This window comes from Hydrogenovibrio thermophilus, from assembly GCF_004028275.1.
GTDB lineage: Bacteria > Pseudomonadota > Gammaproteobacteria > Thiomicrospirales > Thiomicrospiraceae > Hydrogenovibrio > Hydrogenovibrio thermophilus.
In genome coordinates, this window is the sequence record NZ_CP035033.1 from 461,374 (window position 1) to 518,473 (window position 57,100).

Genomic DNA, 57,100 nt, shown 5'->3' on the forward strand with positions numbered 1-57,100 from the left:
TGGCATCGAAAAACGCCCGGGCATCTTCCACCGTCATTTCCAGAATTTCATGAATGTTTTTGCCTTTGTAATCCACTTGCAGGGTTTCACGGTTATAGCGCGCGCCGTGACAGACGTCGCACGCCACGTACACATCCGGCAGAAAGTGCATTTCCACTTTCAAAACGCCGTCACCCTGGCAGGCTTCACAGCGACCGCCCTTGACGTTGAAGCTGAAACGACCGGGCGTGTAGCCACGGGTTCTCGATTCCGGCGTGGCGGCTAACAATTCACGGATCGGTGTAAACAATCCGGTGTAAGTCGCCGGGTTGGAGCGAGGCGTCCGCCCAATCGGGCTTTGGTCGATGTTGACGACCTTGTCAAAATGTTCCAGTCCGGAAACCTTGTCATAAGCGGCCGGTTCCAATGCCACTTTATTCAGTTGGTTGGCCGTGATCTTATAGAGAGTCTCGTTAATCAGTGTCGACTTGCCGGAACCGGATACACCGGTGATGCAGGTCAGCAAACCGGCCGGGATTTCCAAATCCACGTTTTTCAGGTTGTTGCCTGAGGCACCTTGGATTTTCAAGGTTTTGTTCTTGGTGCGCGGCAGGCGTTGCTCCGGAATGTGAATGGCGCGTTCGCCGGTCAGGTATTGACCGGTCAGCGACGCTTTGGTGGCCATGATTTCATCCGGTGAGCCTTGCGCCATGATGCGCCCGCCGTGGACGCCGGCGCCCGGACCGATGTCCAATACGTAATCGGCGGCGCGGATGGCATCTTCGTCGTGTTCGACCACGATGACGGTATTGCCCAAGTCACGAAGGTGGTTCAGGGTATTCAACAGACGGTCGTTGTCGCGCTGGTGCAGCCCGATGGAGGGCTCGTCCAGCACGTACATGACGCCAACCAGTCCGGCGCCGATCTGACTGGCCAGGCGGATACGTTGCGCTTCGCCGCCGGATAAGGTGTCGGCACTTCGGTTCAGGGTCAGGTAGTTGAGGCCGACGTTGACCAAAAAGGACAAGCGGTCATGCACTTCTTTGATGATTTTTTCGGCAATCTGCCCTTTGGTGCCGTCCAGCTTCAGGTCTGTGAAAAAGGTGTGGAGTTCGCCAATCGGCTGTTCGGTCAATTCCGGCAGGGTTTTTTCGGCGACGAATACATTCCGCGCCGCCTCGTTAAGCCGGGTGCCGTGGCAACTGCTGCACAAATGCGACACACGGAATTTTTCCAGTTCGTCACGCACCGCTTTGCTGTCGGTCTCGGCATAGCGACGCTCCATGTTCGGAATGACACCTTCAAAGCGACGGGTGTCGGAATAGCGGCCATGCGGCAACGGCAGTTTTTCTTTGCCGGAGCCGTAAAGCACGATGTCTTGGTGTTTTTTATCCAGTTCGGTCCAAGGCGTTTCCATATCGAATGCATAGTGGTCGGCCACTGCTTTGAGAATGTCATAGTAGTATTTATGGCGGCGGTCCCAGCCCCGGATAGCGCCACCCGCCAAGCTTAAATCCGGGTGCATAATGACGCGTGCCGGATCGAAGGTTTGCTTAACGCCGAGACCGTCACAGGTCGGGCAGGCGCCGTGTGGATTGTTGAATGAGAAGATGCGTGGTTCCAATTCCGGCACCGAGTAGCCGCAGTGCGGGCAGGAAAAGCGTTCTGAAAACAGCAATTGGAAATCATCGTCTTCATCCATCGGCAGTACTTGGGCAATACCATCGGCCAGGTGCAGCGCGGTTTCAAAAGATTCGGCCAGACGTTGCTTGATGTCCGAGCGGATTTTGAAGCGATCGACGACGACTTCGATGTCGTGTTTGAATTTTTTATCCAGCTCGATGCCGCCGTCCAATTCCAGTAGTTTACCGTCAATGCGGGCGCGCACATAGCCCTGCGCTTGCAGCTCGTCCAGCAGGTTTTGGTGGGAACCTTTCTTGCCGCGCACTACCGGCGCGACCAGTAAACACTTCGTGCCTTCCGGCAGTTCCAACGTGTGGTCGACCATCTGGCTGACGGTTTGCGCCACCAAGTCACAATGGTGTGTCGGGCAACGCGGCGTGCCGGCCCGTGCATACAACAAACGCAGATAGTCATAGATTTCGGTGACGGTGCCGACGGTGGAGCGGGGGTTGTGGGAGGTGGATTTTTGCTCGATGGAAATCGCTGGCGACAGCCCTTCGATGTGGTCGATGTCGGGTTTTTCCATGACCGACAAAAATTGACGGGCATAGGCGGACAGCGATTCCACATAACGACGTTGCCCTTCGGCGTAAATGGTGTCGAAGGCTAGAGAGGATTTTCCGGAACCGGACAGGCCGGTGATGACAATCAGCTTGTCGCGGGGAAGCGCAATGTCGATGTTTTTCAAATTGTGCGTGCGTGCGCCACGAACGATAATCTCTTCTAGCATGTAAAATCCGCCTGCGGTTGAATCAAAGCAAAAGGATTATTATAGCAAATTTCACATGGCCGCACCCCTTTGCGGGGTTGGAAAAAACCTTTTAAAACGTATCGTTACGAATCGTGACCACGCCGGAAATGGTCAGTCGAAGATCGGTTTGTCCGGCTTCCATGACCGGAGCCGATTCCGCTTTCATGGCGGAAAGGGCTAGGGTACGGGGTTGGCGATAAATAGTGGGTGGCATCGGGTTGTCGATGTGGGTTTCGGTGATGTTGAACGCTTCTTTGCCAAAGGCGCGAGCGATTTGTTTGGCTTTGTCCCGATAAGCCTGAATGCCTTGTTTCAGCAGGCGTTCCATGACGCGTTTCTGTTGCTGGCGGGAAACCGAGAACTGCATGCCGTTGTAGCTGAGCAGGCTTTGCAGCTCCGTCAGGATTTTCGCCAGGCCTGGCGAATTCTGGGTTTCGATGCTCAGCGTTTGTTGGCCGCGCCAGGTTTGGATGTTTTGGTCTTTGTCATAGACCGGGTGAATTCGGTAACCGCCGGTCTGTACGCGTAAGCCCTGTGCGCGGTCAATCAGTTGTTTGGCGTGTTGCATTTGTTGGTTGACCTCACGAGCGACGGTCTCCGGGTCGCTGTCTTGAGCGCGGGCGATGAACTGCACGGTGACTTGATCGTTGCTGACGGTTTCCGAAACGGTTTCGGCAAAGCTGATGCGGTTGAAGCGGTTGGCATCTTCATCGGCCCAGGCCTGGCCGAAAGCGAACAGGGAAAGGGTCACGGCAAGCAGGATCGAAAGTATTGAGTTCATCTTGAGGCTCCTTTTTCCGCCAAGCGGAACAATGCTATAATGCGTGCTATTTTTGAAAAACCATGGAACGGCCGGGCTGGCCGCCAACAACGATAAATGACAGGATACCATAAATGTCTGAAATGAGCCGTCGCATGAGCCCGACGGAAAGGCGCGCCGCTTTTTCCGTTGCCGGAATCTTCTCCACCCGAATGCTGGGTCTGTTTATGATTTTCCCGGTGTTCGCCTTGTTCGCGCACGAAGAGTTCGAAGGGGTGACCGCAACCCAAATCGGGATTGCGATGGGGATTTACGGTTTAACGCAGGCTTTTTTGCAGATTCCGTACGGCATGTTGTCGGACCGGTTCGGCCGGAAGCCGCTGATCATTCTGGGCATGTTGGTGTTTATGGTCGGTTCGATCGTGTGTGCGTTGGCCGATTCCATCGAAATGATGATTGTCGGGCGGGCGTTGCAAGGCATGGGCGCTGTGGCCGCGGTTCTGATGGCGACGGTGGCGGATTTGGTGTCGGAACAATTCCGGTTGCGCGCCATGTCGATTGTCGGCATGACCATCGGCCTGTCGTTTACGGTTTCGTTGGTGGCGGGGCCAATGTTGGGCGAGCTGTTTGGTGTGCGGGGCATTTTTTGGGCCATAGCAGGCCTGGCTGTTTTGGGGGTTCTGTTGGTCATTTTTATGGTGCCGAAAATTTCCAATCAGACGTTTCAGCGTGAGGCCGAAGCCGACCCGAGTCAATTCAAGGATGTGATTAAAAACCCACAGTTGCTGCGTTTGGACATCGGGGTGTTTGTTCTGCATGCCATCTTGACGGCGATGTTTATCGCCGTGCCGTTCTTGATTCGCGATACTGCCGGCTTGGATTCGTTGCACCACTGGGAGTTGTATTTGCCGGTGATGCTGCTGTCATTTGCCTTGATGGTGCCGTTCATTATCCAGGCGGAGTCGAAAGGCCGGATGAAGCCGATTTTCGTCGGTGCGGTGCTGACGGTGAGCTTGATGCAATTGGCGTTGTTGTATGGCGCGGAAGGTTTCTGGTCGATGTTCGTGATTCTGCTGGTGTTTTTCACGGCGTTTAACTTACTGGAAGCGAGTCTTCCGTCTTTGGTGGTGAAATTGTCGCCGGCGGATAAGAAAGGCACGGCCAGTGGTGTCTATTCCAGCAGCCAGTTTTTAGGCGCGGCCTGCGGCGGTGCCTTGGGTGGCTGGTTCTACCAATTGTATGGTATGGATGGCCTGTTTTTGTTTACCGCCGGAATGGGATTGGTTTGGTTTGCCGTCGCCGCGACGATGGTGAAGCCGTTGCCGTTGAGCATCGCGTCGGTTCCGTTTACCGGTGTGTTGAGTGAGGCGGATCGCGACGCTTATACCGCCAAGCTGTTGTCTTACGATGGTGTGCATGAGGTGGTGTTCATGCCGGACGACCAGCGGGTCTACTTTAAGGTGGACCGCACTCGAATTGATGAAGCGGGCCTGATTGACTACCTTGAAAAAGGCCTTGCGTAAGTTATATCTTTTTTACGTCAAACAGGGTATGATTTCCCGATTAAAGGATGAAAGAATTTTTTGGAGTAAAGTATGGCGCGTGGAGTAAATAAAGTCATTTTGGTTGGTACCCTGGGGCGTGACCCTGAGGTGAAATACGCTGCAAACGGTAATGCGATTGCCAACCTGAATGTCGCCACTTCCGAGCAATGGACGGATAAGGCGTCCGGTCAAAAACAGGAAAAAACCGAATGGCACCGTGTGGTGATTTTCGGTAAATTGGCGGAAATTGCCGGGCAATATCTGACCAAAGGCTCACAAGTGTATTTGGAAGGCAAATTGCAAACGCGTAAATGGCAGGACCAAAATACCGGGCAAGATCGTTACTCCACGGAAGTTGTCATCGACTTTAACGGGCAAATGCAGATGTTGGGCGGCGGGAGCCGTCAGTCGGATGCCCCTTACGATAACGGCTTCGGTGCACAAGGCGCGCCACAGATGACACAACCGAATGCCATGGGCGGTAACCCAATGGGTGGTGCACCGCAACAGCAAGCCGCACAGCCGAACTACGGGCAACAGACGCCTCAACAGGGTTTTGGTGGTGGTCAGCAGCCAAATAACCCGGCTCCGGCGCAACAGGTTCCGGCTTATACTGCCAATGACTTCGACGATGATGATGTGCCATTTTGACCTTTACAATAAAGTAAAGTGTAGACAAAAAAAGATGGAGTATGTCGTAAAGCCCCTAAAAAGGGGTTTTTTTATATCTGAAGGTTTTTAAGTTGTCGAAAAATGTTGATAAAAAGCATTGCAGAGTTATTTGTAATTTGATACAACTGAGAAAGTTTATGAAAAGTTAGGCTGTTGCGATGAAAGTCGAAAACGTTATCTTTGAATCAGGGGAACGGTTTCCAATGCTCATTGATGAGGATGGCGTGCCTGATTTCTGGACAACGCTTTACACAAGCCAGCGGCTTCGTCTTTCTCATACTCAGAGCTCTATCATTGCTTTTCTCCGAAGCATGATCCATTTCCAGAAATGGCAGCAAATCCAGCAGCGAGATGTGATTGCTGAATTCAGGCAGCAGCGACTTGTGAGTTTGAATGACATCGAAAGCCTGAAAGAATTTTGCAGTCTGTCTGATGAATATGTCAGCAAAGCGCTTCACGCTAAGCCAAAGCGTAAAGTGGTGAAGATGAACGATTTCAGGCTCCCTTCTTCGCCACTAAGCATAGTAGGCAATGATCTTCAGAAACGACGCTTACATGACATTGCTGTGTTTTTGAATTTTGTGGGGCGAGAAATTTTAAAGCGTAAGAACAACGCTGCCACCTTGCTTGAGTTTAATGAAAGCATGCTCAAGTCCTTCAAATCCTTCTACCCCAGAAGCCGCAACAAGTCATACAGAGCAAGACTTGAGCAGGCAAGCAAAGAATCCTTCGAAGCGTTTATCAAGGTTTTTGATCCTGAGTCAAAGGACAATCCTTTTAAAGGGTATGACAATAAGCTGAGAAACTACCTGCTCGTACAGTTGCTCTACTGGACAGGAGCCCGTTCAGGCGAAATCATTTCTTTGACAGTCGATGACGTCGATTATGACATTGAGCACCCATCAGTCACCATCAACAGGCGTCATGATGATCCGTATGATTCCAGAAAGCTTCAGCCTGTCACCAAAACAAAAAGCCGAAAAGTTCAGATTCCACCTGCGCTGGTGGATGACCTTGATTACTACATCAACAAGGTCAGAAGCCGCTATCGCCAATCAAAAAAACACCCCTACATCTTTGTCAGCCATAAGGGTAAAACCAGTGGCCAGCCGATTTCAGATGTGACCTTCAATAACCGAGTGATCGGCACCGTCAAATCAATCAATCCAGAGCTGTTTAAGCTGGTCAGGCGTCATGGTTTTCGTCATTACTTTAATGAAAGATTGTCTGACCAGATTGATGCTCACAATAAACGCATCGATGGTGAGATTGCCGAGGCAGAGGCGCAAGGGCTGACCGAGCAGGTCAAACAGCTCAAGTCGAGGAAAATTTCGCATCAGCAGGAAGTGGATATGCGAGCGGACCTGATGGGACATGTCAGTAAAGACTCTGCTCGCCCTTATCTTGAAAGGCATGTGAAGAGAAAAGCCAACCAGGTTCATAAAGAAATGATGGAACAAATGAGTCGTACCGTTAGAGAGCAAGGAGAGCGCCCGTGAAGCCATTAGCCAGTCAACCAGGCCAGCCAGGAAAGGTCGATATTCGAATATCCAAGATGGGGTATGAGTTTGATGTATACAACGATTTTTGGGAATTAGATAACTCAAAAAAAATTAATTGGCGATTGGTGAAAAAGCTGAACTTGGATAAAGATCTTGAAGAAGGCTTTAGAAGGGAGTTAGCCGTTTTTGCCTCTGAGCATTCAGCTTATTACACAGTCAACACTTTCGATTGGTTTAAAAGGATTTTTGTTGTTACTGAAGATAGCAAGTTAAAGGTATCAACGATTCAAAACTATCTTTCTGAGGTTGGTGCAGATGAATACAAGCTTGGGTCAGTAAAAGCTTTTGTTTTGGACTGCTACGACAAGGGCTATCCAGGCATATCGAGCGATGTCGCAAAATTTCTCGAATCACTTCACCTAAAAGGGAATGAAAAGGGTAAAGCGGTATCGAAGGGCTGTCCACATAGTGGTGCTTATACCATGCAAGAACAGCAGAGCATTCTTGAGTGGGCGGTCAACGCATTCACTGATGATGAACTTAGTCTGGAGGAGTATGCTTGGTTGATCCTAAGTATGTATACCGGAGCACGTCCTGTGCAATTAAGAGCGCTTGCTAGAGAAGATTTGTTATTTGATAAAGCGATCAGTGGAGAAAATCAATATCAACTTCGCATTCCCGTTGCAAAGCAGCGTTCTACGAAGTTCCGAGAAGAGTTTAAACAGATTGAGATCGATGAAGATTTAGCGCTTTTGCTTTTTAATCAATTTGAAAAAACAAAAGCCGAGATCAAGAAGCAAGTGAATAAAGACCTACCCAAAGAGCTGGAGAAAAACATTCCAGTTTTCCCAAGCCAACAGGCAATTAAAAGCATTCGCTCTTATGAAGAAGCTAAAGCCACGCTTTTAGGTCAAAACAGACCGGATGTGTTATTTATGACTTCATCAGGTGCTCGGAATCTGATGAATGCGGTTTCCAAAAAATGCATGGCTAGAACCGAACGACTAGAAGGTGAGTTCATTAAGCTGACCTCTCGAAGGTTCCGCTATACGCTCGGCACAAATGCTTTCAGGAGAGGGCTAGGTGCTTACCATATTGCAGAAATTCTGGGCCACAAGGACATTCAAAACGTGAAGGTTTACACCGAGAACACGCATGAGGTGGTCGACCTAATTGACGAGGCAATGGCACCAGTGTTGGCTCCCTTGGCCCAGGCATTTGCTGGAACATTAATTGAAAGTGAAAGAGATGCCATTCGAGCTAACGATCCAAGAAGCCGAATAAAAGCCGGAGATGGTTCTGGCGTGGGTAACTGCGGAGAGTTTGGTTTTTGCGCCTCAGGAGGCCGTCAGTGCTATTTATGTACAAAATTTCAACCCTGGGTACATGGCCAACATGAAAAAGTATTGCAATCGGTTTTGGATGAGCGGGAAACACTGCGAAAACGAGGGGCAAGCGAATTTGTGGTCCAGTCTACTGACCGGCTTGTTATGGCGGTGACACAAGTGGTTCAACTTTGCCAGGAAGCCAAGGAAGAAGAGTCCGTCTTGGAGGTGAGTGATGAGTAATGTTGTTTCCATTTGGCAGCCAAGTCATGAAAGAGAGGGTCGTAAAAACTTGCTAGAGTTTGTCCGGTTCGCAAAAAATGAACTGACGCTCTATTCAGACCAGGAAGATGATTTTGGAAAAGGTTGGGATGCTGTAAAGTGGCGTACAAGGCATGCCAGGCCTGTGGCAATGGTTTTTGGGTTTGGCTCCAGTTACTACACTGTTGATGAGCCATTCGAGCAGCCATTTATGGACTTTGCCAAGGCGTTTGTGAGGCAAGAGCAGTCAATCGATGAAAAGGTAAGCGTTTCAAGCTGGATCTATGTCTTAAGGTTGGTATACAGGTCTTTACAGGCTCAATACCCAGGGAAAAATACAGATATCTTAGATTTCAATGCAGACACACAAGTGTCAGTTGAACATGCAATCAGAACAGCCTCAGTGGCGGACAAGAAGAAATACCACTACGGCGGTAAGTTTGCTAAATTTAACCAGTGGTTGTTTGACAAAAAAATCATTTTAACTCTTCCAGAATGGCAAAACCCTTTCAAAAGAGGGGTAGATAAAATAGAGCAACTGGATGAGAGCTCTAAGAAGTGGAGAGACGAACGTTGCCCCTCTCAGCATGTAATGTTCACTTTGGCAGACTGTTTTGCGAAAGCAGAGACAGTCAAAGATCGCTATTACACGAGCATAATGGTGCTGTTATGTTTTGCCCCTGGCAGGGCCAGTGAAATTGCCAGTCTGACTGTCAACTCCCTTCAAGAGGAAGAAGGCCGATTTTATGTCTCCTGGTTTAGTGAAAAAGGGTTTGGTGATACCAAAAAGTGGGTTCCAACGGCAATGGTTGATGTTGTCAAAGAAGCGTTCAATCGGTTGATTGAGATAGGCGAACCTGCCAGAAAAGCCGCAAAACATGCTTATGATTATCCAGATAAATTCATGATTCACTCAGAATGTACAACTCCTAAGGACTATCCTCAAAATAAACCGCTCGGAGCCATTGATTTTGCGAATGCATCAGGCATCCAAAGTCCTTCACCTAGAAATAAGAACGTAACGACAAAGGTATTTCGGCAACAGTGGGTTAAACAGCTTTTAGAAAAAGGCGAACCGACTTACCACGATCTGAATAAGCTGGTTCATAAAAAATATAAAAAAAAGGACTGGCCAGACAACCCAATGTCTGGCAGACCCGTTTGGGAAAATCTATGCTTGATTCGTGAGTATGAAGCCCATGCGTCTGCCCCCACTAAGCTATATAGCTGGGTCATGCCATCGGTTAATGAAATCAATTCTCAAATAAAGAAACGAACGGAAGCAGTATCAACCCTCTGGGAACGCTTTGGCGTGAAGGATGAGGACGGTTCAGAAATTAGTTTGACCTCACACCAGTTGAGGGTGTGGTTGAACACGCACGCCCATGATGGCGGCATGAGTGATTACCTGTTGGCACAATGGTCAGGTCGAGCTGATATTGAACAAAACAAAGCCTATGACGCTCGAACTGAGGGAGAAAAAGCAAGATTAAAAAATGAAATCATGAATGCAGATCAAAGCAATGGGCCATCGGCTCTGACGATACATCGTTCAAAAAGCCCGGTACCTTTGTCGAAGTTCGGCATTAATCGCACAGGGGTTGCGGACTTTACCGGACTGGGCTTTTGTGTTCATAATTTTGCTCAAAGCCCATGTACCAAGGCAGGAGAGTGCGTGACCTGTAAAGACCACGTTTGCATGAAAGGGCTGCCTGATACTCTGGAAAATTTGGAGGAGCTGGAAAAGCTTGTCGCTGAGCAATTGGATGTAGCCAAAGCTGCCGCAGATGACCATACTTTTGGGGCTGATAGGTGGGTCACTCATCTTGGGTGGAAGTTGGCGCACCTTAGAACTATCATTGCAGGAATGAAGGATGAAAGTGTCAAAGATGGAACCTTGATACGAATCCCGGTTGAACATGATCCGAGTCCTACAAGGCGAGCGCTTGAGGCAAAAGGCGAGACCACTGAGCTGCAAGAGGAAGACGAAAAAGCTTCTTTGGACCTTAAAAAGCAAATGCTGGGAATTTTCTGATGCCGAAAATAATCATCGGAGATGAAGAAAAAAGGCAGATTCTGTCCATCATAGACGCCTGGTCAGGAAGATTAACCTGGGACGCTTTGTGCGAGCGAATTACACGGGAAATGAAACTCGATGCACCACTGTCCAGGCACACCTTGTTTCGATATGATGAAATCAAGCTGGCGTTCAAAGAAAAAAAGAAATCCCTCAAGGGGCAACCACTCTCAGAGCCCGAGATCGAAGAAAGAGACCTTGCCAAAGCATATGAGCGAATCAAGTCTCTTGAGAGCCAGAACAGACGTTTAATTAAGCAGGTGGAGGCATTTCAAGAGCAGTTCGTGAGGTGGCAGAATAACCTCTATCGCATGGGGGTTGATATGGATAAGCTTTCAAGTGAGCTTGATAGACCCTTGGTTGATAATAATCGGAGTGGGCAGAAATGAATTTTCTCTGAAAAGGTTAAACCGCTGATATAGACGCTTGCCGCAAGAACTTCCTACGAACTCCTGAAATTAAATGCGGAAAAATATGCACATTTAAGTCAAATTTTCTAACTTTTTTGTGCCAAACTATTTAGCAAAAAGAGAGTTTTCGTGTCACAAATAAAATCCTGGATTCAAGTATTAACTGCAACACCCAGCTTTAATTTCTCAGCTTTCAGCATTTCCAGCGGAGACTGAAACCCGTGTCGCTTTCTGGGCCGATGGTTGAGCTTGTCTTCAACCCTTTGTATTTCTTCGTCTGTCACATCTTCAAAGGCCGTACCTTTGGGGAAGTACTGGCGAATCAGACCGTTGGTATTCTCATTCGTGCCACGCTCCCAGCTATGATACGGGCGTGCAAAAAAGAATGAACAATCCATGGCCTGGCTGACCTTGTGGTGATGCGAGAATTCTTTACCGTTATCTGAAGTGGTGCTCTTGACCACCATGCCCGAGAACGCATCAATCATCGCACTGGCAGTCAGCTCTGCCGTAGAGCGCATGACTTTCCGAATGCGGCTCAATCCGGTTTTTCGCTCAACCAACGTAACGAGCGTAGCCAGGCGTTTTCCCTGCACTGAGTCGGCCTCCCAGTCGCCCAGACGTTGGCGAGTATCAACAACGTCAGGCCGCTGCTCAATGCCGACCCGACCGATGATCCGGCCACGCCGATCCTGACTGCCATAGCGCCGCCGGGTTTTACGAACCTTGTGGCGAAGGTGCTTGTAAAGTTCGCCACCCTGAGCCTTGTCACGCAGCAGATACTGGTAAATCCATTCATGGCTGACTGTGACCGAATGCATTCTTGCCAGGTACCCCGATATCTGCTCAGGCGACCACTGATACTGCGTCAGATAATAATGCACCTGCTCAATGAGCCAGGCGTCTGTTATTCGTTGTTTATCAGCGTTCTTGCGCCGATCGTCTGCCTTATCCTGTGCCATCGGTGCCCAGTATTTACAGGGCGATTGCCGATTGCGTCTGAGCTCTCGGCTAATGGTTGAGGCGGCTCTGTTTAAGGCTTTGGCAATCTGCCTTAAGCTCAATCCCAGTTCAAAATGAAACTGAATATGGTATCGTTCTTCAATGGTCAACTGTCTGAACCGTGTCATCTTTGGCACCTGAATGTTTTGTGTGGGAACAACCATTCTAGGGCAGTTGGCCTCCACATCATTATTTTTCAGGTGTTGCGGTTATTATCTGAATTCAGGATTTTAAATCCTTTTTGAATTTATTTTATTGGATGTTTAAAATCTTTTTAAAAAAGATATGAAATTTGAATTATTTTTATTTAAACATTATTGTTTTTTGTATGATGTTAACTATCAATAGAATAGTTTGCGTGGGATTTGGGGTGTCCTGAGCTAGAGAAGAGGGTTGCTTTCTGGGTGAGTTGCGAATGTTGATAAAAACCTCAGGTTTGCCGAAAAAGCTGGTTTTTGTGAACATTCTCAGAGATTTTGTTGATCAAGGCTTATGTTAACCGGTTGAAGAGAAAGATAATTTCACGAAAGAGCGGTCAGGTTTTGTAAAAATAACCATTTTAAAGGTTGATGCTTGTCTAACCGGTTGTTATAAAAGGGCCTTTTTAGGCCCTTTTTTGTTTCTGCAGGAATGATGGTGTTTTTTGTTTAATGCTTTGGTGGATTGGCCGATACCTTCTATAGAGGTGTCTAGGATGAATAAAATGGAAATTAGCCCAGCGTTAAGATATTTCTTTAAGAAGTTGGAGCGTAAGTCGGAAGAGTTGCGCCAGGTTCACCTTCTGGAGAAAGACTTGAAAAAAACCGTGCCGTTCGACGAGGTGGAGCGGTTTGCGCGCTCGATTATGACTCAGAATATTTTCATTTACACCGTCGGTGTGAATGGCAAGCGGGAATCGACCATTTTGACGAAGGCGATGTTCAGTATCAATAAAGTGGTGCGTATCTATTACAGTACCAGCTTTGATGAGAGTCAGCAGGGGTTCTTGCGGTTGAGCCCGGATGTCGATCAGCAGTTGATTCTGGTGGAGCGTTTGCATGGCTTCCGGCCAAAGCCGGAATTGCTGTACGCCAGTAAAGACGAGTGTCACGTGATTCGATTTTTCGTTAACTGGCTGTTACGCCGAATCGATTGGGATAAAACCAAAATCGATAATCTGGACCTGTATAAACGGTTTGTGGATATTGAACGCAAGGAACTGGAAGAAGCGATAGCCGCGGAAGAAGCCGAGCGCGAGCACCACGAATTGCAGCGGACCCTAGACAAACATTTTGGCAGCAACAATAAGCATAAAATGCCGTCGCGTTTGCGTCAGTAATTCAGTGGTTGCGGTTAACGGCTAAGTCGGCCAGTGACAATAAAGCGGTTTTTAGTGGTGAATCCGCCAAGTCATTCAAAGCCGCTTTGGCTTTGTCCGCTTCGGATTGCGCTACGCTTTGAGTAAATGCTAAAGCGCCGGAATTTTGAATAATGTCGGTGACTTCCTGAAGCAACGCAATGCCGTCGGTTTCGATGGCGCGGCGAACCAGCGCTTTTTCATCCTCGGAGCCGTTTTCCAGAATGTAAATCAACGGTAAGGTTGGCTTGCCTTCGGCTAAATCGTCCCCCAGGTTCTTCCCCAACTCATCGGCATCCGCCATGTAATCCAGTGCATCATCGATTAATTGGAAAGCGGCTCCCAAGTGGCGCCCATAAGCGGCAAAGCCTTCTTCCAGATTCGGTTTGTTTGCCAGAACCGGCCCGAGCAGGGTGGCGGCTTCAAAGAGTTTGGCCGTTTTGCGGTGGATGACTTCCATATAGCGTTCAGTGGTGGTGTCGGCGTCGTGGCAGTTCAGCAATTGCAATACCTCGCCTTCGGCGATGACGTTGGTGGTTTCCGACATGATTTCCATGACACGCATCAGACCGGGTTCCACCATCATTTCGAACGAGCGTGAATAAAGAAAATCCCCCACCAATACGCTGGCGGCATTGCCCCAGACTTCATTGGCGGTCTTGTTGCCGCGACGGGTTTCGGATTCGTCCACCACGTCGTCGTGCAGTAGCGTGGAAGTGTGAATGAATTCGATGACGGCGGCCAAGGTCAAGTGATCTTGTCCGTCGTAGTCGCAGGCGCGGGCGGACAATAATACCAATAACGGCCTTAAACGCTTTCCGCCACTGTTGACGATGTAATGGCCAATTTGGTTGATAAGCACGACATCGGAAGCCAGGCGAGACAGAATCAATTGGTCGGTGGCCTGGATGTCGGACTGGATAAGTTGTCGGATTTCAGAAAGCGTCATGTATTTTGTTGTATGTGTTACTTGTTAGTCTCAGAGAGGCAAAGTTTAGTATGAAACGGACGGGAAGCAAAGTTATAAATCGGTTTTTTCGGTAATCCGTAGGCCAGCCGGGATATTTAAAAAGTGTTTGAAATTATTTTATAAATTATTTCCGATATGGGGTTTGACCTCTAATATAAAAGGTTATATAATCCCGCCTTTGCCGTTACTGACGGCGTGAATAACAGAATAAATGAATATTTGAAACCGGGAGTTTCCAAGAATGTATGCGGTAATTAAAACCGGTGGTAAGCAATATCGTGTTCGTGAAGGTCAGGTTCTACGTGTTGAATCCCTAAATGCAAACGAAGGGGATAAAGTAGAATTCGATCAGGTCATGATGGTTGGTGAAGGTGCAGACGTTAAAGTAGGTGCGCCTCTTGTTGAAGGTGCCAAAGTTGCGGCAACCGTTACAGCAAACGGTCGTGGTAAGAAAGTGACAATCATCAAGTTCCGTCGTCGTAAGAACAGATCACGTTCTAAGCAAGGCCATCGTCAAAATTATACGGAAGTTGAAATCACAGGAATTTCAGCGTAATTTCGGACTGATTCAGTCAGTTTTGAATTAGATTAATACAATCTGAGTTGTTTCTGAGTAGGGAGCAGACAGATTAACAGGAGATGTCACCATGGCTCATAAAAAGGCTGCAGGTAGTACTAAAAACGGTCGCGACTCTAATGCTCAGCGACTAGGCGTTAAGCGTTTTGGTGGTGAGCAAGTTCTAGCGGGAAGCATTATCGTTCGTCAACGTGGTACTAAGTTCCACGCCGGTGATAATGTTGGTCGCGGTAAGGATGACACTTTGTTTGCAAAAGCGACGGGTGAAGTTGCTTTCGTTACCAAAGGTAAGCCTCAACGTACTTACGTAACAATTAAAGCCGACTGATTCCAGTCTGCCAAAATTGTTGACAGAAAGCCCCGCGAGTCGGGGCTTTTTTATTTCTAGGTTAAGGTGATTGGCTGGGCTAAAATAAACAGCATTATCTCGCTCGGTGCGCCTTAGGACAGACACATTAGGATTTCAAATCATGCAATTTGTTGATGAAGCCAATATTCGGGTAGTGGCCGGTCGCGGTGGAAACGGCGTGGCCAGTTTTCGGCGTGAAAAATACATTCCGTTCGGCGGGCCGAACGGTGGTGACGGCGGAGATGGCGGCAGTATTTACTTGATTGCCGATCGCAACATCAACACCTTGATTGATTTCCGTTATACCCGAGACTATAAAGCCCAGAACGGCCAGGCCGGAATGGGGCAGCAAAAGACCGGTCGAGCCGGGGAAGACCTGATTATTCCGGTCCCGGTCGGCACCATCGTGCGCGATTTGGATACGCAAGAAGTGATTGGCGACCTGGTTGAGCACGATCAGGTGTTGCTGGTGGCCAAGGGTGGCCGCCACGGTCTAGGGAATGTGCATTTCAAAAGCAGTACCAACCGTACGCCGCGTCAATGTACCCCGGGTGAACCGGGTGATGAGCGTAACCTTGGGCTGGAGTTGTCGGTGTTGGCGGATGTCGGTTTGCTGGGGTTGCCGAATGCGGGTAAGTCCAGTCTGATTACCGCGGTCTCCGCCGCACGTCCGAAGGTCGCGAATTATCCGTTTACCACGCTTTACCCGAATTTGGGGGTGGTGCGGGTCTCGCCGGAGTCGAGTTTTGTCATTGCCGATATCCCGGGGCTGATTGAAGGCGCATCGGAAGGCGCGGGGTTGGGTGTGCAGTTCTTGAAGCATCTGTCGCGAACCGGTTTGTTGTTGCATGTGGTCGATATCGCCCCGATTGATGATTCCGATCCGGTTGAATCGGTGCGCGTCATCGAAAAAGAGCTGGAAAAGTACAGTGAGGCTTTGGCTGGAAAAGAGCGTTGGTTGGTGCTGAATAAAACCGATCTGCTGCTCGAAGAAGACGCCAGCGAACTGTGCAACGATATTATCGAGCAGCTGGGGTGGCAAGGACCGGTGTATGCGATTTCGGCCGTGAATCGAACCGGCACCGAAGCGTTGATGAAAGAGATTGCCTACGGGTTGGAGCAAAATCGTTTGAAAGCCTTGGAAGAAGAAGGCGACGAAGAGTCATAGAAAATGGTCACACGTTCAAACATTCACACAAAATCGCGCCGCTGGGTGGTGAAAATCGGCAGCGCTTTGCTGACCAACGACGGTAAAGGCCTGAATCAGGCCGCGTTGGCGAATTGGGTGTCGCAGATGGTGCAGCTGAAAGAGCAGGGTATCGAGCTGGTGATTGTGTCTTCCGGTGCGGTTGCGGAAGGGATGCAGCGTTTGGGTTGGACCAAGCGGCCGTCCGAAATCAATGAGTTGCAGGCCGCCGCCGCAGTCGGGCAGATGGGGTTGGTGCAGGCTTATGAATCCGAGTTTGCGAAAAATGGTATCCGCACCGCGCAGATTCTGATGACGCACGATGACCTGTCGAATCGTGCCCGTTACCTCAATGCCTCCAATACCATTCAAACTCTGTTGGAGCACCATGTGGTGCCGATTATCAACGAAAACGATACTGTCGTGACCGATGAGATTCGTTTTGGCGATAACGATACCTTGGCCGCTCTGACCGCGAACCTGGTGTCGGCAGATGTGTTGGTGATTCTGACCGACCAAAACGGATTGTATAACGATAATCCGCGCACCAATCCGCACGCTACGCTGATTTCGGAAGCGGAAGTCAGCCGTAAAGATATCGAAGCCATGGCCAGTCCGGAAGGCGGAAGTCTTGGCAAAGGCGGGATGTACACCAAAGTGATGGCGGCGAAACGCGCGGCGCGTTCGGGAACGGCGACGTTTATTGCGTCCGGTCGGGAAGAGAATATTTTGCCGCGGTTGCAGGCCGGAGAGAATCTTGGCACCTTGTTGATTCCGGATTTAGAGCCTTTAACCGCGCGTAAGCGCTGGTTGGCCGGGCATCTTCAGGCCAAAGGGCAGTTGGTGTTGGACGACGGCGCGGTAAAAGCGTTGCAATCTTCCGGCCGAAGCTTGTTGCCGATCGGTGTCAAAGCGATCGACGGCGAATTTCAGCGCGGTGAGATGGTGATTTGCGTCAATGAAAAAAACCAGGAAGTGGCGCGGGGGTTGGTCAATTATCCTTATCATGAGGCCGAGAAAATCATCGGTCATCCCTCTTCGGACATTGCCGGTTTGCTTGGCTATTCGGAAGGCGAGTTTTTGATTCATTGCGATAATCTGGTTTTGGTGGATTAAGCCGCCATTCACATTCGGTCGAAATATCTCTTCTCATAAAAACGCCCAGGCCTGGGCGTTTTTGGTTTTTTACGGAAATTTTCCGCTCCATTCCTTGAAAAAAAAATAACTGCCCCCATAAGGCTTGACAGTGACAAACCGATTTATAAAATAATTAGCACTCTATGTGGTAGAGTGCTAATTATTGAAAACTTAGTAATCTAGTACCCTCATTTATCAAATGTTTAGGAGAATCCTATGAAAATTAAACCGTTGCATGACCGTGTGGTCGTTCGTCAAGTTGAAGAGCAAAAAGAAACGGCCGGTGGCATTCTGCTACCTGGTTCCGCTCAAGAAAAAGAAAACATGGGCGAAGTGGTCGCTGTTGGGCCTGGTAAGGCCGCCGATAATGGTTCCATTATCGCGATGACGGTCAAGGTTGGCGACAAAGTGATGTTCGGTCAATATTCCGGTCAGGAAGTGAAAGACGAAGACGGGCAAGCTTTGAAAGTGATGCGTGAAGACGACATCATCGCAATCGTTGAGTAATTTAAGCATTATTGAAACGTTTTAATAGAAGGATTTGAAAGATGGCAAAAGACGTAAGATTGGGCCTAGACGCCCGCGAAAAAATGGTAGAAGGGATCAATGTCCTGGCGGATGCGGTTAAAGTAACCTTGGGGCCAAAAGGCCGTAACGTGGTTCTTGAAAAATCATTCGGTGCCCCAACCGTCACCAAAGATGGTGTCTCCGTTGCACGTGAAATCGAATTGGAAGACAAGTTCATGAACATGGGCGCGCAAATGGTGAAGGAAGTTTCTTCTCAAACCAACGACGTGGCCGGTGACGGTACCACCACGGCGACCGTTTTGGCACAATCCATCGTTCGTGAAGGGATGAAATCGGTTGCGGCCGGTATGAACCCGATGGATTTGAACCGTGGTATCCACAAAGCGGTGGAAGCGGTTGTTGAAGAAATTCAAAAAATGTCCGTACCGTGTACCACAACCGATTCGATTGCTCAGGTTGGGACTATCTCGGCCAACTCCGATGCGTCGGTTGGTAAGATGATCGCCGATGCCATGGAAAAAGTATCGACCGAAGGTGTGATCACCGTTGAAGAAGGTTCTTCATTGCACGACGAACTGGTTGTGGTTGAAGGGATGGAATTCGATCGCGGTTACCTATCACCTTACTTCGTGACCAATCAGGAAAAAATGGTTGCGGAGCTGGAAAACCCATACATCCTGCTACACGACAAAAAAATCTCCAACATCCGTGATTTGTTGCCTACCTTGGAAGCGGTTTCCAAAGCCGGCCGTCCATTGTTGATTATTGCGGAAGATGTTGACGGTGAAGCCTTGGCGACATTGGTTATCAACAACATGCGCGGCATCGTGAAAGCCACGGCCATCAAAGCGCCTGGCTTCGGTGAGCGTCGTAAGGCGATGCTTCAGGATATGGCGGTCTTGACTGGTGGTACCGTGATTTCCGAAGAAGTTGGTTTGACCTTAGACAACGTGACCTTGGACATGTTGGGTGAAACCAAGTCTGCGGTCGTTGGTAAAGACAGCACGAAGTTGATCGACGGTGCCGGTTCAAAAGAAGACATCGATGCACGTTGTGCGCAAATCCGCTCTCAAGTGGAAAACACCACATCCGATTACGATAAAGAGAAGCTGCAAGAACGTTTGGCGAAATTGTCCGGCGGTGTTGCGGTGATCAAGCTGGGTGCCGCGACCGAAGTCGAAATGAAAGAGAAGAAAGATCGTGTTGACGATGCGCTTCACGCGACTCGTGCCGCGGTTCAAGAAGGGATCGTAGCCGGTGGTGGTGTGGCCTTGGTTCGCGCCCGTTCTAAAGTGAAAGTGAAAGGTGATAACGACGAGCAACAAGTCGGTATCGAAATCGCTTTGCGTGCTATGGAAGAACCAATGCGTCAAATCGCGGCCAACTGTGGTCTGGAAGGTTCCGTTATCGTCAATAAAGTAATGGAATCCGACGGAAATATGGGCTTCGATGCCGCTTCTGAAACCTATGTCGATATGCTGGAAGCCGGTATCATCGATCCGGCGAAAGTCACGCGTTCGGCCTTGCAAAACGCCGCTTCCGTCGCTGGTTTGGTCTTGACGACCGGCGCGGCGATTGCCGATCTGCCTGCGAAAGACGGTGGTGCGGCCGATGCGGCAGCAGCAGCGGCCGGAATGGGAGGCATGGGCGGCATGATGTAATTTTTCGCCTAGGGCGTTCAAATTTCAGCGATAACCGCGTTGGGTTTGAACTTCCAGTGCTCATGGACTTAAATGTCCACGGTGCGCTGGTTTCAAATCCGCCTTGTTCTCATCTAAAATTTGTACCGCCTAGGCTGAAAAATCATTTCAGCTCATTCTCAAAGGTCAGCTTATGCTGGCCTTTTTTATTGGGGGCGCATCGATAAGTCGTTTAGGCGCGTCGAATCCCCCAAGTTTTCGCCAAAAAAATTTAAGAGCCCGCTTTGTGCGGGCTTTTTTGTGCCTGCCATTTGGCTCGGGTTTTTGAAGAATTGGCTAGGCCTAGGGTTTTGTTTGAAAGGGCGTTATGCTTTGAAAGCGAAAATGCTAAAATATTGATCTAATCACTTTGTAACAAAATAAACCGGCATCTGTGCCGAATGGTTGAAACATGGAAAACGCAACAGTCAAAATAGGAATCGTTGGTGGAACCGGGTATACCGGGGTGGAATTATTGCGCTTGCTGGCCAGTCACCCGAATGCGGAGGTGGTGGCGATCACCTCACGAAGCGAAGCGGGCATGCCGGTAGCGGAGTTGTTTCCGAATCTGCGCGGTCACTATGATTTGGCGTTTTCCGAGCCGTCGCCGGAAGTTTTGAAAGGTTGTGACGTCGTGTTCTTCGCGACCCCGCACGGCGTGGCAATGAGTATGGCCAAGGAGTTGATGGCGGCCGGTGTGAAAATCATCGATTTGGCGGCGGACTTCCGGATTGAAGACATGCAGGCCTGGTCAAAATGGTATGGCATGGAACATGCCTGCCCGGATGTGATGCCGCAAGTGGCCTACGGTTTGCCGGAGCTGTTCCGGACCGATATTCAGCAAGCCAAGGTAATTGCCAACCCGGGTTGCTACCCGACCAGTATTTTGCTGGGTGCCGTTCCGTTTTTGAAAGCAGGTTTGGTCAAGCTGGACGGAATCGTCGCCGATGGTAAGTCCGGCGTCAGTGGTGCCGGGCGGGGAGCGAACGTCGCCATGCTGGGGGCGGAAATGAGCGAAAGCTTCAAAGCCTATGGTGTGGCCGGGCACCGTCACTTGCCGGAAATGTTGGAAAAATTACATCAGCAAGCCGGCGCCCCGGTGGATTTGACCTTTGTACCGCATTTGGTGCCGATGGTGCGCGGGATGGAGTCCAGTATTTACATGACCTTAGCGCAAGACGTGTCTCAAGCCGAGCTGCAATCGGTGTTGGAAGCGGCTTACGCCGATGAGCCTTTTGTGGATGTGATGCCGGCGGGGAGTTTGCCGGAAACACGGATGGTGAAAGGCTCAAATATGTGCCGTTTGGCGGTGTATCGTCCGGAAGGCGGAAATAAAGTGGTGGTGTCTTCCGTGATCGACAATCTGGTGAAAGGTGCGGCCGGGCAAGCGGTTCAGAATATGAATGTGCTGTGTCATTTGCCGGAAATCACCGGATTGCAACAGGTAGCATTGATGCCTTGAATCCGGCTCTTCGCGGCGGCGATGATTTACTGACGATGCCGCGGGCTTTTGTTACAATTAAACTTTGCGATAAAGTAGGAGGCGATCATGTCTGAAATGCCTACCCCGGTTAACTTCACCGAAGCGGCTGCGTCAAAAGTCAGTGGCCTGATTGAGGATGAAGGCAACCCGGATTTGAAATTACGAGTTTACATCACCGGCGGCGGTTGCTCCGGTTTCCAGTACGGTTTTACGTTTGACGAATCTCAAGCGGAAGACGACACGGTGGTTGAGAAAGAGGGTGTCAAATTAATGATTGACCCGATGAGTTTTCAGTACCTTGTCGGCGCGAAAATCGATTACCTTGAAGATCTTCAAGGCGCACGATTTGTCATCGAGAACCCGAATGCCACCACAACCTGTGGCTGCGGTTCATCGTTCAGTGTTTAAAATTCGATAAACACTTTATTTAACGGCACGATTATTCTCCGGTCATCCCGGCTTGTGGTTGTGTCCGAAATCATTTTCTAGGGTAAATTATGGAATACATTCCTGGTCTGGCAGGCGTGCCTGCAACAGAGTCTGAAATTTCTTATATCGACGGTCAAAAGGGCATTCTGACCTACCGTGGTTACAACATCATGGAACTGGCGGAATACTCTTCCTTCGAGGAAACCACGCTTTTGTTGCTGTTTGGCAATCTGCCGACGGCCGGTGAATTGGCGGATTTCGAAAACCAGCTCCGTAATGCCCGCCGCGTGAAATACAATCTGCGCGAGATTATGAAAAACCTGCCGGCTACGACGCATCCGATGCACATGCTGCAAGTCGCGGTGGCCAGTTTGGCCAGTTTTTACCCCAGTACCGAGTACATGAAGGGCGGGACGGAAAACCAGGCTTATATCAATGAAGTGACGGTGAACATCATTTCCCACATGGGCACCCTGGTCGCGATGTGGGAGCACATGCGCAACGGTTACGATCCAATTGAGCCGCGTAAGGATTTGACCTACGCGGAAAACTTCCTGTACATGGTGACGGGCGAAGAGCCGGATAAGGATTGGGCGCGGTTGCTGGATGCTTGTTTGATTTTGCACGCCGAGCACACCATCAATGCGTCGACCTTTACCACCATGGTAACCGGTTCGACCTTGGCGAATCCGTGCTCGGTTATTTCCTCGGCGATTGCGTCTTTGTCCGGTCCGTTGCACGGTGGTGCCAATCAGAAAGTCATCGAAATGCTGGATGAAATCGGTTCGCCGGAAAACGCGCGTCCTTACATTGAAAACCGTCTGGCGGAAAAGAAAGTGATTTGGGGCATGGGGCACCGTGAATACAAAACCAAGGACCCGCGGGCTACGATTCTGCAAAAATTGTCTTCCGAATTGTTGCAGAAGAAGAACGATGCCGGTTCCCTGAGCCAGGCGTTTGCCACGGCGATGGAGGTGGAAAAGGTCTGTGAAGAGTTATTAAGCCATAAAGGTGTTTACCCGAACGTCGATTTTTATTCCGGCATTCTGTACAAGGAAATGGGCTTTGACGCCGGTTTGTTCACACCGATTTTTGCAGTGGCGCGTTCTGCTGGCTGGATGGCGCACTGGCGTGAGCAGCTGCAGAACAACAAAATCTTCCGTCCGACACAGATTTACACCGGTGCCGGCAATTCCTGCTACTTGCCGATGGAAAAACGCGGCGAATCCCATGCGCGGGAAGCCGCTGAGTAATCCGAAACGTGTTTCCGTTTACGTTTAAAAAAGCCGCTCATTGAGCGGCTTTTTTATTGGTCAAAATCACCAGGCCTGGTGATATTTATACTTAACAACGCATGTGATGTTAAGCGTGCCAGATACCGCCCAATATCGAATCGCGTTTGGCGCCGGTAATGCTGGCCAGCGGAATGGGCCGGTTCAATAAGCGCTGTTGAGCGAGCCAGGCGCACATCATCGCTTCCATAGCATGGGGGTGAATGCCATAATCGGCGGTGGTTTTAACCGGATATCTCAGGCTGTGTTGCAAGCGGTTCAGTAAGGTTTGGTTTTCGGCACCGCCGCCGCAAATCAGCACTTCTGTCGGGGGCTCGGGCAAGGTTTTCAGCCCTTGAATCAGTGTCTCGACGGTGAGTTGGTTGAGTGTCGATAACAGGGCTTTCGGGGTTGGTTGTTCGGAACTGAAAGAGGTCAATTGCCGATTCAACCAGGCCTGGTTGAAATAGTCCTTTCCGGTGGTTTTGGGAGCCGGCTGGGCAAAGTAGTCGTCCGTCAAAAGCTGCGCCAGTAATCGGTTGTCCGGTTCGGTTTGTGCCGCCAATTGCCCATTGGCATCGTAGTCGCATCCAAAATGCTGGCGGCAGATGTCATCCATTAAGCCATTACCTGGCCCGGTGTCGAAACCAAGGGTGTCACTTGGCGACAGGTAGCTGATATTGGCGATGCCGCCGATATTGATGACCGCCAGACGTTCAGTGTGCGCAAACAGTGTGCGGTGGAACGCTGGGGCCAGTGGCGCACCTTGGCCGCCGTTGGCGAGGTCGTCGATGCGAAAATCGGCCACGGTGGTCACAGCGGTTTGTTTGGCAATAAAGGCCGGGTGGCCGATTTGCAAGCTCATCGGAATGTCCGGCGCATGGAAAACAGTTTGGCCGTGGCTGCCGATGGCGGTCACGGTTTTCGATGCTGTGCCGGTTTGTTCCAGTAGCGCTTGGGTGGCTTGGGTGAACTGCATGGCCACATCGTGTTCCAGTTGGCACAGGCTTTTTAAACTGGCTTGCGGTTGTTCGTTGAGTTGATTTAAGGCTTGTTGTAAGGCTTGCGGGTAAGGATAGGTCAGAAAGCCTTTTAGGGCGATGTTGCCGTCTGAGAATTCGACCAAGGCCGCATCGATGCCATCGAGACTGGTGCCGGACATCAGTCCGATGTAGAGACCATCCACCGGACGGTCACTGGCGTTATTCAAAATTGGACACCAACTGGGTGTGCGGGTTGAGGCGGTCCATCTGGGCCGTCATCAAACCGGCGTATTGATCGAAACGGGCGCGGTACTGTTTCGGTACTGGGCCGGCGTCCGGGAATTTGACTTTCAATGGATCCACGTGACGGCCGCTTTTGCGGAATTCATAGTGCAAATGCGGGCCCGAAGCCAAGCCGGTTTGACCGATGTAGCCGATGGTATCGCCCTGACGTACCCAGTCGCCTTTTTTGTATTTGCCGAATTTGGACATGTGGGCATAAACAGTGGTGTATTTTCCGGCATGCTTGACGAAAATCACGCGGCCATAACTGCGGCTCCAAGCCCGTTTGACGATTTGGCCGTCACCAGTGACGTGAATCGGAGTGCCGATCGGTCCGCCGTAATCCACACCGCGGTGAGCACGCCATTTTTTCAAAACAGGGTGGTAGCGCTTTGGTTTGTAGCGGGAGGTGATGCGTACATAGTCCACCGGATTACGTAAAAAAGCTTTACGTAAATTGCGACGGTTTTCATCGTAATAGCCCACTTTTTCATCGTTGGCGTCTCGTAATAAAAAGGCGGTATGGCGTTCGTTACCGGCGGTGGTGATTTCGGCGGCGAGAATGTCGCCGTCACCGATGTATTGACCGTTGATGAAATGTTTTTCGTAGATGACTTTGAACGGGTCGCCTGGGCGTAGCTGGCGAATGAAGTCGATTTCCCACGAAAAGATATCCGCCAGGTTCATAATGGTTTTGGCGCTGAGTCCGGCTTCGGTGCCGCTCAGGTAAAACGAATGTTGGATGGTGCCGGCGGCGGTTTCCACTTTGGTTTCCACCGGATGTTCGATTTTTTGAATCAAAAAATCATCGTTGTCTTGGCGGATTAACTGGTAGTGGGTGGCATCGTGTTTCGGGTAGAGGATTTTCTGCAACTGGTTCTGCTGGTCGGTCCAGATATCCAAGGCATCGCCGACGCGCAATTGCGTCAACCATTCACCGTGTTGAGTGGTAGCGATTTTAAAACTGGTGCCGGCCGGAATGCCGAGGGCGTCGAGTGCTTGCGACAGGCTGCCGTTTTTCTGAATGGTGATATGGTGTTTATGCCAGCCGTTATCGGGCGTTTTGTCGGTGAGGTGAGCGGTATCCGTGAGCGGCGGAAGAGGGAGTCGCTGCTTCTCCGCCGGTTGGGAGGCGGTGGCGAACTGCACGACAAACAAGAAAATCAGTGTCAGTAACAGTATAAAATGTAAGCTTGCTTTTAACTGGTTCACTAGTCTTTCTAAGTGTTTGTAAATCGGTTGAAAAACCGATTCAATACCTGCTCTAAAAATGCGTTAAGCCTGATTATACCTGAACAAAAACCGGAAATACCAGTCTTAATCGTGAAGATATTCTACCTGTTTGCGGTTTTTGACGAGGTTTCAAGCCGAAATCAGCCGACTTCGACTTCAATGTCGCAGCCGTAATCCGTTGGGTTTGCGCCAATGAACGGGTGCTTGTTGACCTTACACCAGCTACGTATGTCCTTTTCGGCGCCCGGGTCGGTGCATTCGATAATCAGGCGTTCGCCGGATGATGACTGGCGAACGCTTTGCTGCAATTTAATCACCGGCATTGGGCATTTGAGGCCTTTTGCGTCAATCCGCTGTGCTTCGGGCATTTTTTTGTCCAATAAGTTGTTATAATTAGCGGTATTTTACGTCAGAAAGGCCGGGGTTTTGCGTAAATTGTGATGCGGTGGCTAGGTGCCATCAAAACACGGACGTGGCCTCGGTGATTCAAACCCATTCACAGTATCAAACAGACAGGGAAACAAAGTGTCTAACAACGCGGCAACGGATATTTCAACTTTTCAAGGGTTGATCCAAACCCTTCAAGCCTTCTGGGCAGAGCAAGGTTGCGTCATTATGCAACCGTACGACAACGAAATGGGAGCGGGAACCTTCCATCCATCCACCTTTCTAAAAGCCGTCGGCCCGGAGCCATGGCGTGCGGCCTATGTTCAGCCATGCCGCCGTCCAACCGACGGTCGCTACGGTGAAAACCCGAACCGTTTGCAGCATTATTATCAGTTCCAAGTCATGCTGAAGCCGTCGCCGGATAACATTCAGGAATTGTATCTGGAATCGTTGAAAACCCTTGGCATCGACCCGTTGGAACATGATATTCGTTTTGTGGAAGACAACTGGGAGTCGCCCACCTTGGGCGCCTGGGGCTTGGGCTGGGAAGTTTGGATGAACGGGATGGAAGTGACCCAGTTCACCTATTTCCAACAAGTCGGCGGCTTGGAATGCCGTCCGGTGACCGGTGAAATCACTTACGGTCTGGAGCGCATCGCCATGTACCTGCAAGGCGTCAACAGCGTGTACGACCTGACTTGGGTGAATGGGCCGGAAGGCAAAGTCACTTATGGGGATGTGTTCCATCAAAACGAAGTGGAAATGTCGACCTATAACTTCGAAAAAGCCGATACCGAAATTTTGTTCCGTACCTTTGACGAATGCGAGACCGTGTTCGGAAAACTGGTGGCGGACAAGCTGCCGTTGCCGGCTTACGAGCAGGTATTGAAAGCATCGCATGCCTTTAACCTATTGGATGCGCGTCATGCCATCAGTGTGACGGAGCGTGCCCGCTTTATCGGGCGAGTGCGTAACATGGCGAAGCAAATCGCCGAAGCCTATTATGAAGGACGAGAAGCCCTCGGCTTCCCTCTGGTGAAAGAGGGAGGACGATAAGATGACCATGGATATGAATACAACGGATTTTTTAGTTGAAATCGGAACCGAAGAACTGCCGCCGAAGGCCTTGAAAACCCTTTCGAAAGCGTTTGTGGACGGTGTCAAAGCTGGTTTGGATGAAGCGGAACTGCGTTATGAATCCGCGCTCGGCTACGCGGCACCACGCCGTTTGGCGGTGAGGGTGCAAGGTTTGCAGGCCCGTCAGGAAGATAAGACCGTCGAACGCAAAGGGCCGGCCAAGAAAGCGGCCTTTGATGCGGACGGAAATCCGACCAAAGCGCTGCAAGGCTTTGCGCGCGGCTGCGGTGCCGATGTTGCCGACTTATCGGAAATGGAAACCGATAAGGGTGTCTGGATGGTTTACTATCTGGAGCAAAAAGGCCAAGCGGCCGCCGATTTATTGCCGGAGATTGTGAACCAAGCTTTGGCGAAATTGCCGATTCCGAAGCGCATGCGCTGGGGCAGTTCCGATGTGGAATTCGTTCGTCCGGTGCACTGGGTGATGATGTTGCTGGATGGCGCGGTGGTGCCGGCCACGGTGTTGGGGCACGAAACCTCGAACGTGACGCACGGTCATCGTTTTCATGCGCCGCAAGCGATTGAAATCGCCAGGCCTGGTGATTATTTGACTGTGCTGCGTGAACAAGGCTATGTCGAGGCCGATTTCGACGCGCGCCAGGAGCGCATTCGTCAACAAGTCATCGCTGCGGCCGAGTCGGTCAATGGCGTAGCGGAAATTGATGAAAGCCTGTTGGAAGAAGTCGCGGCCCTGAATGAATGGCCGACCGCGGTGGTGGGCGACTTTGACGAAAGTTTCCTGAATGTACCGTCGGAAGCCTTGATCTCGGCGATGAAAGGGCACCAGAAATATTTCCATATTCTCGATGCAAACGGTCGTTTGATGGCGAAATTCATTACCTTGTCGAACATCGAAAGTTCCAATCCGGAGTCGGTGAAAAAAGGGAATGAGCGGGTGATTCGTCCGCGTTTGTCGGACGCCAAATTCTTCTGGGATCAAGACCGCAAGCAGCCGTTGGACGACTTCCTGCCGCGTTTGAAAACCGTGGTGTTCCAGCAAAAACTGGGCACCTTGTACGACAAGGTCGAGCGTTTGGAAACGCTGGCGGTGAAAATCGGCAAGCCGTTGGGTGAGGCGTCTCAGATTCTGGAACGCGCGGCGCGTTTGTCGAAATGCGACTTGATGAGCGAAATGGTGGGCGAATTCCCGGACTTGCAAGGGGTGATGGGGCGTTATTACGCTCAGGCGCAAAACGAAAACGCTTTGGTTTCGGAAGCGATTGATGGCCAGTATCAGCCGCGCTTTGCCGGGGATGCTTTGCCGGCATCGACGGTGTCTCAAGCCTTGGCGATTGCTGATAAGCTGGATACGATTACCGGTATTTACGGCATCGGTCAGGTGCCGACCGGGGATAAGGACCCGTTCGCTTTGCGTCGTTCCGCTTTAGGCTTGATGCGCATCATTATCGAAAAAGAGCTCGATTTGGATTTGCGTTTGTTGATTCAATTCAGCTTGGATTTGCATTCCGAAATTACCGCTTCCGAGACATTGGTGGATGAAATTTACGATTTCATCGTCAGCCGTTTGAAAGCCTATTACGCGGCCAAAGGTGTGTCCGCTGAACAATTTGAAGCGGTCCGTGTTTGTGCGCCGGCCCATCCGTTGGATTTCGGCAAGCGTATTGATGCGGTCTGTCAGTTCAGCGATATGGAAGGTGCGGAGAGTTTGAGTGCGGCCAACAAACGTATCGCCAACATTCTCAAAAAATACGACGGCGATTTGCCGGAGGAAGTCGATACCACGCTGTTTGAAGAAGCGGCTGAAAAGGCGTTGTTCGAGGCGTTGGATGCGTTGCGTGAAACCGTCAGCAGTCAGATTGCCGGGCGCGATTATGCGGCGGCCATGGCCTTGCTAGCGACCATTCGTCAACCGGTGGACGCTTTCTTCGATCAGGTCATGGTGATGGCCGATTCAGAGGCCGTTAAACAAAACCGTTTGGCGCTGTTGAATCAAATTTATCAACTGTTTTTGCAGGTGGCGGATATCTCGCGTCTGTAAGTTTGGTGTGTATTGAAAAACGGGCTCGCGGTCTTTGGCTGTCGGGTCCGTTTTGTTTTAAGGCGTCTGAAAAGACGAATGAAAATAACCAGGCCTGGTCATTGTTATGATTGGGTGTTTGTTAGGAAAATCGCATGAAATTGATTGTATTGGATCGCGATGGCGTGGTGAACGAGGATTCGGATGCCTACATCAAACATCCGGATGAATGGCATCCGGTGCCAGGCAGCTTGGAAGCCATTGCAAAACTGAAGCAAGCGGGCTGGACGGTGGCGGTGGCCACCAATCAGTCCGGGGTTCGGCGCGGTTATTATTCACGCGAGACGCTTCACGCCATGCATATGAAATTTGTGGCGTTGCTGGCGGAGCAGGGCGCGGAAGTGGACTGGATCAGCTATTCGCCTTATGTCGCGGAAGACGACTCGCCGTGCCGTAAACCGGGAACGGGCATGTTGCAGGCCATTGAAAACCGTTTTGGCGTGTCCTTGGCGGGGCAACCGATGGTAGGCGATACCTTGGCAGATATTGCCGTGGCGAAGGCCAAAGGCATGACGCCCTATCTGGTGAAAACCGGAAAAGGCCCACGAACCTTGGCGACACAAGACCCTTTGTTGTCGGGTGTTCCGGTTTACGACAATTTATTGACGGTGGTGGAGGTTTTGCTATGAGCGCGCTGAAAAAGGGATTCTACGGATTTCGTTCGATTTTGTTCGCAATCGGGCAAGTGGTGTCGGTCATCCTGTTTTCAGTAGTGGGCCAGCTGTTGCGGCCCTTCTCGAACCGCGCCCGTTACCAGTTTATCCACTACTGGGCTCGATTCTGTATTTGGTGGTTGAAGGTGACTTGTGGTGTCGCCTATCGACTGCACGGTCGCGAGCATCTGGACTTCTCAAAAACTGGTTTGGTTCTTGCTAGACATGAGTCGACATGGGAAACCTTGGCTTTTCAGGAAATTTTCCCACGACAAACATTCGTATTGAAAAAAGAACTGTTACGGATTCCGTTCTTTGGGTGGGGACTGGCTTTGCTGGACCCGATTTCGATTGACCGGAATGCCGGAAGACAGGCGATCAAACAAGTGGTGAGCGATGGTGTGGCGCGCCTCCACAATGATGTTTGGGTGGTGATTTTTCCGGAAGGGACCCGTATGACATCCGGCCAGCCCGGCAAGATCAAGCCGGGCGGCGCTTTATTGGCGCAGAAGGCCGATGCGCCAGTGTATTTGGTGGCGCATAATGCGGGGCGCTTTTGGCCCAAAAACAGCTTTGTCAAATATCCCGGTATTGTGGATATTCATATCAGCCCGCCGTTGGAGACTGCAGATCTGACGGTGGCCGAAATCAACCAGAAAATAGAGGAATGGTTTTTAGCGCACTCTGACATTCAGCACGACAACTCAACCGATAAGAAGAGTGATAAGAGTGAGGTGCGCTGAAACGAAACGATAAATGAGTAAACTGGCAACCTTTATTGGCGTCTTTTTCGGAAGTCTGATCGTACTTCTGAGCATGGTCGATTTTGAAAAAGGCCAGTTGCTGTCTGCTTTCTTCAATTTCCAAGGGTTGTTGGTCGTTCTGGGCGGCACCTTTGCTGCTACGCTCATAAACTATCCCCTCTCTCAAATGGGCTGCTTCTTCCGAGGTATCGGCAAGGTGTTCGCATCCGAACCGGAGTCGGAAAACGAAGCCATCGAACAAATCGTTTACCTCAGTCACATTGCGCAAAGCAAAGGCGTGTTGGCGCTGGAAAAGGAAATTGAATTGATCTCGGATTCGTTTCTGCGTTTTGCGCTGTCGGAAATGATGGTCTATCGGGATAAAGAACACCTCGCCACCAGTTTGGAAAACCATTTGAACGCCATGCGACTGCGACACCTCAATTGTCAGGATGTGTTCAACAATATGGCGTCTTACGCGCCCGCCTTCGGGATGATGGGAACGGTGATGGGGCTGATTATGATGATGACCTCGCAAGTGGGCGGCGATGCCGGCACCTATACGCCCGGGCAGTCGGACGACATGTTGAATAACTTGTTGCAAGGCATGGGCTTGGCGCTGGTGACAACCTTCTACGGTGTCTTGTTCGCCAATTTTGTGTTTATTCCGATTGCCGGTAAGCTGAAGGTGTTGTCAGACGCGGAAGCACTGAAAAACGAAATTCTGATGTACGGTGTGTTGGGGTTGAAAAACGAACAGCCACCGCTGCTGTTACGTGAAAGTCTGACCGCGTTCGTGAATGAGAAAAACAAAGAGCGGTTGGAATTGACGCTCAGGTAACGGAGGCGGGTCATGAAATCGGAAGCCATCGTTCAAGCGGAGGAAGTGCGCGCGACTCAGCGTATGAAACGCAACCAGGCCTGGCAGATTGTGTTCATCGCTCTGTTTACCTCTCTGCTGGCGTTTTTTGTGTTGATTATTACCATGGTGGAATTGGAAGGTTCCAAGCCCAAACGTGATTATCAACGCCTGGTCAATAATCTCTATCAGGATTCCGTGCATTTGAAAAAACAATTGGGTCTGGAATGGCTGCACGTTGAAAACACCCTATCGAAAGGGGTTCGCTTTACCCTGGACGAATCGGATTTGGCCAAGCAAGACCTGTTCGCGCCCGCACGGGCCAGAGTGAATCCGCGTTACCTCCCTTACATTAATCGTTTTGTGTTGTTTTTGGATGAGTTGGATTTACCCACCTATGGGCAACGTCATCAAAAACTGGTCAATAGTATTTTACGACCGGATGAAAAATTCCAAGTCACTATTCGAGTAGAGGGGCATACCGATGCCAGCCCCTTGGCGAAAACTGCTTTGTATCGCAGTAACTTTGAGCTGAGCACGTTTCGGGCCTATGCCATTATGAGTTTGTTGAAGCTGTATACCGGCCTGCCCGACCATTTTTTCGCCATCGCCGGTTACGGCAGTTTTCGGCCAGTGACGAACAACCCGTTGGAGCCGGCAAACCGGCGGGTGGAAATCTATCTGGTGCCGCAATTGGTTCCGGTTGAGGAGGGACCATGAGTGCGCAGGCGTTGAAAGCTCGCAGCTCCTGGCTGTTTTCGTTCGGGGATGTGATTACCTTGTTAATCACCTTCTTCATTATGATGATTGTCCTGAATAAAGGCGAAATCACGCGGGTGCAAAAATGGACCGAGATGCAGTTGGATTTGGCTTATGCCGACTTGAAGGAACAGATGGCCGGTGCACAAGGCATTACCCTAGCGCGTAAAACCAACGGCATCTTGATCAATATCGATCAGAACGGCGCTTATGTGAAAGGTGGTTTTGAGCCTTCCGAGTCTTTGAAAGATGAACTGACCCGTTTAGGCCAGGCGTTGGGCGGTTTGCCGCTTTTTAAACTCAGTCTCGCGGATATGCCGAAAAAGGTGGTGGAGTACGCCGAGGCGGATCACATGAAATGGCGGGCCGAAATTTCAGTGGAAGGGCATTCCGATAACGATAAGATCGATCCAAATTCGGCCTTGCGCAATAATTGGTTTTTGAGCACCATGCGGGCGCAGAATGTGATGCGTTTGCTGTACGAAAACAGTGATTTGTCACCGAGGTTGTTCGGCATCGCCGGTTATGGAGAGTTTCGCCCGATTGCTTCCAATGACACGCCGGCAGGCAAGGCCATGAATCGTCGAGTACAGATTTTGGTGGCCGCCAATTTTGAAAAGGATGATTGGACGGACGAATGAGGCCGGCGAAGGCTTATGCCTTTGGTGGCAGTTGCCAATCAATCGGGGCTTGCCGGTGTTGCGTTAAATAGTGGTTGGCACGGGAAAAAGGCCGACTGCCGAAAAAGCCGCGATACGCCGACAAAGGTGACGGATGCGGGCTTTTTAAAATCAAATGGCGTTGTGGGTCGATGAAGCGTCCTTTCTTTTGCGCGTAAGCGCCCCACAAGATAAACACCAAATGTTCGCGTTGCGTCGCCAGAGCATGAATGATGGCATCGGTAAACTGCTCCCAGCCGCGATTTTGGTGAGCATTGGGTTGGCCGGCTTCCACGGTGAGGACGGCATTCAGCAATAAGACGCCCTGGTCGGCCCAGGGTTGTAAATAGCCGCAATGCTGGTTGTCGACATTGAGGTCGTCTTGCAACTCTTTATTAATGTTCAGCAGCGATTTTGGCAAGGGCTGGACGTCTGGCAAGACCGAAAAACTTAAACCGTGGGCGTGGCCGATGGTCGGGTAAGGGTCTTGTCCGAGAATCACGACTTTGACTTTGTCAAACGGCGTGCTGTTCAAGGCGTTGAACCACTGACTGCCTTTTGGAAGAATGCGTTTTCCTTGGGCTTTTTCGGCGGTCAAAAACGCCTTTAACTCTTGCATATAGGGTTGGTCGAATTCCTGACCGACCACGGCCAGCCAAGATGGGTCGAGTTGGATGTTCTGCTGCGGCATTGAGCTTCTCTGGTTTAAAACGGGTTAAGCGAATGAGTTGAACAGCCTGAATCGCACCGGCTAAGGTGATAAGCGGGCAATGTGCCAGGCCTGGTCGTTTTCGTCGGAGTGCGCGAAACGAAAACGGTCATGCAAACGGCTTGGGCGGCCTTGCCAGAATTCGAAATAGGTCGGTGTCAGACGATAGCCGCCCCAGTGCTCGGGGCAGGGAATTTCGCCTAAATGTTCTTCGGCCGCGATTTCCATGTTCTGTTCCAACGTTTTGCGGCCCGGCACTTCGGTACTCTGCTGCGAAATCAGCGCGGCCAGTTGACTGTCTCGCGGGCGGGATTTGAAATAGGCTTCCGACGCCTCACGGGGAATTTTTTCCATGCAGCCTTCAATGCGTACCTGGCGATCGAGTTCCGGCCAGAAAAACAACAGCGCGCCTTTCGGATTGTCGGCGATTTGCTGGCCTTTGTCGCTTTCATAATGAGTGTAAAAAACCAAACCGTCTTTCCCAAAGGCTTTCAATAGTACGATGCGGCTATGCGGCTGGCCGGTTTTATCCACTGTAGACAGGCTCATGGCGGTGGGGTCTTGCGCCATGCGTTCGTAGGCGAAATCCATCCACTCGGAAAACTGTTGGAAAGGGTCGAGATGCAAATCGGCGTGGTTGAGTGTGGCAAACTCATATTGACGGCGTTCGTCGTGATAGTCTCGATTGGGCATTGGTTCGGTTCTCGTTTGAATCCATAGAATATTAGGGTTAATATAACTCAACTGAAAAATACTTACCACATGACTTACCACTTAGGAGTTCCCTTACGTGAGCGAAAATTACAATGCGTCCGAAATCGAGGTTTTAACAGGTCTGGATCCGGTCCGGAAACGACCGGGGATGTATACCGACACCACGCGCCCCAACCACTTGGCGCAGGAGGTAATCGATAATAGTGTGGACGAGGCTTTGGCCGGCCATGCTTCGGAAATCACGGTGACGCATTTCGCGGACGGTTCCATTATGGTGGAAGACAACGGGCGGGGGATGCCGGTGGATATTCACCCCGAAGAGGGCGTGCCGGGCGTGGAAGTGATTCTGACCAAGCTGCATGCCGGCGGCAAATTTTCCAATAAGGCCTATCAATTTTCCGGCGGGTTGCACGGGGTTGGGGTTTCGGTGGTGAACGCCCTGTCGAAACGGGTGGAAATCCAAATTAAACGCGGTGGTCAGCAGCACCAGATTGCGTTTGAAAACGGCGAGTTAGTTGAACCGCTGGAAGTCATCGGTAAGGTCGGTAAGAAAAACACCGGCACCGCCTTGCGTTTTTGGCCGGACGCGGCGTTTTTCGACACGCCGAAGTATGCCTTGACCAAATTGAAGCATTTACTGCGTGCCAAAGCGGTTCTCAGTCCGGGGTTGAAAGTGACTTTCGTCGATGAACCGAGTCAGGAAAAAACCGAATGGCAATATGACGACGGTTTGCGAGATTACTTGAATCAAGCGCTGGATGGGGTGGAACGCCTGCCGTTGGAAGGGTTTGTCGGTGAGTCGCATAACGAGAATGAGGGGGTCGCTTGGGCCATTACCTGGTTGGCGGAGCCGTCCGAAAACTTGTTGGAAAGTTACGTGAACTTGATCCCCACGCCGCAGGGCGGAACGCACGTGAATGGACTGCGTGCCGGTGCGACGGATGCGATTCGCGAGTTTTGCGAATTCCGAAATTTGCTACCGCGCGGGGTGAAATTGACACCGGAAGATGTTTGGCAGAATGTGGCGTTTGTACTGTCAGCCAAAGTGCGCGAACCGCAGTTTGCCGGGCAGACCAAAGAGCGTTTGTCGTCGCGTGAATGCGTGCCGTTTATTTCCGGCGTGGTGAAAGACAGCTTGAGTTTATGGCTGAACCAGCACACCGATGTGGCGGAAAAGATTGCCGAAATTGTCATCAATAATGCCAATAACCGCAATAAGAAAGCCAAGAAAATCACCCGTAAGAAAATTACCTCCGGCCCTGCGCTCCCGGGTAAATTGGCCGATTGTACCGAGTCGGACTTGAACCGCACCGAATTGTTTTTGGTGGAGGGGGATTCCGCTGGCGGCTCGGCCAAGCAGGCGCGTGATAAGAATTTTCAGGCTATTATGCCGTTGCGTGGCAAGATTCTGAATACCTGGGAGGTCGATTCGGGGCAGGTGTTGGCCTCGGCGGAAATTCATGACATCAGTGTCGCGATCGGTGTGGACCCGGGGACGGAAGATTTGACCAGCCTGCGTTATGGGAAAATTTGTATTCTGGCGGATGCCGACTCGGATGGGGCTCATATTGCGACCTTGATTTGTGCGTTGTTTGTCAAACACTTCCCGAAACTGGTGGAAAACGGCCATGTCTACGTGGCCATGCCGCCGTTGTATCGGGTGGATGTCGGCAAGCAGGTGTTTTATGCGTTGGACGAAGCCGAAAAAATCGGCATTCTGGATCGTGTCGAATCGGAAAGAATCCCTGGCAAAGTACAGGTGACCCGTTTCAAAGGCTTGGGCGAAATGAATCCGAAGCAGCTGCGGGAAACCACGATGATGCCGGAGACACGTCGTTTGATTCAGTTGAGCCTGGATGCAGAGACTTCCGTGTCGGTCATGGATAAGTTGTTGGCCAAAAAACGCTCCTCGGACCGTAAGGCGTGGCTGGAAGAAAAGGGTGATTTGGCGGAAGTGGTGTAATTTCCCTGTATTCGACAGGTAAATTATTTTTACATTCGAAAAGCTTTTTAATATCATGGGGCTTACACAATAATAAGGTGGTAAGCATTCTGTGAAAACGCCTATCCAGTCATCTCTCGTTCATCGTCTGTTCGCAGAGTTGGAAACACTCTTTTCGTCGAATGGCATCATTCTGATTTTGGTGATTTTGCTCACCATCACGATGAATGCGGTCAGCTTTGTCAGCATTAAGTGGCTGCAAACCGAATGGGCGGATGAGTACAGCCTGTACGAAGCCAAAGATAAGCTGTATTTCGACCTTTATCGTGAGTCGGGTTACGGCGGATTTATCCATCACTTCAAAAACACCGTTCTCAGAAACGATGAGGTTCCCCTCAAGCACCTTTCCAATAATTATCAAGCGATTACCCAAAACCTGACGGCACTGCAAAACATGGCGACGTCGCCGGAAGAAAAACGCTTGATTCGCCAAATCGAAGAAACGTTTCAGGAGTATTGGGAAAAGCTGCCGATTCTGGAACAAGCGGTGCGCGAAAACTGGTCGGCGAAGAAAACCGATCGTCTGGTGAAGGTCAGTGACCGAGCTGCATTACAGGCGCTGGACGAGCTGGTAAAGGTGAATCAGAAGTTGTTTAATGCCTCTTTTGATAAGAATCAGGCCTTGATCGACAATGTCCGTTTTTACCAAACGCTTTCCTTGACGGTGCTGTTATTGCTGAGTTTGCTGTTGCTGTTGTTCTTAAAGCGTAAAGCAGGCCTGGTCAAAAAAGTGCAATCCCTGCAAAAAGAAATTCTCTGCTATGAAAATCTGTACGAGGGCACCTTGGACAGTATGGTCGACGCCTGCATTATCACGGATGCGACCGGTATTATCGAGAACTTCAATGAAATCACGCTGCAAACGTTCGGGTATGAGTCCCATGAGTTGATGGGGCAGCGAATTGAGATTCTGATTCCGGAAGGCGAGCATAAACAGCACCATGCCGACTATATGAAGTCGGCTTCCATGCGTAAAAAAGTGTTGTTCAAGGGGCGGGAGTTGAAGGCGCAGAAGAAAGACGGTTCGGAAATCTCGGTTGAAATTACGGTGACGCCGCTCAGCGTGAACGGGCAGTTGAAGTTTGTTGGCATCATTCACGACATCACGGACCGAATGAAGTTGATGGAGCAGTTGGGTGCTGTGCTGCTACAGTTGCGTAATGAAGCCACCAAGGATTACCTGACGGGGCTGATGAATCGCAAAGCGTTTTTCGAGCATGCCGAAAAAGTCTGGAGTTTGGCCAAGCGGAATCATGAACCCTTGTGTATGTTGATGTTGGACATCGATTTATTCAAGGAAATCAACGATACCTATGGGCATAATTCCGGTGATCGTGTGTTGAAGGGCTTGGCGGAGCTGTTCGAACATGAGTGTCGCAAGGAAGATTTGATTTGCCGTTACGGTGGCGAAGAGTTTTTGATTTTGCTGGAAAGCCAGCCCGCTAAAGGTGCGATGGAATTCGCCAATCGGATCCGCCAAGCGGTGGAAGTGGCGGAAATGGACATTGGAGAAGGCGTTAAGATTCAAATTACGGTCAGCATCGGTTTGGTGGCGGTGGAATGTGACGAAATTCCGTCCATGGAAGAAATGATTTCCTTGGCGGATAAAGTGTTGTATCAAGCCAAAACCAACGGTCGTAACCAAGTGGCGGAAAATATCTTGCACAACTGATTGTCTTTTTCATCAGAAGTCGCCAAAATAAAATTTTCGTAATCGATTCGTTGTCGTAGGGCTTATGTCGGATTTACTGTCTTATTCTCCCATTTCATTAACACCGTTGATTTTAACGGGGTTGATTCTGCTGAGTTACTTTGTCCTGAACTGGTTTTTGAAACGGGTGATCACGTCGCTGGGGCACTTAAAGAACGTGCCGCCCGCCCGCCACGCACAAGTGTATAAATATTTTCGGGTGGTGCTGATTATCCTGACGGCGGTAATGCTGTTGCTGGCCTGGGGGATTGATTATCGTGGTTTGGTGGTAGTGGCCTCGTCGATTCTGGCGATGCTGGCGGTCGCGTTGGTCGCGCAATGGTCGATTTTGAGTAACATCACCGCGGGTGTGTTGATTTTCTTCAGCTTTCCGGTGCGCATCGGCGATAAAATGGAAATTATCGATGGCGCTTCGACCGTTATCGGTGAGATAGTGGAGATCAATTTGTTTCAAATCATTTTGCGTGACGATGACGGCAAGATGGTGTCCTATCCTAATAACCTGTTACTGCAAAAAGCGGTGCGCAAGCTTCAAAAGGACGATGTGTCGCCCGGTGCCAAGCCGGTGCGAATGAAAGAACGTTTGAAATCCGATTGAGGTTTAGCTGTTGGCTTTGCGGTGCAGTTGCCGCCCGAGTTCTTTCAGGCGTTCCTTGTAGGCAAGGAAGTCTTCGATAATGTCGAAATCCCGTTTGGCCAATTCTTCAAATTCAATCGTTAAAAAATAGCCGTTAGCAGTATTGTGGCTGCTGCGTACGTGCCCGAATAGCGTCATTTGGTTGAAACGTTCCAATGCCGGCAGTTCAAAAATGACTTCCAAACGTGTACCGACGGAGGCATTTTTGGAAGATTCAACCGCCACGCCTTTGATGGAAATCTCCTTTAAGCGCCCTTGAACGGTTACCGTATGCCCTTTGATGGTGGCGTTGCGGTCCGCCGAAGCGGACAGCGAATTAAATAGCATTTGGTTTGTATCTCCCTAATCCAAACGGTGGTGATAATTGATGTATTCCGTAATCACCGATTGCATGTAATCTGAAATATCGGTGAATTCGACACCGATTAAATATTGCTGTCCACGAATGTGCGTGCTGTGAGCGGTGACGCCTTCCAGTTTGATTTCAGAGCGCCCGATACTCGGCAGCTGGAACTGAACGGAAACCTTATCGCCTTCGTTTAGTTCTTCATTGGACAGGATGCCGACACCCAAAATCGATAAGTCCAACATTTTTGCGTCCGAGCTTCCGGACTCGGTGGTCAATTTTACAGGCCTTTCCGTCGAAATACGTTCGGCTCTTCGTTGTTCAGCAGTATACAGCATAGCGTTCCATCAGGGTTTCGGGTTGGTTTTAGTTTTATCGTTATATTAACTATGATAAATTAACTTCTATTGAATGGAAAACTTAAAATGTGGAGCGAATATGCTTTTTTCCGTGGAAGTGGATAATATCAAGTGCGGCGGTTGTGCGCACTCAATCGAATCGAAGCTGTCTGAAATGGATGGTATTTCTCAGGTAACCGTAGAGGTTGAAGCAGGCCTGGTCACTTTCGAGTCGGAAGACGACACTCCCGTGGAAGCCGTCAAGGGTAAGTTATCGAGTATGGGCTACCCGGAAAAAGGCTCAATGGAAGGCGTGGGTGCGATGGGTGCGAAAGCCAAATCCTATGTTTCCTGTGCCATCGGCAAAATGTCTCAGGAGTGAATCATCACTTTCCCACCCTGCATGAATTCAACCCAAATCCATAAAACCAATAAAAGAGGCACGGATGAGCCAACAGATGATTAACTATGAAGGCATCGAGCAACAGTCGGTTGCTCAGTTTACGGAAAAGGCGTATTTGGATTACGCCATGTATGTCATTCTGGACAGAGCCTTGCCGCATATCGGTGACGGCTTGAAACCGGTGCAACGACGAATCATCTACGCCATGTCGGAATTGGGTTTGAAAGCGTCCGCCAAGTACAAAAAATCGGCGAGAACGGTCGGGGACGTGCTGGGTAAATTCCACCCGCATGGCGATTCCGCTTGTTATGAAGCCATGGTGCTGATGGCGCAAGATTTTTCCTTTCGTTACCCGTTGGTGGACGGTCAAGGGAACTGGGGGTCGGTCGACGACCCGAAATCCTTTGCCGCCATGCGTTATACCGAAGCCAAATTGTCGAAGTTCAGTCAGTTGCTGCTGGAGGAGACGGGGCAAGGCACGGTGGATTGGGTTCCGAACTTCGATGGGAGTATGGACGAGCCGAGTGTCCTGCCGTCTCGTGTGCCGCATGTGTTGTTGAACGGGACGTCCGGTATTGCCGTGGGGATGGCGACCGACATCCCGCCGCATAACCTGCGTGAAGTCGTCAATGCCTGTGTGGCCTTGCTGGAAGATAAAAGTCTCACGCATGAGGCCTTATGTGAGATCTTGCCGGGACCGGATTATCCGAACCGCGCGTTGATCATCACGCCGAAGGCGGAGCGACTGCGCTTATATGAAACCGGCAGTGGCTCGATTCGTCAGCGCGCGCATTTTTATGTTGAAGACGGCGTGAATGTCGTCGTCGATGCCTTGCCGTTCCAGGTTTCCGGCGCCAAAGTGCTGGAACAAATCGCTTCGCAGATGCGTGCCAAAAAACTGCCGATGGTGGTCGATTTACGGGACGAGTCGGACCACGAAAACCCGATTCGTCTGGTCATCGAGTTGCGCTCCAAGCGTATTGATGTCGATGCGGCCATGTTGCATTTGTTCGCGACGACCGATTTGGAAAGAAGCTATCGTGTCAATTTGAATGTCATCGGTTTGAATGGCCGTCCGCAGGTCAAAAGTTTGAAAGACATGTTGTCGGAATGGTTGGTGTTCCGGACGGAAACGGTTCGCCGACGTTTGCAGTATCGTCTTGATAAGGTCTTGGCCCGCTTGCACATTCTGGAAGGTCTGTTGGTGGCTTTCCTGAACATCGACGAAGTCATCGCTATTATCCGTGAAGAAGACAAACCCAAGCCGGTGTTGATGGAACGTTTCGGTTTGACCGATTTGCAGGCCGAAGCGGTGCTGGAATTGAAATTACGGCATTTGGCGCGTTTGGAAGAAATGAAAATTCGCGGCGAGCAGGAAGAACTGGAAGCCGAACGCCAAAAAATCGAAAAAACTCTTGGCAGTGCGGCACGCATGAAAACGTTGGTCAAAAAAGAACTGTTGGCCGATGCTGAAACCTATGGCGACGACCGTCGTTCACCACTGGAAGAAGCGTCTCAGGCACAAGCCATGAGCGAGCAGGATTTACTGCCGTCCGAGGCCATTACCGTGGTGTTGTCGGAAAACGGTTGGGTTCGTGCTGCTAAAGGACATGATATTGAAGGTGAGTCCTTAGGGTATAAATCGGGGGACAGCTTCTGTTCGCAAGCCAGCGGCCAAAGCCGCCAAATGGCGGTGTTTATGGACAGTACCGGCCGAGCTTACAGTTTAGCGGCGCACAGTTTGCCGTCGGCCAGAAGTCATGGTGAACCTTTGACGGGGCGCTTGAACCCTTCCGCCGGTGCCAGTTTCAAACAGGTATTGCTCGGTCAGCCGAAGGAACAGTATATTTTGGCCAGTTCGTCCGGTTACGGTTTCATCACGGAGTTGGAGAACCTTTATTCGAAAAACAAAGCCGGTAAAGCGGCCATTAGTTTGCCGAAGGGCAGTGAGTTGTTGAAACCGGCGAAAGTATCGGAGTCTGATTGGGTCGTGGTGGTGACCGATGAACCGCGAATGCTGGTGTTTGATATGTCGGAGCTGCCGGTATTGGCGAAAGGGAAAGGGAATAAACTGATTCAAATGCCGAAAGGCACGTCGGTACAGGCGGTTTTTGCCTTCCAGTCCGGTCAAAAAATTGAAATCGTTGCCGGTAAGTACGCGAAAGAGTTCGGCCCGACGGCGATTGAAGAAGCATTTTCAAATCGTGCGAAGCGCGGCGTGACGCTGCCTCGCACCCTGAAAAAGGTAACGGCGATTCGCTTAGCGGAATAAGTTTGACAGTTTTTGGTATCCTTGTTGCTTAAACGAGTTTAGATTAATTTAAGACTGTCAAAAAAGTAGCCATTATGATTTCAAAACCTTTTTCAATACTTGTCATCCTGGGTAGCATGATCGGGGGCTTCCTGATGGCGGGCGGCTCGTTGATTTCGCTGTGGCACCCGGCGGAATTGGTGATTATCCTCGGCTTGGGCTTGGGGGTCTTTTTCGGTTCTACGCCGGTGTATGTCTGGTTGAAGACGTTTACCTATATCGGTCGCTACTTTGGTGGTGGGCGCGTCAATAAAAAAATCTATATTGAAGTGTTGGGCCTATTGGACGAACTGTCGCGTTTGGCGCGTTCCCAAGGCCTGCTGGCTTTGGAAAATCATGTGGTTTCGCCGGAAAACAGCTCGATTTTCGCCAAGTATCCATTGGTGCTGAAGCACAAGGAATTGAAAAAATTTGTGGTCGACAATTTCAGTTATCTGCTGTTGAATCCACCGCAATCGTTGAATTTTGAAAATTACCTGCACGACCAAATCGAAGACATTATGCAGTCGATGATGGAAGTGCCGAAAGCCACCGGCAAAATTGCCAATTTGATGCCCGGTTTCGGGATTATCGCCGCCGTTATGGGGGTGATTTTGACGATGAACCTGTTGGGGGGCGACATGGATGTGGCCGCCATCGGTAACTCCATTGGGGCGGCGTTGGTCGGTACCCTGACAGGGATTTTCGTGGCGTTTGCCGCGATTGCTCCGTTTACGCATTCGGTCGAGGTGATGATTCGCCAAGATAAGGCGATTTTCATTGTCGTGGCCTCGTATTTGACGGCCTTTGCCCATGGCGTTTCACCGAGTATGGCGATGGAGATCGGTCGTCAGCGTGTGCCGCCGGAATTTGAAGTGCCGCGTGAAGGGTAAGTTCGATGTCTAAACGCAAACGTCACGAAGAGTGTCCGGAAGAGGGCGGGGCCTGGGAAATCGCCCTGGCCGATTTGATGACCACCTTGATGGTTTTCTTCTTGGTGATGTGGCTGACGTCGATTGTCGACCCAAGCAAACGAAAGGCATTTGTCGATGCTTTGATTGGCGAAGGGGCCGGCGGGGAAAATATTTCCGCCGAAGAAACCAATATGCAGAGTGTGACGCCGATCGAAAGCCTGAAACCGCCAATCAGTACTCAGGAAATTGAAGAAGCGATGTCCAAGGTCGACCCGAAAGACATTGATGTCGAAGACACGCCGGAATACACCAAAATCACCTTGAGATCGGATAGCTTCTTTGAAAGTGGGCGTGCCACCATCAATGACAAAACGCGCGAGCAATTGGAAAAGCTGGGGGAGACCTTGGCGGGTCGCGGTCAGAAGTTGAGCATTACCGGTTATACCGACAGTATTCCGATTGAGAACCTGCAATTCCCATCCAACTGGGAACTTTCTGCCGCTCGGGCGGCGACGGTTGCCAGGACCTTCATCTATATGGGGGTGGATCCGGCCTTGATTACCATTGAAGGGAAAGCCGATAACGATCCGGTCGCGCCGAATTCAACCCCTTACGGCCGTTCCTTGAATCGTCGCGTCATTATTCTGGTGAACAAGCAGGCGGAAAAACAAGATACGCCGACCAATAAACCGGCATTCGATTTACGTAATCGACAGTGATGGCGGTTAATCGCGGCAGGTTTTGCAGTCCGGATCCTTAGGGAGATTAAGGGTTCGGAACTGCATGGTGTGTGCGTCCATAATCATCAGTTTGCCCATTAAAGTGGGCAACGTCAGCAGTACCTTAATTGCTTCAATGGCTTGCATGGAGCCCACCATGCCCACCACGGGTGCCAAAACGCCGTTCTGACTGCAGGTCAATTCCTGACCTTGCTCTTCCTTATATAAACACTGATAACAGGGTGTCTCCGCTTGGCGAAAATCGTAGGTGGTGAGTTGACCCTCCCAGCGGATGGCCGCGCCGGATACCAACGGCACGCCGTGGCGCCGGCATTGACGATTCAAGGCGAAACGGCTTTCAAAATTGTCGGTGCAATCGAGCACCACGTCCGCCATTGCGACCAAATCGGCCAGTTCGGCTTCCGTGAGTTTGGTGGCAACGGTCGAAATTTCAATGTGATGATTCAGCGCTTGAAGGTTGGTTTTGGCCGACGCCACCTTGTCCTGGCCGATATTGGCTTCACGATGAATCACCTGACGTTGCAGGTTGGAGTCATCGACTTGATCGAAATCCACAAGTGTCAGTTTTCCGACGCCGGCTGAAGCCAAATAAAGTGCCGCCGGCGAACCTAAACCGCCTAGGCCGAAAATGACGGCATGCGATTGAGTCAGGGTCAGTTGACCGTCATAATCGACATCCGATAACAAAATCTGACGGCTGTAGCGGGACAATTCCGCATCGTTGAGTTCGGTTTTATCGGAGGTCATAGTCGTGCTTCCTGTTTCGATTTCGGTTTATTTTAACAAGTTTCGTTGGCGGCTGTTTTCGGCCATTGACCGAAGGTCACGCGCGGTTGACCGCCGTAGTCGCGGCGGGTTTCGATGGATTCAAAACCATATTGGCGGAATAAGGTCTGTACGGCATCGGCCTGGTCGTAACCGTGTTCAAACATGAGCCAGCCGTTTGGCTTCAGGTGCCGGCCCGCCTGTTGCAGAATCTGGGTGATGTCGTCCAGTCCAGTCTCCCCGGAGGTGAGCGCCGTCAAGGGTTCGAAACGCACATCGCCTTGGGAAAGATGCGGGTCGTCCTCACGAATGTAAGGCGGGTTGGAAACGATTAGTTCAAAGCGTTCCCCGGCCAGAGGTTCGAACCAGCTGCCTGAGCAAAAACGAATGTCAAGGTCGAGACGTTGAGCATTTTCTTTGGCGACGGCCAAGGCCTGGGGGCTGAAGTCAACGGCGGTGACGCGACAATTCGGGCCGCTGGAAGCCAGGGCGCAGGCGATTGCGCCGGAACCGGTGCCCAAATCCAAAACCGACCAGGCCTGGTCGGTTTCCGGGGTCCCTGCCGTTAATTTTTCCAAAGCGGTTTCGACCAGTATCTCGGTGTCGGGGCGGGGAATTAAGGTGGCTTCGGTGACTTTGAAAGGCAGTCCCCAGAATTCGCGGGTTTGCAGAATGTGGGCGACTGGCGTGCCCGCTTGACGTTGGGTCACGTCGTCGAAAAATTGTTGGCTTTGAGTCTCGGTCAGAAGCGCTTCCGGCCAGGTGTATAGATAGGTGCGGTTACGGCCGATGGCATTCGCCAGCAGCAGTTCCGCATCCAGGTCGATGGAGTCGGAACCGCTGGTGCTGAGCATTTGTTTGGCGTTTGACAGGGCTTGTGCAATGGTCAGGGCCGTCATTCCGAATCCTTTTCGCGGTTAGGCGTCGTCGCTGAGCGCGGCGAGCTGTTCCGCCTGATATTCATTAATCAGCGGGTCGATGACCTGTTCCAAACCGCCTTGCATGACTTCGTCCAGTTTATACAGCGTGAGGTTGACGCGGTGATCCGTCACTCGGCCTTGCGGGTAGTTGTAGGTGCGGATACGCTCGGAACGGTCGCCGCTGCCGACCAGGCTTTTACGTTCCTGGGCGATTTCCTTGTCGTGGGCGCGCTGACGTTCGTCCATGATGCGCGCGGCCAGTAACGACATGGCTCGGGCGCGGTTTTTATGTTGCGAGCGTTCGTCCTGGCACTCCACCACCGTGCCGGTGGGCAAGTGGGTGATGCGGATGGCGGAGTCGGTTTTGTTGACGTGCTGACCACCTGCGCCGGAGGCGCGGAAGGTATCCACTTTCAAGTCGGCCGGGTTCAGTTCGATTTGTTCCACGTCCGGTGCTTCGGCCATGATGACCACGGTGGCAGCGGAGGTGTGGACGCGCCCCTGGGTTTCGGTCGCGGGTACCCGTTGCACGCGGTGAGCGCCGGACTCGAACTTCAGGCGCGAATAGGCGCCGTCGCCGATGATGCGGGCGATGATTTCCTTATAACCGCCGTGCTCGCCTTCCTGGGCATTGATGATTTCCACTTGCCAGCGCATGTTTTCGGCATAACGGCTGTACATGCGGAAGAGGTCGCCGGCGAAAATCGCCGCTTCGTCACCGCCGGTGCCGGCTCGGATTTCCAAAAAGATATTGGCGTCGTCGTTCGGGTCCTTCGGCAGCAGCATTTTTTGCAGTTCGGTTTCCAGGGTTTCCTGAGTTTTCTCCAGGCCTGGCAGTTCTTCCTGTCCCATTTCTTTCAGGTCGGGATCGCCGGACTTGATCATGTCTTTGGCTTCTTGCAAGTCGGCATCGTTTTCGATGAACCGGTTGAAGGTTTCGACCACGGGAGTGAGTTGGGAATGTTCTTTGGTCAGCTGGCGGAACTTATCCTGGTTGCCGATGATTTCCGGGTCGGACAACAGGTGGTTGACTTCGTCGAGGCGTTCAACCAGGTTTTCGAGTTTGCTGCGTATGGAATCTTTCATGGGTTCGAGTGTCTCGTTTGCAATTTGGAAAGGGGTGTCGAATCGAGCGGGCGACGCTAAGCGCGGGTGCTGGAGTTGGAATCGTCGGATTGTTCGGACAACAGGATTTGAGCCGCAGCGTCCACCACTTCTTTTTGGCCGTTCAGGCCGGCTTGGTGTAAGTTGCTGGTGGGCGTGTGCAGAATTTTGTTGGTCAATTGGTTGGCCAATTTGGTCATCAGTTCTTTCGGGTCGCCGCCGTGTTCCAAGTGGTGCAGGGCTTCGGACAGGACTTGGTCTTTCAAACCGTGGGCATGGTTGCGATAGGATTGGATAATCGGGCTGACCTGTTGGGTGGCCTGATATTGCATCATGAAGCTTTCGGCTTGCAGTTCGACGATTTCTTCCGCTTCCAGTGCGGCGTCTTTACGGGAACGTTTGTTCTCTTCGATGATTTCTTGCAGGTCGTCGACCGTATACAGATAGGTGTCGCTGAAGTCGCCCACGGAAGGTTCGATGTCGCGTGGAACGGCAATGTCGACCATGAAAATCGGTTTGTTGCGGCGCTGTTTGAGGGCGGCACCGACCATGTCCTTCTTCAAAATCGGTTCCGGGCTGGCGGTGGAGGTGATGATCATGTCGGCTTCATGCAAGTGGTCGGTGATTTCCGACAGGCTGATGGCGTAACCGCCTAGGCTTTCGGTCAACTGATGCGCTTTGCTAAGCGTGCGGTTGGCGATGATCAGTTTGCCGATGCGGCTTTCCTTGAGGTGGCGCGCCACCAGTTCGGTGGTTTCACCGGCGCCGATCAATAACGCGGTTTGCTGCGACAAGTCGCCGAAGAATTGTTTCGACAGTGCCACCGCGGAAAAGGCAACCGAGACCGGGCTGGAACCGATGGCGGTGTCGGTGCGCACTTGTTTGGCGGTTTTGAATACATACTGGAACAGACTGTCGAGTGTCTGATGCACGGTTTCGGATTTGTGCGCCAGATTATAGGCGTCTTTGATTTGGCCGAGAATCTGCGGCTCGCCGAGAACCAGTGAATTCAGCCCGCTGGAAACACGCATCATGTGTTTGATGGCATCCAGGTCGGCGTATTCGTAAAGGAAGTCGTCGATGCTTTGCGGCTCGAGTTGGAAGTAGTTGTGTAACCAGTCGCGCAGGCATTGAGGCGTGTCGGCTTTTAACGTGGTGTAGATCTCGGTGCGATTGCAGGTCGAAAGAATCACGCTTTCATTGGCAAGACCCTCGGCTCTCAACTCAGCCAGTGCGTCCTGCACTTCGTCGGGTGAAAAAGAGACTTTTTCACGAATATCAACAGGCGCCGTTTCATGGTTCACGCCTAAGACTAATAGTTTCATAGGGAGTCGATTTAGCCAACAGGGAAAATAATGCAATCAAAGAGGCGTAATTTTGCTAAATTATGGGTCTAATTGCAAGTTTTGAAAGCGTTTTCCGCGATTAAGCCGAAAAGCCAGGCTCGTTTCATCGTTAAAACGGTGAGATTGTGTTATAAATAGAGCTTCCAATGCGTAGAAACGCGGTTCAATTTTCTTTTCAAACGGAGATCAGGTGCCAAGTTTGATTCATAAAACAATACGAAAAAGCTGGGTGTGGGGCGTGTGTTTGGCTGGGGTTTTCCAGTTGACAGCTTGCAGTCAGTTCCCGAAAGAAGAGGCGACGACGCCTGAGAGTACGCCGGTTGAACAACCCACGGAAGAGACGGCCCAAACACCTGAGGCCGAGACGGAAGTCCCGCCGGTTAAGGTGCCGTCCGCCGAGATGGAACCGGAAACCATGTATAAGATCATGGTAGGGGAAATGCTTGTTCAGAAAGGGCAACGGGCGAGCGCCTTCGGAGTCTTGTATCCGGTGGCGAAGAAAACCCGTGACCCAGGCCTGGCGGAAAGGGTCTTTCAATTGTCGATGGCAACTTATGACCTGAATGCCATTCAGGAAGCGGCGAAACTGTGGCGCGATGTCTCGCCGGACAAGGTCATGGCCTGGAAGGCGTCGTATCTGATTTCGGTGCGGGAAGGCAAAGTGGGCGAGGCGCTGGAGTTCTGGCAACGTTATCGCACCTTATCGGACGTGAGCTTGGAGCAGGACTTGATTGCAACGGCGATTCGAGTGACCCAAGCAGCGCAACCGACCTACGGTCTGGAATTTCTATCCGGCTTGAAAGACTTGTACCCGGATGAACCGGCCGCGGTGTTCGGCTTGGGGTCGGCGGCGGAAGGCTATCGGGTCTACGATGTGGCGATTTCCAATCTGGAAGACGCCAGCGAACGTTATAAAAAGCGTTGGAAACAGAACGAGGACGACTTCACGGCGGAAAAATTGTATCGCGAGTCCAACCATTTGTTGGCCAATGCCTATTTGAAATCCAATCAAGCCTTGCTGGGCTTGAAACGTCTGTCGCCGTATATTAACGAAAACACCGATGACTGGCTGATGCAGGAACGCTTTGCGCGCTTGGAAGTGAAGGCCGGGTATTTTGATGAGGCGGAAAAACGCTATCTGCGCATTGTCGAAAACGAACCGAAAGCCTATACCTCGAAATTGTCGGTGGCTTTGTTGCGTTTGGAGCGTGATGATTATGCCGGTGCGGACACTCTGTTGAAGGATTTGCAAGGAATCCCGCAATATCGTTCAACGGCCAACTATTACCTTGGGTTGTCGGCACAGGAACAAGGACAACTTGAAGACGCCATTTCGTATTATAAGCGCATCAACACCTCCGATTACTTGGTGGATGCCAAGCTGCACATCGCCGAGATTGAGTTTTCCAAAATCGGTCTGGAGCGCACCATCGAGAATCTGGAAGCGATTCAGTCCGACCAGCCGGAAGATCAGGTGAAGATCCTGCGCGGCAAAGCGATTTTCTACAACATTGCCGGTGAAAAGCAGAAAGCGATTGACGAATATCAACAAGCCATCGATATTGACGATCAGAGAGCCGATCTTTATTTGATGCAGTCGATGTTATATTACGATCTCAAACAGTTCGATGCTTATGAAGAGAATTTGGAAAAAGCCCTGGCCATCAACCCGAATGATGTTGATGCCTTGAATGCGCTGGGTTACTTCTTTGTGGAGCAGGGGCGTGATTTGGATCGCGCCCAGCAATTGCTGGATAAGGCTTTGGCGCTGGCACCAAACCGTTTTTATGTGCTTGACAGCCGGGGCTGGCTTGCCTATCAGCAAGGCGATTATGAAACCGCCGAGGCCTATTTGAAGCAGGCGTTGTCGATTCAGATGGATGGCGAAGTTCTATTACACTTGATTCAGACCGAATGGAAGCTCGGCAAAAAAGATGTCGCCGCCGAGCTTTGGAATGCACATCATGAGAAGTTTCCGGAGAACGAAGCCCTGCAACAGATTTTGCAGAAGTTGTCCTCCGAATAAACGGGGCGCGAATCGCGCTTCGCTCGGAAAAGTCGTTTTACAGTTTTGTGAAACTTTTTCTGAAAAAGGGCTTGATTTGCGGTAGGGAACATGGATAATACGCACCTGTCTTTTATGACAGCGATAAACAGTTGGGCTATCGCCAAGCGGTAAGGCAACGGGTTTTGATCCCGTCATGCGCAGGTTCGAATCCTGCTAGCCCAGCCATTATCCTATCCCGAATTCTTCAAATCATTTTTTTCCTGGTTTTTCGCCATAGGAGTCGCCTTTCAATGGCTTACAAAAATGTCCGATTATTTGCCGGAAACGCAAATGTTAGCCTAGCCGAGAACATCTCCTCCTCTATCGACATTCCCCTTGGAAAAGCAGACGTTGGTCGTTTCAGCGACGGCGAAATCATGGTTCAAATCAATGAATCCGTGCGCGGTAAAGATGTCTATGTCTTGCAACCGACTTGCACGCCGGAGCCTGCCGTCAACCTGATGGAGCTGCTGGTGATGATCGATGCCCTGAAACGCGCCTCCGCCAAACGTATCACTGCTGTGGTGCCGTATTACGGTTTTGCGCGTCAGGATCGTCGTCCGCACTCGGCCCGTGTTCCGATTACCGCGCGTTTGGCGGCGGACATGATTACCGTGGCGGGCGCCGACCGTTTGATTACGGTCGACTTGCATGCTGACCAGATTCAAGGCTTTTTCGACATTCCGGTGGACAACATTTACGGTTCGCCAACGTTGGTCGACGATATGCGCGCTTCCGGACACATCGCCGCCGACAATATGATGGTGGTGTCGCCGGACATGGGCGGTGTGGTTCGTGCCCGTGCCGTGGCGAAAGCGTTGGGCTGCGACATGGCGATTATCGATAAACGTCGCCCGAAAGCCAATGTCGCGCAAATCATGAACATCATCGGTGACGTCGAAGGGCGTGACTGTATTCTGGTGGACGACATGGTCGATACCGCCGGTACCTTGTGTAAAGCCGCGCAGGCTTTGAAAGATCACGGGGCCAAGAGTGTGACCGCTTATGTGGTGCATGCGGTTTTGTCCGGCCCGGCGGTTGAAAACATCAATAACTCCTGCCTGACCGAGTTGGTGGTGACGGATACCATTCCGTTGTCCGCCGCCGGCATGGCGTCTGAAAAGGTCCGCCGCGTCAGTATCGCTCCGGTGCTGGGTGAAACCATCCGACGCGTGCATCAGGAAGAATCTGTTTCTGAATTGATGCCGATTCGCTAAAAACCACCAGGCCTGGTGGTTTTTCCATCTAATACTTTGTTTTTTCTCAGTTTCCGCTTTAAGTTTCAACAAAATTCAGTATAATACCGCTCTTTGTTTCTGTGCTTGGTCGCGAGCATGGAGTGTTTGAGGCGTTTGTCCTCTTAAATAACGGGCTAAATGCCCGATTGAATGGAGTAATGAAAATGAGTCAAGTATGGACTGCAGAACTTCGTACTGAAGAAGGGAAAGGTGCGAGCCGCCGCCTTCGTCATGCGGGGAAAGTACCTGCCATCATTTATGGTGGGGAACAGGAAGCGAAGTCAATCGCATTGGAAAGCCGTGTTGTTGAACACGCTTTGAACGACATTGATTTGTACAACACGGTTTTGACCATCGAAGGTGCCGGTGACGCTGAAAGTTGCGTTATCAAAGACCTGCAACGTCATCCTGCGACTGGATTTGTCTCTCACATCGACTTTCAACGTGCGTCGGATTCTTCTCGCATCGTTAAGCGTGTACCATTGAAGTTTGTTGGTCAAGCGTCTGCACCGGGTGTGAAAATGGGTGGTTTGATGTCATTCATGCAATCCAGCGTTGAAGTGTCTTGTTTGACAAAAGATCTTCCTACGGCCATCGAAGTCGACGTTTCCGGTTTGGAAGCCGGGACAAACTTGCGTTTGTCTCAATTGGCGTTGCCTGAAGGTGTGAAGCTAACCGCTTTGGCACACGGTAACACGGACTATGACCAAGCGGTTGTTGGTATCGGTAAAGTAAAACGTTAATTTTTAACGTTATTTGTTCGAAAGCCCGCATATGTCATCTGTAAAGCTCATTGTTGGTCTTGGTAATCCGGGACAGCAGTACGTACAGACCCGACATAATGCGGGTTTTTGGTTTGTGGAGGACGTTGCCCGTCAATACGGTGTGCAATTTCGTCCAGAAACCAAATTTTTAGGCGAAGCGGCTCGTGTGCAATCGTCCGGATTCGATGTCTGGTTGTTGAAACCGATGACCTACATGAATCGCAGTGGTCAATCCATTCAGGCCCTGGCCAAGTTCTACAAAATCGCTCCGGAAGAAATTCTGGTGGTGCATGACGAGTTGGATTTGGAACCGGGCGTGGCGCGCTTGAAAAAAGGTGGCGGCCACGGTGGGCATAACGGCTTGCGCGACACCATTGCCGCGCTGGGCACAAAAGAGTTTCAGCGTTTGCGCTTGGGAATCGGCCACCCCGGAGACAGCAAACAAGTCGTGGATTACGTGCTCAAGGCACCGTCGAAATCCGAGCAGGCCGCTATCGAAACGGCCATTGACGAAGCCGGGCGGGTCCTGCCGGAAGTGTTGGGCGGTGAGATGGAAAAAGCCATGAATCGGTTGCACACCGCAACCTGATTCAACAGGCAACCTCATTCAAATCAGATCAATTACAGTTAACTTTGGGTTCAGGAGACAAACATGGGAATTAAGTGCGGAATTGTGGGGTTACCGAATGTCGGAAAATCTACCTTATTTAATGCGCTGACCAACGCCGGTATCGAATCGGCCAACTATCCGTTCTGTACGATTGAGCCCAATGTCGGCGTGGTGCCGGTGCCGGATGAGCGTGAACAGGCGCTGGCCGAAATCGTCAACCCGGAACGCGTTTTGTCCGCCACCGTCGACTTTATGGACATCGCCGGCCTGGTGGAAGGGGCTTCCAAAGGGGAAGGTCTGGGGAATAAATTCCTGGCCAATATCCGTGAAACCGATGCTATTGTGCAAGTGGTGCGTTGTTTCGAAAACGATGACATCGTGCATGTGGCCGGTAAGGTTAATCCATTGGCCGATATCGAAATCATCAATATGGAATTGACGCTGGCGGACATGGAGTCGCTGGAAAAAGCCGCCGAAAAACAGAAGAAACTGGGGAAAAGCGGTAATAAAGAAGCGCAAACCAAACAAGCACTGTTCGAGCGCGTTTTGGCGGAAATTGAAGACGGTAAACTGGTGCGTTTGGTGGAGACTACCGACGATGAAAAAGCCATGTTGCGCGATCTACACCTGCTGACCATCAAGCCGATGATGTACATTGCCAACGTCAATGAAGACGGTTTTGAGAACAACACCATGTTGGATGAAGTTCGTGCTTTGGCGGCCGAGCAAGGCGCCATTGTGGTGCCAGTGTGTGCGGAAATCGAATCCGAAATCGCCGAACTGGACGACGATGAAAAAGCCGACTTCCTGCAAGAAATGGGCTTGGAAGAACCCGGCCTGAACCGTGTGATTCGTGCCGCCTATGAGCTGTTGGGCTTGCAAACCTATTTCACCGCCGGTGTGAAAGAAGTACGTGCCTGGACCGTCAAAAAAGGCGCCACCGCGCCGCAGGCGGCAGGCGTTATTCACACCGATTTCGAAAAAGGCTTTATCCGTGCCGAAGTCACCGCCTACAACGATTTTATCGAATACAAAGGTGATTCCGGTGCCAAGGCGGCGGGCAAGCAACGCTTGGAAGGAAAAGAGTACATCGTCCAGGATGGCGATGTCATGCACTTCCGTTTCAACGTCTAAAATCGCCAGGCCTGGCGATTTTGGCAAAAGCTTCATAAAAGTGTCAACTGGCGGTTGACATGGCGTCTAAAAATTCTATAATACGCCAATCTTTTTTGGCTACATAGCTCAGCTGGTTAGAGCACATCACTCATAATGATGGGGTCCCAGGTTCAAATCCCGGTGTAGCCACCATATTCAAAAGCTCACTTGATTTCAAGTGGGCTTTTTTTATGTCTGAAATCCCGTCTTATAAGGCTTTCAGCTTGTTGTTACACTTTTTACTTGTCTCTTTTGATTTCAATTAATTCCAACAAATTGACATCACAGTGGTATGCAAAGTGGTATGTAAATTTTTATATATCCACTTATTGGTATGCAAAAAGCAGTCTTGCATACCACTAAGGAGAAAAGAAATGTTAACAGTCTTACAAATAAAGAACTTCAAGCCAGAGAGTATTGTCTATCGAAAATCAGATATGAACGGACTTTACCTGACTATTTATCCTAATGGGCATAAGAAATGGGATTTTCGCTACACCTCACCTGCCTCAAATAAAAGACGAACATTTAGAGTTGGTGACCAAGCTTTTATGAGCTTATCGGACGCTCGTTCTGAAGTGATACGCTTGCACCAGATGATCAGCCAAGGAATTGATCCGGTTGATCAGAAGCGGGAAGTCGAGTTTCAAAATCAACAACAATTACAACGTCAACAGAAGTTCGATAACCGTATAAAGTTCTTTCAACTTTATCATGAGTTTGCAGGCTTTTGTACAACTTCATTTGGTGGGGCAGGGGCTAGATGGACGGATTATACAAGGCAAAAACACGATGAGAGGTTTGTTAACCATGTTTTACCTGAGATTGGAGAGTTACCAGTAGAGGAGGTGACAGAAAATCATATTGTTTCTGTTCTGTTGGCTATCCAAGAGCGAGGGACTTTGTCGATCCGGGACAAAGTCAAACAGGTGCTTAATGCTTTGTTTCAATATGCTTTTGATAAACAATACTGCAACAAAAATGTGATGAAGTTTTTGCCAGAATCAATATTTGTTAAATCGGCAGTTAATCATTTCAAACATCTCACCACGGATAAAGAATTAGGCCTCTTCTTGAGGCAGCTGTCAAACGTCCACGCTTCTTTTGAGATTTTGTCAGCAATTTATTTGGGCATTATGTTTTTTTTACGACCAGGTGAACTGGTTGGTATGGGATGGGACGAGGTGGACTTCACTGAAGGTGTTGTCACTGTATTTTCATCGAAAATAAAAAAGGAACATATTGTTCCTATGTCTAATCAGGCAAAGCAGTTATTAATGAGTTTAAATCATTTTACTGGCCATTCTCCTTACGTGTTTTTGTCTTCATACGGTAGTGGACGTTATCGTCATATTAGCCGTGATAGCCTTGGTAATACTTTAAGGCGAAGTGGTATCGATTATATCCAGCCACATGGATTCAGGCATACAGCAAGTACCATGTTAAATGAGATGGGGTTTGATTCGGATGTGATTGAGCTTCAATTAAGTCATAAAATTTCTGGGGTTAGGGGAGTTTATAATAAAGCTCAAAGGTTAAAAGACCGAAAGGCTTTAATGCAGGCATGGTCGGATCATTTAGAGCAGTTAGGGATGAGTGGTTCAGTTTTGTCGGGTTTGTAAATAAATTTTCAGAAAAAATTAAAAGATAAGTTATAAACCAGTACCGCCATTGCGGTACTGGTTATGTTGGTTCATTGGATAATGGGTCGACGATTACTCTCAATTACTTGGTTCATCCAAGCAATAATTTCACTTTCTATCCAACGAGAGCTGGTACTGGAAATTTTGATTGGAAGAGGAAAGGTGGAGTCATACAACTCATGTCTTGGATCCATGCGGCGATAAATTGCACTTCTTGATATAGAAAGGAGTTTGGTCACTTCTTTAAGTGTCAGAAAACGATTTGATATGTGCAGAGCCTTTTCTTGGTCAGGTAGTGATGTACTTGGGAGCATTTTTTTATCCTCATTGTTCAATTAATTTCAAACGAAACCGGTTTCGTTCAAAAGATAGCCTAGGATTTAAAAAATTACATATGGCTTAATGGCGTTTTAGGTGTGAAAATTCTTCAGCCAATTGCCACAGAGCTCTATTTAAGCGCACGTCTTCCGTAACCGAATGAATGGCTCGGGTTTTGGTCGAGCGACCAGTAGAGGATCGACCAATCAATCCACCTTTCATAAAGTTTTCTTGAACCCGATTGAATGTTTTCCAAAGGCTGGGCTCTTTATCTTCCACCCGTCGGGCTTGAAGTAAGGATTCAGCGTCAATTGGACTTTGATTTTCCCAGTCTTCACCGTAACGTAATGCTAAGGATGCTCTTGCAAACAACACAGATTCTTCTTTAGAGACCAGCGTTGATTGGAACGACTCAACTGAATTCGATATATGCGGAATTTCATTGGCAAGCGATAAAGAACCTTCAATGATATTTTCCACAATGTTTTTGCCGTGCTTGACACGAATGCCACCGAGATCACCAGCGGGCGTCACCATGCCGTTAGAACACACCAAACGAAACAGCCCTAAATCGAGTTGATAAGCCGCACTTCGATTATGTGAATTGGTAAGAACCAACTCACTGATAGAATCTCCGACTTTAATCTGGCGATCTGGGTCTTGTCTAAAGCGCACCATATGGCGAGCTAATAATTGCTTGCTTGGGTCACGTGTTTTAGTTTGTTGGGCTCTTACGGGATACCAGCCTTCTTCTTGCAGTGCATTTACCACATCAATGGTTGGTACAAAACCATATCGATCAGATACTTCGTGGGCGGGCGCATCAGCAAAGATAGCTGGTGCGGTTTTATGCAGTTGTTGCGAGGTTAAGATGTTCATAGCCATGATTTTTTCCTTTTATATTAATGCGTGGTTGTTGGGGTTAATTGCTCTAAACTCTGCTCTAAGGCCGAATTTAAACTTTGAGGGTGAGTGGTCGTACCGGTTTGCGGTGTTTGCGTGGAATCTGGATAGAATTCATCCAATATGGAATCAACCGTGTCGGAGTCTTCTTCAAAGAAACCGTTGCTAAAACCTTTGACCGCTGCCGCATCAAGCGCATTCTGTAAAAATCCCATCTCCATTCGTTGTTGGTGAATGTTTTTAGCTTGGGTAAGAGTTTGTTCTAAGCTCATGCCTTCACGTAACGTCAGATCAACGTAATAGATTGGATGCCCAAAGCTTTGACGGGTCGATTTGGCTCTTACCCTTAAAGCTAGGGGCAAACATGAAAGTCGGTTTTGAGAGATAGCTTGAAAATAACTGAGTCGAGAGGCGAGGGTGCGAATGCTGTTGAAACCCGATGTTCGGAATGTAAAGCTGCCAATTGGGTCCGATTGCGCTTCTCCCTCCGGTGTAATGAGTACGTTTAAACGGCCATAGGGTTTGCATTGCCCCTGAGCAAATTCACAAACATCTGCTCCGGGACAGGCTTGGGTTTCAATCGTATTGTTATGCCGTCTTTGACACGTTTCGCCGTTGCCAACACAGATTGGCCGAGCGGTTTGTCTGTCAAACAAGCAGTAATCGGCTCTTAGGTTCAAGTCCGGTTGGTTAAATACCATTTGTACTGGAATTTCTCGAAGCTTTTGATTCGGTTGCTCTCTAAGCTGTTTGTCTAACGGGTGTTTCTTCCAACCTTCTCGTGTTTGTATTTGAGTGGTAATCGTGAATTGGTCATCTTTTTGAGGCAGGCGTTTACC

Annotated in this window: 54 protein-coding genes and 2 tRNA genes (2 of these 56 running past the window's edge); 38 read left to right on the forward strand and 18 right to left on the reverse strand. The window is 50.3% G+C overall.

Annotation, left to right across the window (positions count from 1 at the left end; genetic code table 11):
• Together uvrA and EPV75_RS02150 are read right to left on the reverse strand one after the other, a co-directional pair.
• Positions 1-2,392, reverse strand: the 5' portion of a protein-coding gene (gene uvrA / locus EPV75_RS02145) for an excinuclease ABC subunit UvrA (protein WP_029939603.1). It extends 440 nt beyond the left edge of the window; only the first 2,392 of its 2,832 coding nucleotides appear in the window; it begins with the start codon at positions 2,390-2,392; its stop codon lies off the left edge, out of view.
• Positions 2,393-2,483: 91 nt separating this feature from the next.
• Complete coding sequence (locus EPV75_RS02150) at positions 2,484-3,194, reverse strand: SIMPL domain-containing protein (protein ID WP_192894017.1); 711 nt, start codon at positions 3,192-3,194, stop codon at positions 2,484-2,486.
• Positions 3,195-3,307: 113 nt separating this feature from the next.
• On the opposite strand from EPV75_RS02150, the gene EPV75_RS02155 reads away from it, so the two are divergent.
• The 6 genes from EPV75_RS02155 (at position 3,308) to EPV75_RS02180 (ending at position 10,943) form a co-directional block, all read left to right on the forward strand.
• Positions 3,308-4,696: an MFS transporter gene (locus EPV75_RS02155; RefSeq protein ID WP_029939605.1), complete on the forward strand. Its 1,389-nt coding sequence runs from the start codon at positions 3,308-3,310 to the stop codon at positions 4,694-4,696.
• A gap of 72 nt (positions 4,697-4,768) precedes the next feature.
• Positions 4,769-5,368 carry a single-stranded DNA-binding protein gene (gene ssb, locus EPV75_RS02160; protein ID WP_128384304.1) on the forward strand — a complete coding sequence of 200 codons (600 nt, stop codon included), beginning with the start codon at positions 4,769-4,771 and terminating at the stop codon, positions 5,366-5,368.
• A 179-nt stretch (positions 5,369-5,547) separates the two neighbouring features.
• Positions 5,548-6,888 (forward strand): site-specific integrase, encoded by a 1,341-nt coding sequence (locus tag EPV75_RS02165; protein WP_128384305.1) that lies wholly within the window; start codon positions 5,548-5,550, stop codon positions 6,886-6,888.
• On the forward strand, positions 6,885-8,459 hold the full coding sequence (locus EPV75_RS02170; RefSeq protein ID WP_225972371.1) for a site-specific integrase: 1,575 nt from the start codon (positions 6,885-6,887) through the stop codon (positions 8,457-8,459). The genes EPV75_RS02165 and EPV75_RS02170 overlap by 4 nt, the downstream gene beginning before the upstream one ends.
• Complete coding sequence (locus EPV75_RS02175) at positions 8,452-10,512, forward strand: hypothetical protein (RefSeq protein WP_128384306.1); 2,061 nt, start codon at positions 8,452-8,454, stop codon at positions 10,510-10,512. The genes EPV75_RS02170 and EPV75_RS02175 overlap by 8 nt, the downstream gene beginning before the upstream one ends.
• A complete protein-coding gene (locus EPV75_RS02180; RefSeq protein WP_128384307.1) occupies positions 10,512-10,943 on the forward strand; it encodes a hypothetical protein in 432 nt (143 codons plus the stop codon). The genes EPV75_RS02175 and EPV75_RS02180 overlap by 1 nt, the downstream gene beginning before the upstream one ends.
• 173 nt (positions 10,944-11,116) lie before the next feature.
• Here the strand turns inward: EPV75_RS02180 and EPV75_RS02185 are convergent, their stop codons facing one another.
• A complete protein-coding gene (locus tag EPV75_RS02185; RefSeq protein WP_128384308.1) occupies positions 11,117-12,094 on the reverse strand; it encodes an IS30 family transposase in 978 nt (325 codons plus the stop codon).
• A 575-nt stretch (positions 12,095-12,669) separates the two neighbouring features.
• Between EPV75_RS02185 and EPV75_RS02190 the strand changes: the two genes are divergently transcribed.
• Positions 12,670-13,284 carry a hypothetical protein gene (locus EPV75_RS02190; protein ID WP_225972372.1) on the forward strand — a complete coding sequence of 205 codons (615 nt, stop codon included), beginning with the start codon at positions 12,670-12,672 and terminating at the stop codon, positions 13,282-13,284.
• Position 13,285: 1 nt separating this feature from the next.
• On the opposite strand, the gene ispB is transcribed toward EPV75_RS02190, so the two are convergent.
• On the reverse strand, positions 13,286-14,251 hold the full coding sequence (ispB, locus tag EPV75_RS02195) for an octaprenyl diphosphate synthase (RefSeq protein WP_029939608.1): 966 nt from the start codon (positions 14,249-14,251) through the stop codon (positions 13,286-13,288).
• Between the two features lie 262 nt (positions 14,252-14,513).
• Here ispB and rplU point away from each other — a divergent pair, with 262 nt between their 5' ends.
• The 9 genes from rplU to EPV75_RS02240 all read left to right on the forward strand — a co-directional run bounded on the left by rplU (position 14,514) and on the right by EPV75_RS02240 (position 22,893).
• Positions 14,514-14,828, forward strand: a complete 315-nt coding sequence (rplU, locus tag EPV75_RS02200; protein WP_029939609.1) for a 50S ribosomal protein L21 — start codon at positions 14,514-14,516, stop codon at positions 14,826-14,828.
• A gap of 91 nt (positions 14,829-14,919) precedes the next feature.
• On the forward strand, positions 14,920-15,177 hold the full coding sequence (gene rpmA, locus EPV75_RS02205; protein ID WP_029939610.1) for a 50S ribosomal protein L27: 258 nt from the start codon (positions 14,920-14,922) through the stop codon (positions 15,175-15,177).
• 142 nt (positions 15,178-15,319) lie between these two features.
• Positions 15,320-16,366: an Obg family GTPase CgtA gene (gene cgtA / locus EPV75_RS02210; RefSeq protein ID WP_128384309.1), complete on the forward strand. Its 1,047-nt coding sequence runs from the start codon at positions 15,320-15,322 to the stop codon at positions 16,364-16,366.
• 3 nt (positions 16,367-16,369) lie between these two features.
• The gene (gene proB, locus EPV75_RS02215) at positions 16,370-17,500 is read left to right on the forward strand and encodes a glutamate 5-kinase (protein ID WP_128384310.1); all 1,131 of its coding nucleotides are present in this window, start codon (positions 16,370-16,372) and stop codon (positions 17,498-17,500) included.
• A 237-nt stretch (positions 17,501-17,737) separates the two neighbouring features.
• Complete coding sequence (locus EPV75_RS02220; RefSeq protein ID WP_029939613.1) at positions 17,738-18,028, forward strand: co-chaperone GroES; 291 nt, start codon at positions 17,738-17,740, stop codon at positions 18,026-18,028.
• A 41-nt stretch (positions 18,029-18,069) separates the two neighbouring features.
• Positions 18,070-19,710 (forward strand): chaperonin GroEL, encoded by a 1,641-nt coding sequence (groL, locus tag EPV75_RS02225; RefSeq protein ID WP_127120164.1) that lies wholly within the window; start codon positions 18,070-18,072, stop codon positions 19,708-19,710.
• A gap of 430 nt (positions 19,711-20,140) precedes the next feature.
• The gene (gene argC / locus EPV75_RS02230; protein ID WP_128384311.1) at positions 20,141-21,190 is read left to right on the forward strand and encodes an N-acetyl-gamma-glutamyl-phosphate reductase; all 1,050 of its coding nucleotides are present in this window, start codon (positions 20,141-20,143) and stop codon (positions 21,188-21,190) included.
• Positions 21,191-21,277: 87 nt separating this feature from the next.
• Positions 21,278-21,619, forward strand: a complete 342-nt coding sequence (erpA, locus tag EPV75_RS02235) for an iron-sulfur cluster insertion protein ErpA (protein ID WP_029939616.1) — start codon at positions 21,278-21,280, stop codon at positions 21,617-21,619.
• Between the two features lie 89 nt (positions 21,620-21,708).
• Positions 21,709-22,893, forward strand: a complete 1,185-nt coding sequence (locus EPV75_RS02240) for a citrate synthase (RefSeq protein WP_128384312.1) — start codon at positions 21,709-21,711, stop codon at positions 22,891-22,893.
• 109 nt (positions 22,894-23,002) lie between these two features.
• Here EPV75_RS02240 and EPV75_RS02245 read toward each other — a convergent pair whose 3' ends face one another.
• From EPV75_RS02245 to EPV75_RS02255, 3 genes are all read right to left on the reverse strand, one after another.
• The gene (locus EPV75_RS02245; RefSeq protein WP_225972373.1) at positions 23,003-24,121 is read right to left on the reverse strand and encodes an anhydro-N-acetylmuramic acid kinase; all 1,119 of its coding nucleotides are present in this window, start codon (positions 24,119-24,121) and stop codon (positions 23,003-23,005) included.
• Positions 24,114-25,388: a M23 family metallopeptidase gene (locus tag EPV75_RS02250; protein WP_225972374.1), complete on the reverse strand. Its 1,275-nt coding sequence runs from the start codon at positions 25,386-25,388 to the stop codon at positions 24,114-24,116. Before EPV75_RS02250 ends, EPV75_RS02245 begins: the two co-directional genes overlap by 8 nt.
• A 161-nt stretch (positions 25,389-25,549) precedes the next feature.
• Entirely contained in the window at positions 25,550-25,777 is a 228-nt protein-coding gene (locus tag EPV75_RS02255) for a sulfurtransferase TusA family protein (protein WP_029939620.1), read from the reverse strand.
• A 157-nt stretch (positions 25,778-25,934) separates the two neighbouring features.
• Between EPV75_RS02255 and glyQ the strand changes: the two genes are divergently transcribed.
• The 7 genes from glyQ to EPV75_RS02290 all read left to right on the forward strand — a co-directional run bounded on the left by glyQ (position 25,935) and on the right by EPV75_RS02290 (position 32,626).
• On the forward strand, positions 25,935-26,852 hold the full coding sequence (gene glyQ / locus EPV75_RS02260) for a glycine--tRNA ligase subunit alpha (protein WP_029939621.1): 918 nt from the start codon (positions 25,935-25,937) through the stop codon (positions 26,850-26,852).
• A gap of 7 nt (positions 26,853-26,859) precedes the next feature.
• The gene (gene glyS / locus EPV75_RS02265) at positions 26,860-28,932 is read left to right on the forward strand and encodes a glycine--tRNA ligase subunit beta (protein WP_128385608.1); all 2,073 of its coding nucleotides are present in this window, start codon (positions 26,860-26,862) and stop codon (positions 28,930-28,932) included.
• 134 nt (positions 28,933-29,066) lie between these two features.
• Complete coding sequence (gmhB, locus tag EPV75_RS02270) at positions 29,067-29,600, forward strand: D-glycero-beta-D-manno-heptose 1,7-bisphosphate 7-phosphatase (protein WP_029939623.1); 534 nt, start codon at positions 29,067-29,069, stop codon at positions 29,598-29,600.
• Positions 29,597-30,367 (forward strand): lysophospholipid acyltransferase family protein, encoded by a 771-nt coding sequence (locus EPV75_RS02275; protein WP_128384313.1) that lies wholly within the window; start codon positions 29,597-29,599, stop codon positions 30,365-30,367. The genes gmhB and EPV75_RS02275 overlap by 4 nt, the downstream gene beginning before the upstream one ends.
• 13 nt (positions 30,368-30,380) lie before the next feature.
• Positions 30,381-31,208, forward strand: a complete 828-nt coding sequence (locus EPV75_RS02280) for a motility protein A (RefSeq protein ID WP_029939625.1) — start codon at positions 30,381-30,383, stop codon at positions 31,206-31,208.
• A gap of 12 nt (positions 31,209-31,220) precedes the next feature.
• Complete coding sequence (locus EPV75_RS02285) at positions 31,221-31,946, forward strand: OmpA/MotB family protein (protein WP_029939626.1); 726 nt, start codon at positions 31,221-31,223, stop codon at positions 31,944-31,946.
• Entirely contained in the window at positions 31,943-32,626 is a 684-nt protein-coding gene (locus EPV75_RS02290) for an OmpA/MotB family protein (RefSeq protein ID WP_128385609.1), read from the forward strand. Before EPV75_RS02285 ends, EPV75_RS02290 begins: the two co-directional genes overlap by 4 nt.
• A 13-nt stretch (positions 32,627-32,639) precedes the next feature.
• Here EPV75_RS02290 and ung read toward each other — a convergent pair whose 3' ends face one another.
• Positions 32,640-33,335, reverse strand: a complete 696-nt coding sequence (ung, locus tag EPV75_RS02295) for a uracil-DNA glycosylase (protein WP_128384314.1) — start codon at positions 33,333-33,335, stop codon at positions 32,640-32,642.
• A 60-nt stretch (positions 33,336-33,395) separates the two neighbouring features.
• Entirely contained in the window at positions 33,396-34,046 is a 651-nt protein-coding gene (gene pdxH, locus EPV75_RS02300; RefSeq protein ID WP_128384315.1) for a pyridoxamine 5'-phosphate oxidase, read from the reverse strand.
• 97 nt (positions 34,047-34,143) lie between these two features.
• Between pdxH and parE the strand changes: the two genes are divergently transcribed.
• The 3 genes from parE (at position 34,144) to EPV75_RS02315 (ending at position 38,378) form a co-directional block, all read left to right on the forward strand.
• Positions 34,144-36,030, forward strand: a complete 1,887-nt coding sequence (gene parE / locus EPV75_RS02305; protein WP_128384316.1) for a DNA topoisomerase IV subunit B — start codon at positions 34,144-34,146, stop codon at positions 36,028-36,030.
• Between the two features lie 91 nt (positions 36,031-36,121).
• Positions 36,122-37,741 (forward strand): sensor domain-containing diguanylate cyclase, encoded by a 1,620-nt coding sequence (locus EPV75_RS02310; protein WP_128384317.1) that lies wholly within the window; start codon positions 36,122-36,124, stop codon positions 37,739-37,741.
• A 64-nt stretch (positions 37,742-37,805) separates the two neighbouring features.
• Positions 37,806-38,378 (forward strand): mechanosensitive ion channel family protein, encoded by a 573-nt coding sequence (locus tag EPV75_RS02315; protein ID WP_029939632.1) that lies wholly within the window; start codon positions 37,806-37,808, stop codon positions 38,376-38,378.
• A gap of 3 nt (positions 38,379-38,381) precedes the next feature.
• On the opposite strand, the gene EPV75_RS02320 is transcribed toward EPV75_RS02315, so the two are convergent.
• The gene (locus EPV75_RS02320) at positions 38,382-38,744 is read right to left on the reverse strand and encodes a PilZ domain-containing protein (RefSeq protein ID WP_029939633.1); all 363 of its coding nucleotides are present in this window, start codon (positions 38,742-38,744) and stop codon (positions 38,382-38,384) included.
• Between the two features lie 15 nt (positions 38,745-38,759).
• Positions 38,760-39,101, reverse strand: a complete 342-nt coding sequence (locus EPV75_RS02325) for a PilZ domain-containing protein (protein ID WP_081836885.1) — start codon at positions 39,099-39,101, stop codon at positions 38,760-38,762.
• A 100-nt stretch (positions 39,102-39,201) separates the two neighbouring features.
• Here EPV75_RS02325 and EPV75_RS02330 point away from each other — a divergent pair, with 100 nt between their 5' ends.
• From EPV75_RS02330 to EPV75_RS02345, 4 genes are all read left to right on the forward strand, one after another.
• Positions 39,202-39,483, forward strand: a complete 282-nt coding sequence (locus EPV75_RS02330) for a heavy-metal-associated domain-containing protein (protein WP_029939635.1) — start codon at positions 39,202-39,204, stop codon at positions 39,481-39,483.
• 64 nt (positions 39,484-39,547) lie between these two features.
• A complete protein-coding gene (gene parC, locus EPV75_RS02335; RefSeq protein ID WP_128384318.1) occupies positions 39,548-41,776 on the forward strand; it encodes a DNA topoisomerase IV subunit A in 2,229 nt (742 codons plus the stop codon).
• A 74-nt stretch (positions 41,777-41,850) separates the two neighbouring features.
• Positions 41,851-42,687 carry a motility-associated protein gene (locus EPV75_RS02340; RefSeq protein WP_029939637.1) on the forward strand — a complete coding sequence of 279 codons (837 nt, stop codon included), beginning with the start codon at positions 41,851-41,853 and terminating at the stop codon, positions 42,685-42,687.
• Between the two features lie 5 nt (positions 42,688-42,692).
• A complete protein-coding gene (locus EPV75_RS02345; protein ID WP_029939638.1) occupies positions 42,693-43,427 on the forward strand; it encodes an OmpA/MotB family protein in 735 nt (244 codons plus the stop codon).
• Between the two features lie 6 nt (positions 43,428-43,433).
• On the opposite strand, the gene EPV75_RS02350 is transcribed toward EPV75_RS02345, so the two are convergent.
• Genes EPV75_RS02350 through hemA form a run of 4 tightly spaced genes read right to left on the reverse strand, consistent with a single transcriptional unit; the run spans position 43,434 to position 47,562 of the window.
• Positions 43,434-44,195, reverse strand: coding sequence for a HesA/MoeB/ThiF family protein (locus tag EPV75_RS02350; protein WP_128384319.1), 762 nt, complete (start codon positions 44,193-44,195; stop codon positions 43,434-43,436).
• Positions 44,196-44,227: 32 nt separating this feature from the next.
• Positions 44,228-45,112 carry a peptide chain release factor N(5)-glutamine methyltransferase gene (gene prmC, locus EPV75_RS02355; RefSeq protein ID WP_128384320.1) on the reverse strand — a complete coding sequence of 295 codons (885 nt, stop codon included), beginning with the start codon at positions 45,110-45,112 and terminating at the stop codon, positions 44,228-44,230.
• An 18-nt stretch (positions 45,113-45,130) separates the two neighbouring features.
• On the reverse strand, positions 45,131-46,219 hold the full coding sequence (gene prfA / locus EPV75_RS02360) for a peptide chain release factor 1 (RefSeq protein WP_029939641.1): 1,089 nt from the start codon (positions 46,217-46,219) through the stop codon (positions 45,131-45,133).
• 56 nt (positions 46,220-46,275) lie between these two features.
• Positions 46,276-47,562 carry a glutamyl-tRNA reductase gene (hemA, locus tag EPV75_RS02365; RefSeq protein WP_128384321.1) on the reverse strand — a complete coding sequence of 429 codons (1,287 nt, stop codon included), beginning with the start codon at positions 47,560-47,562 and terminating at the stop codon, positions 46,276-46,278.
• Between the two features lie 211 nt (positions 47,563-47,773).
• Between hemA and EPV75_RS02370 the strand changes: the two genes are divergently transcribed.
• The 8 genes from EPV75_RS02370 to EPV75_RS02405 all read left to right on the forward strand — a co-directional run bounded on the left by EPV75_RS02370 (position 47,774) and on the right by EPV75_RS02405 (position 55,019).
• The gene (locus tag EPV75_RS02370) at positions 47,774-49,609 is read left to right on the forward strand and encodes a tetratricopeptide repeat protein (protein ID WP_128384322.1); all 1,836 of its coding nucleotides are present in this window, start codon (positions 47,774-47,776) and stop codon (positions 49,607-49,609) included.
• Between the two features lie 132 nt (positions 49,610-49,741).
• Positions 49,742-49,816 (forward strand) — tRNA-Gln (locus tag EPV75_RS02375).
• Between the two features lie 65 nt (positions 49,817-49,881).
• Positions 49,882-50,847, forward strand: coding sequence for a ribose-phosphate pyrophosphokinase (locus EPV75_RS02380; RefSeq protein ID WP_029939644.1), 966 nt, complete (start codon positions 49,882-49,884; stop codon positions 50,845-50,847).
• Between the two features lie 185 nt (positions 50,848-51,032).
• On the forward strand, positions 51,033-51,611 hold the full coding sequence (locus tag EPV75_RS02385) for a 50S ribosomal protein L25/general stress protein Ctc (protein ID WP_029939645.1): 579 nt from the start codon (positions 51,033-51,035) through the stop codon (positions 51,609-51,611).
• 31 nt (positions 51,612-51,642) lie between these two features.
• Positions 51,643-52,221: an aminoacyl-tRNA hydrolase gene (pth, locus tag EPV75_RS02390; protein ID WP_128384323.1), complete on the forward strand. Its 579-nt coding sequence runs from the start codon at positions 51,643-51,645 to the stop codon at positions 52,219-52,221.
• A gap of 63 nt (positions 52,222-52,284) precedes the next feature.
• Positions 52,285-53,376, forward strand: a complete 1,092-nt coding sequence (gene ychF, locus EPV75_RS02395) for a redox-regulated ATPase YchF (protein WP_128384324.1) — start codon at positions 52,285-52,287, stop codon at positions 53,374-53,376.
• A gap of 97 nt (positions 53,377-53,473) precedes the next feature.
• Positions 53,474-53,550, forward strand: a tRNA-Met gene (locus EPV75_RS02400).
• A 221-nt stretch (positions 53,551-53,771) separates the two neighbouring features.
• Positions 53,772-55,019 (forward strand): tyrosine-type recombinase/integrase, encoded by a 1,248-nt coding sequence (locus EPV75_RS02405; protein WP_128384325.1) that lies wholly within the window; start codon positions 53,772-53,774, stop codon positions 55,017-55,019.
• A 71-nt stretch (positions 55,020-55,090) separates the two neighbouring features.
• Here the strand turns inward: EPV75_RS02405 and EPV75_RS12425 are convergent, their stop codons facing one another.
• From EPV75_RS12425 to EPV75_RS02420, 3 genes are all read right to left on the reverse strand, one after another.
• On the reverse strand, positions 55,091-55,354 hold the full coding sequence (locus EPV75_RS12425) for a helix-turn-helix transcriptional regulator (RefSeq protein WP_128384326.1): 264 nt from the start codon (positions 55,352-55,354) through the stop codon (positions 55,091-55,093).
• A gap of 85 nt (positions 55,355-55,439) precedes the next feature.
• Positions 55,440-56,243 carry a DUF932 domain-containing protein gene (locus tag EPV75_RS02415; RefSeq protein WP_128384327.1) on the reverse strand — a complete coding sequence of 268 codons (804 nt, stop codon included), beginning with the start codon at positions 56,241-56,243 and terminating at the stop codon, positions 55,440-55,442.
• Positions 56,244-56,260: 17 nt separating this feature from the next.
• Positions 56,261-57,100 carry the 3' portion of a recombination directionality factor gene (locus EPV75_RS02420; RefSeq protein ID WP_192894018.1) on the reverse strand. The gene runs 72 nt beyond the window's last position, so the window shows 840 of its 912 coding nt (coding positions 73-912); its start codon lies off the right edge, out of view; its stop codon occupies positions 56,261-56,263.

What these genes read in the sequence shown, in the direction of transcription:
- ssb (WP_128384304.1), top strand. Translation starts at nt 4,769, where the DNA reads ATGGCGCGTGGAGTAAATAAAGTCATTTTGGTTGGTACCCTGGGGCGT.
- proB (WP_128384310.1), top strand. Translation starts at nt 16,370, where the DNA reads ATGGTCACACGTTCAAACATTCACACAAAATCGCGCCGCTGGGTGGTG.
- rplU (WP_029939609.1), top strand. Translation starts at nt 14,514, where the DNA reads ATGTATGCGGTAATTAAAACCGGTGGTAAGCAATATCGTGTTCGTGAA.
- groL (WP_127120164.1), top strand. Translation starts at nt 18,070, where the DNA reads ATGGCAAAAGACGTAAGATTGGGCCTAGACGCCCGCGAAAAAATGGTA.
- EPV75_RS02220 (WP_029939613.1), top strand. Translation starts at nt 17,738, where the DNA reads ATGAAAATTAAACCGTTGCATGACCGTGTGGTCGTTCGTCAAGTTGAA.
- EPV75_RS02330 (WP_029939635.1), top strand. Translation starts at nt 39,202, where the DNA reads ATGCTTTTTTCCGTGGAAGTGGATAATATCAAGTGCGGCGGTTGTGCG.
- EPV75_RS02255 (WP_029939620.1), bottom strand. Translation starts at nt 25,777, where the DNA reads ATGCCCGAAGCACAGCGGATTGACGCAAAAGGCCTCAAATGCCCAATG.
- parC (WP_128384318.1), top strand. Translation starts at nt 39,548, where the DNA reads ATGAGCCAACAGATGATTAACTATGAAGGCATCGAGCAACAGTCGGTT.
- EPV75_RS02345 (WP_029939638.1), top strand. Translation starts at nt 42,693, where the DNA reads ATGTCTAAACGCAAACGTCACGAAGAGTGTCCGGAAGAGGGCGGGGCC.
- pdxH (WP_128384315.1), bottom strand. Translation starts at nt 34,046, where the DNA reads ATGCCCAATCGAGACTATCACGACGAACGCCGTCAATATGAGTTTGCC.
- EPV75_RS02315 (WP_029939632.1), top strand. Translation starts at nt 37,806, where the DNA reads ATGTCGGATTTACTGTCTTATTCTCCCATTTCATTAACACCGTTGATT.
- erpA (WP_029939616.1), top strand. Translation starts at nt 21,278, where the DNA reads ATGTCTGAAATGCCTACCCCGGTTAACTTCACCGAAGCGGCTGCGTCA.
- EPV75_RS02155 (WP_029939605.1), top strand. Translation starts at nt 3,308, where the DNA reads ATGTCTGAAATGAGCCGTCGCATGAGCCCGACGGAAAGGCGCGCCGCT.
- EPV75_RS02350 (WP_128384319.1), bottom strand. Translation starts at nt 44,195, where the DNA reads ATGACCTCCGATAAAACCGAACTCAACGATGCGGAATTGTCCCGCTAC.
- ung (WP_128384314.1), bottom strand. Translation starts at nt 33,335, where the DNA reads ATGCCGCAGCAGAACATCCAACTCGACCCATCTTGGCTGGCCGTGGTC.
- EPV75_RS02285 (WP_029939626.1), top strand. Translation starts at nt 31,221, where the DNA reads ATGAAATCGGAAGCCATCGTTCAAGCGGAGGAAGTGCGCGCGACTCAG.
- gmhB (WP_029939623.1), top strand. Translation starts at nt 29,067, where the DNA reads ATGAAATTGATTGTATTGGATCGCGATGGCGTGGTGAACGAGGATTCG.
- glyS (WP_128385608.1), top strand. Translation starts at nt 26,860, where the DNA reads ATGGATATGAATACAACGGATTTTTTAGTTGAAATCGGAACCGAAGAA.
- hemA (WP_128384321.1), bottom strand. Translation starts at nt 47,562, where the DNA reads ATGAAACTATTAGTCTTAGGCGTGAACCATGAAACGGCGCCTGTTGAT.
- EPV75_RS02240 (WP_128384312.1), top strand. Translation starts at nt 21,709, where the DNA reads ATGGAATACATTCCTGGTCTGGCAGGCGTGCCTGCAACAGAGTCTGAA.
- EPV75_RS02280 (WP_029939625.1), top strand. Translation starts at nt 30,381, where the DNA reads ATGAGTAAACTGGCAACCTTTATTGGCGTCTTTTTCGGAAGTCTGATC.
- ispB (WP_029939608.1), bottom strand. Translation starts at nt 14,251, where the DNA reads ATGACGCTTTCTGAAATCCGACAACTTATCCAGTCCGACATCCAGGCC.
- EPV75_RS02325 (WP_081836885.1), bottom strand. Translation starts at nt 39,101, where the DNA reads ATGCTGTATACTGCTGAACAACGAAGAGCCGAACGTATTTCGACGGAA.
- prfA (WP_029939641.1), bottom strand. Translation starts at nt 46,219, where the DNA reads ATGAAAGATTCCATACGCAGCAAACTCGAAAACCTGGTTGAACGCCTC.
- EPV75_RS02185 (WP_128384308.1), bottom strand. Translation starts at nt 12,094, where the DNA reads ATGACACGGTTCAGACAGTTGACCATTGAAGAACGATACCATATTCAG.
- pth (WP_128384323.1), top strand. Translation starts at nt 51,643, where the DNA reads ATGTCATCTGTAAAGCTCATTGTTGGTCTTGGTAATCCGGGACAGCAG.
- prmC (WP_128384320.1), bottom strand. Translation starts at nt 45,112, where the DNA reads ATGACGGCCCTGACCATTGCACAAGCCCTGTCAAACGCCAAACAAATG.
- rpmA (WP_029939610.1), top strand. Translation starts at nt 14,920, where the DNA reads ATGGCTCATAAAAAGGCTGCAGGTAGTACTAAAAACGGTCGCGACTCT.
- EPV75_RS02180 (WP_128384307.1), top strand. Translation starts at nt 10,512, where the DNA reads ATGCCGAAAATAATCATCGGAGATGAAGAAAAAAGGCAGATTCTGTCC.
- EPV75_RS02415 (WP_128384327.1), bottom strand. Translation starts at nt 56,243, where the DNA reads ATGGCTATGAACATCTTAACCTCGCAACAACTGCATAAAACCGCACCA.
- EPV75_RS02340 (WP_029939637.1), top strand. Translation starts at nt 41,851, where the DNA reads ATGATTTCAAAACCTTTTTCAATACTTGTCATCCTGGGTAGCATGATC.
- EPV75_RS02275 (WP_128384313.1), top strand. Translation starts at nt 29,597, where the DNA reads ATGAGCGCGCTGAAAAAGGGATTCTACGGATTTCGTTCGATTTTGTTC.
- EPV75_RS02380 (WP_029939644.1), top strand. Translation starts at nt 49,882, where the DNA reads ATGGCTTACAAAAATGTCCGATTATTTGCCGGAAACGCAAATGTTAGC.
- EPV75_RS02175 (WP_128384306.1), top strand. Translation starts at nt 8,452, where the DNA reads ATGAGTAATGTTGTTTCCATTTGGCAGCCAAGTCATGAAAGAGAGGGT.
- EPV75_RS02320 (WP_029939633.1), bottom strand. Translation starts at nt 38,744, where the DNA reads ATGCTATTTAATTCGCTGTCCGCTTCGGCGGACCGCAACGCCACCATC.
- EPV75_RS02290 (WP_128385609.1), top strand. Translation starts at nt 31,943, where the DNA reads ATGAGTGCGCAGGCGTTGAAAGCTCGCAGCTCCTGGCTGTTTTCGTTC.
- EPV75_RS12425 (WP_128384326.1), bottom strand. Translation starts at nt 55,354, where the DNA reads ATGCTCCCAAGTACATCACTACCTGACCAAGAAAAGGCTCTGCACATA.
- EPV75_RS02385 (WP_029939645.1), top strand. Translation starts at nt 51,033, where the DNA reads ATGAGTCAAGTATGGACTGCAGAACTTCGTACTGAAGAAGGGAAAGGT.
- EPV75_RS02405 (WP_128384325.1), top strand. Translation starts at nt 53,772, where the DNA reads ATGTTAACAGTCTTACAAATAAAGAACTTCAAGCCAGAGAGTATTGTC.
- argC (WP_128384311.1), top strand. Translation starts at nt 20,141, where the DNA reads ATGGAAAACGCAACAGTCAAAATAGGAATCGTTGGTGGAACCGGGTAT.
- cgtA (WP_128384309.1), top strand. Translation starts at nt 15,320, where the DNA reads ATGCAATTTGTTGATGAAGCCAATATTCGGGTAGTGGCCGGTCGCGGT.
- EPV75_RS02165 (WP_128384305.1), top strand. Translation starts at nt 5,548, where the DNA reads ATGAAAGTCGAAAACGTTATCTTTGAATCAGGGGAACGGTTTCCAATG.
- EPV75_RS02190 (WP_225972372.1), top strand. Translation starts at nt 12,670, where the DNA reads ATGGAAATTAGCCCAGCGTTAAGATATTTCTTTAAGAAGTTGGAGCGT.
- ychF (WP_128384324.1), top strand. Translation starts at nt 52,285, where the DNA reads ATGGGAATTAAGTGCGGAATTGTGGGGTTACCGAATGTCGGAAAATCT.
- EPV75_RS02150 (WP_192894017.1), bottom strand. Translation starts at nt 3,194, where the DNA reads ATGAACTCAATACTTTCGATCCTGCTTGCCGTGACCCTTTCCCTGTTC.